The 56,693-nt window shown below is 66.0% G+C and carries 52 protein-coding genes and 1 pseudogene (2 of these 53 running past the window's edge); 12 read left to right on the plus strand and 41 right to left on the minus strand.

What is annotated here, in order from left to right; genetic code table 11:
• The 5 genes from VK92_RS32585 to VK92_RS32605 all read right to left on the minus strand — a co-directional run.
• Window positions 1-281, minus strand: the 5' end (the start) of a protein-coding gene (locus tag VK92_RS32585) for a phosphate acetyltransferase (RefSeq protein WP_048021654.1). It extends 658 nt beyond the left edge of the window; only the first 281 of its 939 coding nucleotides appear in the window; it begins with the start codon at window positions 279-281; its stop codon lies beyond the left edge, outside the window.
• Between the two features lie 19 nt (window positions 282-300).
• On the minus strand, window positions 301-2,649 hold the full coding sequence (locus VK92_RS32590) for a DUF3141 domain-containing protein (protein WP_048021653.1): 2,349 nt from the start codon (window positions 2,647-2,649) through the stop codon (window positions 301-303).
• A gap of 61 nt (window positions 2,650-2,710) precedes the next feature.
• Window positions 2,711-3,520 (minus strand): enoyl-ACP reductase FabI, encoded by an 810-nt coding sequence (gene fabI, locus VK92_RS32595; protein ID WP_419761807.1) that lies wholly within the window; start codon window positions 3,518-3,520, stop codon window positions 2,711-2,713.
• 411 nt (window positions 3,521-3,931) lie between these two features.
• The gene (locus VK92_RS32600) at window positions 3,932-5,209 is read right to left on the minus strand and encodes an epoxide hydrolase family protein (RefSeq protein WP_021156719.1); all 1,278 of its coding nucleotides are present in this window, start codon (window positions 5,207-5,209) and stop codon (window positions 3,932-3,934) included.
• Window positions 5,210-5,412: 203 nt separating this feature from the next.
• The gene (locus VK92_RS32605) at window positions 5,413-6,117 is read right to left on the minus strand and encodes an SDR family oxidoreductase (RefSeq protein WP_027790713.1); all 705 of its coding nucleotides are present in this window, start codon (window positions 6,115-6,117) and stop codon (window positions 5,413-5,415) included.
• A 134-nt stretch (window positions 6,118-6,251) separates the two neighbouring features.
• Here VK92_RS32605 and gcvA point away from each other — a divergent pair, with 134 nt between their 5' ends.
• Both gcvA and VK92_RS32615 read left to right on the plus strand, forming a co-directional pair.
• Window positions 6,252-7,193, plus strand: a complete 942-nt coding sequence (gene gcvA / locus VK92_RS32610) for a transcriptional regulator GcvA (RefSeq protein ID WP_048021651.1) — start codon at window positions 6,252-6,254, stop codon at window positions 7,191-7,193.
• Between the two features lie 26 nt (window positions 7,194-7,219).
• Entirely contained in the window at window positions 7,220-7,501 is a 282-nt protein-coding gene (locus tag VK92_RS32615) for a hypothetical protein (protein ID WP_048021649.1), read from the plus strand.
• A 10-nt stretch (window positions 7,502-7,511) separates the two neighbouring features.
• Here VK92_RS32615 and VK92_RS32620 read toward each other — a convergent pair whose 3' ends face one another.
• The 6 genes from VK92_RS32620 to VK92_RS32645 all read right to left on the minus strand — a co-directional run bounded on the left by VK92_RS32620 (window position 7,512) and on the right by VK92_RS32645 (window position 12,942).
• Window positions 7,512-8,108 (minus strand): pyridoxamine 5'-phosphate oxidase family protein, encoded by a 597-nt coding sequence (locus VK92_RS32620; RefSeq protein ID WP_048021739.1) that lies wholly within the window; start codon window positions 8,106-8,108, stop codon window positions 7,512-7,514.
• 95 nt (window positions 8,109-8,203) lie between these two features.
• Window positions 8,204-8,395 (minus strand): hypothetical protein, encoded by a 192-nt coding sequence (locus VK92_RS32625; protein ID WP_048021647.1) that lies wholly within the window; start codon window positions 8,393-8,395, stop codon window positions 8,204-8,206.
• Window positions 8,396-8,407: 12 nt separating this feature from the next.
• Window positions 8,408-9,607, minus strand: a complete 1,200-nt coding sequence (locus VK92_RS32630; protein WP_048021645.1) for an aminotransferase-like domain-containing protein — start codon at window positions 9,605-9,607, stop codon at window positions 8,408-8,410.
• Window positions 9,608-9,914: 307 nt separating this feature from the next.
• Complete coding sequence (locus VK92_RS32635) at window positions 9,915-10,883, minus strand: hypothetical protein (RefSeq protein WP_048021644.1); 969 nt, start codon at window positions 10,881-10,883, stop codon at window positions 9,915-9,917.
• A 106-nt stretch (window positions 10,884-10,989) separates the two neighbouring features.
• On the minus strand, window positions 10,990-12,633 hold the full coding sequence (locus tag VK92_RS32640) for a DUF2334 domain-containing protein (protein WP_048021642.1): 1,644 nt from the start codon (window positions 12,631-12,633) through the stop codon (window positions 10,990-10,992).
• A 12-nt stretch (window positions 12,634-12,645) separates the two neighbouring features.
• Window positions 12,646-12,942 carry a hypothetical protein gene (locus VK92_RS32645; protein WP_048021737.1) on the minus strand — a complete coding sequence of 99 codons (297 nt, stop codon included), beginning with the start codon at window positions 12,940-12,942 and terminating at the stop codon, window positions 12,646-12,648.
• Between the two features lie 971 nt (window positions 12,943-13,913).
• On the opposite strand from VK92_RS32645, the gene VK92_RS32650 reads away from it, so the two are divergent.
• Together VK92_RS32650 and VK92_RS32655 are read left to right on the plus strand one after the other, a co-directional pair.
• Window positions 13,914-15,875, plus strand: coding sequence for a glycosyl transferase family protein (locus VK92_RS32650; protein ID WP_053076246.1), 1,962 nt, complete (start codon window positions 13,914-13,916; stop codon window positions 15,873-15,875).
• The gene (locus VK92_RS32655) at window positions 15,872-17,566 is read left to right on the plus strand and encodes an NfrA family protein (protein ID WP_048021638.1); all 1,695 of its coding nucleotides are present in this window, start codon (window positions 15,872-15,874) and stop codon (window positions 17,564-17,566) included. Before VK92_RS32650 ends, VK92_RS32655 begins: the two co-directional genes overlap by 4 nt.
• 40 nt (window positions 17,567-17,606) lie before the next feature.
• Here the strand turns inward: VK92_RS32655 and VK92_RS32660 are convergent, their stop codons facing one another.
• Together VK92_RS32660 and fabF are read right to left on the minus strand one after the other, a co-directional pair.
• Window positions 17,607-18,509, minus strand: a complete 903-nt coding sequence (locus tag VK92_RS32660; protein ID WP_225740240.1) for a hypothetical protein — start codon at window positions 18,507-18,509, stop codon at window positions 17,607-17,609.
• Window positions 18,510-19,254: 745 nt separating this feature from the next.
• A complete protein-coding gene (fabF, locus tag VK92_RS32665) occupies window positions 19,255-20,544 on the minus strand; it encodes a beta-ketoacyl-ACP synthase II (protein ID WP_048021635.1) in 1,290 nt (429 codons plus the stop codon).
• Window positions 20,545-20,643: 99 nt separating this feature from the next.
• Between fabF and VK92_RS32670 the strand changes: the two genes are divergently transcribed.
• Window positions 20,644-21,279: a TetR/AcrR family transcriptional regulator gene (locus VK92_RS32670; protein ID WP_048021735.1), complete on the plus strand. Its 636-nt coding sequence runs from the start codon at window positions 20,644-20,646 to the stop codon at window positions 21,277-21,279.
• Between the two features lie 73 nt (window positions 21,280-21,352).
• Here the strand turns inward: VK92_RS32670 and VK92_RS32675 are convergent, their stop codons facing one another.
• Window positions 21,353-23,653, minus strand: coding sequence for an NADP-dependent malic enzyme (locus tag VK92_RS32675; protein WP_021156702.1), 2,301 nt, complete (start codon window positions 23,651-23,653; stop codon window positions 21,353-21,355).
• Between the two features lie 136 nt (window positions 23,654-23,789).
• Between VK92_RS32675 and VK92_RS32680 the strand changes: the two genes are divergently transcribed.
• Window positions 23,790-24,761, plus strand: coding sequence for a LysR substrate-binding domain-containing protein (locus tag VK92_RS32680; RefSeq protein ID WP_021156700.1), 972 nt, complete (start codon window positions 23,790-23,792; stop codon window positions 24,759-24,761).
• Between the two features lie 86 nt (window positions 24,762-24,847).
• Here VK92_RS32680 and VK92_RS32685 read toward each other — a convergent pair whose 3' ends face one another.
• The 9 genes and pseudogenes from VK92_RS32685 to VK92_RS32725 all read right to left on the minus strand — a co-directional run bounded on the left by VK92_RS32685 (window position 24,848) and on the right by VK92_RS32725 (window position 30,892).
• A complete protein-coding gene (locus VK92_RS32685; protein ID WP_048021633.1) occupies window positions 24,848-25,525 on the minus strand; it encodes a hypothetical protein in 678 nt (225 codons plus the stop codon).
• Window positions 25,526-25,629: 104 nt separating this feature from the next.
• A pseudogene (locus VK92_RS32690) lies at window positions 25,630-25,815 on the minus strand (hypothetical protein); the annotation flags it as partial.
• 2 nt (window positions 25,816-25,817) lie between these two features.
• Window positions 25,818-26,285 carry a hypothetical protein gene (locus VK92_RS32695; RefSeq protein ID WP_048021628.1) on the minus strand — a complete coding sequence of 156 codons (468 nt, stop codon included), beginning with the start codon at window positions 26,283-26,285 and terminating at the stop codon, window positions 25,818-25,820.
• 67 nt (window positions 26,286-26,352) lie between these two features.
• A complete protein-coding gene (locus tag VK92_RS32700; RefSeq protein ID WP_048021733.1) occupies window positions 26,353-26,847 on the minus strand; it encodes a GNAT family N-acetyltransferase in 495 nt (164 codons plus the stop codon).
• A 108-nt stretch (window positions 26,848-26,955) separates the two neighbouring features.
• The gene (locus tag VK92_RS32705; protein WP_059627684.1) at window positions 26,956-27,399 is read right to left on the minus strand and encodes a hypothetical protein; all 444 of its coding nucleotides are present in this window, start codon (window positions 27,397-27,399) and stop codon (window positions 26,956-26,958) included.
• A 151-nt stretch (window positions 27,400-27,550) separates the two neighbouring features.
• The gene (locus tag VK92_RS32710; RefSeq protein WP_021156695.1) at window positions 27,551-27,778 is read right to left on the minus strand and encodes a hypothetical protein; all 228 of its coding nucleotides are present in this window, start codon (window positions 27,776-27,778) and stop codon (window positions 27,551-27,553) included.
• Window positions 27,779-27,905: 127 nt separating this feature from the next.
• Window positions 27,906-28,280, minus strand: coding sequence for a VOC family protein (locus tag VK92_RS32715; protein ID WP_048021626.1), 375 nt, complete (start codon window positions 28,278-28,280; stop codon window positions 27,906-27,908).
• A 743-nt stretch (window positions 28,281-29,023) separates the two neighbouring features.
• Window positions 29,024-29,938 carry an alpha/beta hydrolase gene (locus VK92_RS32720; RefSeq protein WP_048021624.1) on the minus strand — a complete coding sequence of 305 codons (915 nt, stop codon included), beginning with the start codon at window positions 29,936-29,938 and terminating at the stop codon, window positions 29,024-29,026.
• Window positions 29,939-30,025: 87 nt separating this feature from the next.
• Window positions 30,026-30,892, minus strand: a complete 867-nt coding sequence (locus VK92_RS32725; protein ID WP_081070463.1) for an AraC family transcriptional regulator — start codon at window positions 30,890-30,892, stop codon at window positions 30,026-30,028.
• 244 nt (window positions 30,893-31,136) lie between these two features.
• On the opposite strand from VK92_RS32725, the gene VK92_RS32730 reads away from it, so the two are divergent.
• Window positions 31,137-31,595 carry a GNAT family N-acetyltransferase gene (locus tag VK92_RS32730; RefSeq protein WP_048021622.1) on the plus strand — a complete coding sequence of 153 codons (459 nt, stop codon included), beginning with the start codon at window positions 31,137-31,139 and terminating at the stop codon, window positions 31,593-31,595.
• Window positions 31,596-31,924: 329 nt separating this feature from the next.
• On the plus strand, window positions 31,925-32,836 hold the full coding sequence (locus VK92_RS32735) for a LysR family transcriptional regulator (RefSeq protein ID WP_021156690.1): 912 nt from the start codon (window positions 31,925-31,927) through the stop codon (window positions 32,834-32,836).
• 129 nt (window positions 32,837-32,965) lie between these two features.
• Here VK92_RS32735 and VK92_RS32740 read toward each other — a convergent pair whose 3' ends face one another.
• The 11 genes from VK92_RS32740 to VK92_RS32790 form a co-directional block, all read right to left on the minus strand.
• Window positions 32,966-34,126: a mandelate racemase/muconate lactonizing enzyme family protein gene (locus VK92_RS32740; protein ID WP_048021620.1), complete on the minus strand. Its 1,161-nt coding sequence runs from the start codon at window positions 34,124-34,126 to the stop codon at window positions 32,966-32,968.
• A gap of 59 nt (window positions 34,127-34,185) precedes the next feature.
• Window positions 34,186-35,376, minus strand: a complete 1,191-nt coding sequence (locus VK92_RS32745) for a benzoate/H(+) symporter BenE family transporter (protein ID WP_048021618.1) — start codon at window positions 35,374-35,376, stop codon at window positions 34,186-34,188.
• A gap of 39 nt (window positions 35,377-35,415) precedes the next feature.
• A complete protein-coding gene (gene gshA / locus VK92_RS32750) occupies window positions 35,416-37,047 on the minus strand; it encodes a glutamate--cysteine ligase (protein ID WP_021156687.1) in 1,632 nt (543 codons plus the stop codon).
• A gap of 66 nt (window positions 37,048-37,113) precedes the next feature.
• On the minus strand, window positions 37,114-38,430 hold the full coding sequence (locus VK92_RS32755) for an LLM class flavin-dependent oxidoreductase (protein ID WP_021156686.1): 1,317 nt from the start codon (window positions 38,428-38,430) through the stop codon (window positions 37,114-37,116).
• A gap of 68 nt (window positions 38,431-38,498) precedes the next feature.
• Window positions 38,499-39,689 (minus strand): cystathionine beta-lyase, encoded by a 1,191-nt coding sequence (metC, locus tag VK92_RS32760; protein ID WP_021156685.1) that lies wholly within the window; start codon window positions 39,687-39,689, stop codon window positions 38,499-38,501.
• 2 nt (window positions 39,690-39,691) lie between these two features.
• On the minus strand, window positions 39,692-41,533 hold the full coding sequence (gene ilvD, locus VK92_RS32765) for a dihydroxy-acid dehydratase (protein WP_021156684.1): 1,842 nt from the start codon (window positions 41,531-41,533) through the stop codon (window positions 39,692-39,694).
• A 50-nt stretch (window positions 41,534-41,583) separates the two neighbouring features.
• Window positions 41,584-42,654: a DUF6421 family protein gene (locus VK92_RS32770; protein WP_224052039.1), complete on the minus strand. Its 1,071-nt coding sequence runs from the start codon at window positions 42,652-42,654 to the stop codon at window positions 41,584-41,586.
• Window positions 42,655-42,680: 26 nt separating this feature from the next.
• Entirely contained in the window at window positions 42,681-43,205 is a 525-nt protein-coding gene (locus tag VK92_RS32775) for a flavin reductase (protein WP_048021615.1), read from the minus strand.
• Between the two features lie 37 nt (window positions 43,206-43,242).
• Window positions 43,243-44,547: an MFS transporter gene (locus VK92_RS32780; RefSeq protein ID WP_048021613.1), complete on the minus strand. Its 1,305-nt coding sequence runs from the start codon at window positions 44,545-44,547 to the stop codon at window positions 43,243-43,245.
• Window positions 44,548-45,014: 467 nt separating this feature from the next.
• Complete coding sequence (locus VK92_RS32785) at window positions 45,015-45,530, minus strand: gamma-glutamylcyclotransferase family protein (protein ID WP_021156679.1); 516 nt, start codon at window positions 45,528-45,530, stop codon at window positions 45,015-45,017.
• Window positions 45,527-45,835: an acyl carrier protein gene (locus tag VK92_RS32790; RefSeq protein WP_051392129.1), complete on the minus strand. Its 309-nt coding sequence runs from the start codon at window positions 45,833-45,835 to the stop codon at window positions 45,527-45,529. The genes VK92_RS32785 and VK92_RS32790 overlap by 4 nt, the downstream gene beginning before the upstream one ends.
• A 169-nt stretch (window positions 45,836-46,004) precedes the next feature.
• Between VK92_RS32790 and VK92_RS32795 the strand changes: the two genes are divergently transcribed.
• The gene (locus tag VK92_RS32795) at window positions 46,005-46,640 is read left to right on the plus strand and encodes a glutathione S-transferase family protein (RefSeq protein ID WP_048021612.1); all 636 of its coding nucleotides are present in this window, start codon (window positions 46,005-46,007) and stop codon (window positions 46,638-46,640) included.
• 444 nt (window positions 46,641-47,084) lie between these two features.
• Here the strand turns inward: VK92_RS32795 and VK92_RS42150 are convergent, their stop codons facing one another.
• From VK92_RS42150 to VK92_RS32805, 3 genes are all read right to left on the minus strand, one after another.
• Entirely contained in the window at window positions 47,085-47,492 is a 408-nt protein-coding gene (locus tag VK92_RS42150) for a hypothetical protein (protein WP_131723346.1), read from the minus strand.
• A gap of 141 nt (window positions 47,493-47,633) precedes the next feature.
• Window positions 47,634-48,044 carry a GNAT family N-acetyltransferase gene (locus VK92_RS32800; protein WP_048021611.1) on the minus strand — a complete coding sequence of 137 codons (411 nt, stop codon included), beginning with the start codon at window positions 48,042-48,044 and terminating at the stop codon, window positions 47,634-47,636.
• A gap of 178 nt (window positions 48,045-48,222) precedes the next feature.
• Window positions 48,223-49,350, minus strand: a complete 1,128-nt coding sequence (locus VK92_RS32805; protein WP_048021610.1) for an aminotransferase class V-fold PLP-dependent enzyme — start codon at window positions 49,348-49,350, stop codon at window positions 48,223-48,225.
• 335 nt (window positions 49,351-49,685) lie between these two features.
• Between VK92_RS32805 and VK92_RS32810 the strand changes: the two genes are divergently transcribed.
• On the plus strand, window positions 49,686-50,867 hold the full coding sequence (locus VK92_RS32810) for a serine hydrolase domain-containing protein (protein ID WP_048021609.1): 1,182 nt from the start codon (window positions 49,686-49,688) through the stop codon (window positions 50,865-50,867).
• A 92-nt stretch (window positions 50,868-50,959) separates the two neighbouring features.
• Here the strand turns inward: VK92_RS32810 and VK92_RS32815 are convergent, their stop codons facing one another.
• The 4 genes from VK92_RS32815 to VK92_RS32830 all read right to left on the minus strand — a co-directional run bounded on the left by VK92_RS32815 (window position 50,960) and on the right by VK92_RS32830 (window position 55,760).
• Entirely contained in the window at window positions 50,960-52,132 is a 1,173-nt protein-coding gene (locus VK92_RS32815; RefSeq protein WP_048021606.1) for an NAD(P)/FAD-dependent oxidoreductase, read from the minus strand.
• A 195-nt stretch (window positions 52,133-52,327) separates the two neighbouring features.
• Window positions 52,328-53,479 (minus strand): branched-chain amino acid ABC transporter substrate-binding protein, encoded by a 1,152-nt coding sequence (locus VK92_RS32820; RefSeq protein WP_021162611.1) that lies wholly within the window; start codon window positions 53,477-53,479, stop codon window positions 52,328-52,330.
• 416 nt (window positions 53,480-53,895) lie between these two features.
• A complete protein-coding gene (locus VK92_RS32825) occupies window positions 53,896-54,087 on the minus strand; it encodes a CsbD family protein (RefSeq protein WP_021162612.1) in 192 nt (63 codons plus the stop codon).
• Window positions 54,088-54,227: 140 nt separating this feature from the next.
• Complete coding sequence (locus tag VK92_RS32830; protein ID WP_048021727.1) at window positions 54,228-55,760, minus strand: PAS domain S-box protein; 1,533 nt, start codon at window positions 55,758-55,760, stop codon at window positions 54,228-54,230.
• A 371-nt stretch (window positions 55,761-56,131) separates the two neighbouring features.
• Between VK92_RS32830 and VK92_RS42650 the strand changes: the two genes are divergently transcribed.
• Window positions 56,132-56,296 (plus strand): hypothetical protein, encoded by a 165-nt coding sequence (locus VK92_RS42650; protein ID WP_021162615.1) that lies wholly within the window; start codon window positions 56,132-56,134, stop codon window positions 56,294-56,296.
• 82 nt (window positions 56,297-56,378) lie between these two features.
• A protein-coding gene (locus tag VK92_RS32835; RefSeq protein WP_021162616.1) for a BON domain-containing protein crosses the window boundary here: on the plus strand, window positions 56,379-56,693 show its 5' portion. It continues 36 nt past the right edge of the window; 315 of the gene's 351 nt are visible here — the first part of the coding sequence; the start codon lies at window positions 56,379-56,381; its stop codon lies off the right edge, out of view.

Raw genomic sequence — 56,693 nt, forward strand, 5'->3', positions numbered from 1 at the left:
CGGCCGTCGCGTACGAGCCGCACCGCCGCCGCTGCCGACGCCTCGCTGTACGGCGCATCGACGATCTCGTGATCGCCGACCGGCAGCTGCAACTCCGCGGCGGTCGCTTCGATACGCGCACGCGGGCCGACCAGGATCGGCGCGATCAGCCCCTTGCGCGCCGCCTCCAGCGCGCCCTCGAGCGAGCTTCGATCGCACGGATGCGCGACGGCCGTCGGCATCGGCGCAAGCGCCTGGCAGTGTTCGATGAGGCGGCGATATTTCTCGTGTCGGGTTTCCATTGCGGTTCCTCGCTGTCCGTCACTGCACGCGTTCGAGTGTCGCCAGCGGCCCCCTGGCCGGCAGCGTGGCAGGCGGCGCGCCCAGTACCGCGCGAATGCGTTGCAACGCCGCCCACTGTTGCTCGCTCACCGACGCGCTTTGCACGCGCGCATCGCCCAGCAGCTTGTCCAGCAGCGTCAGCAGCCGCTGGCGGTCATCCGGCCGGGCAAGCAGCACCGGCAGCGTGGCGACGGCCTGTTGGGGCGCGTAAGTCGCGATGATCTCCTGCTCGCCATAGATGCGCCGCCACTGGTCGGGCGGCAGGTTCGGCAGGTATTCGGCATAGGTTTCGGCAAGCTCGCGCTCGGCCGCAAGCTGCGCCAGCGGAAACGGTTCGCCGTTGCGCTCGAGCAGGAACGCCGCCCGCGCAACCGCTTCGGTGTAGCCGCCACGGTCGATCGACGCGAGCGCCGCCTTCACGAACGGCAGGTCGCGGGGGTCCGCCGCCGCCGGCGCAGCCGCGTGACGGTCGCGATACTGCTCCCCGAAATGAAGCAAGGCCGGCTGGGTGTACAGCGTGAAGAACAGCGACTCGATGCTTGCATCGCGCATCGCGCGGAAACAGTCGAGCGACGCGCTGACGATATCCGAGCCACGCTGTTCGAGCTTGCGCCATGGCTCGATGTCGTCGGCCGGCTGGCGGTGGGCCCTGACCGTGTCGGCGGCGGGCTTCAGCCAGCGAAGCCAGGGATTCAGGTCCGAAAACGCCCAGCGCTGGAAGCGCAGCGGATGAAAGTCGCGCAACAGGTGCGCGGTGGTCTCGTTCGATGCCTGCTGCACGTATGGCTGCATGAACAGTTCATACGCGCGCTGCGTGAATTCGGACAACGCGGCGACGGCCTCGAACGCTTGTTCGTCCTTGCGCCCGAAGCGGTTGAAGTATTGCGCGATCTCTTCCAGACGGTGCTCGGCGAAGGTGACGTCGTACGTGACCTTCCCGTCGGCGCTCTTCACTTCCTCGATCGACATCGCATAAAGGCCGGGCGGCAGCGTTTCGACGGCATCCAGCACGCTGACGATCTGCGCGTGCTCCTTCTTCGCGACCTTGCCGGACACGAAGATGCCGAGATGCCCCACGTCCTCTTCCACCAACCCGATGATGACCTGCCCGCGCGCCTTGATCTCCTCCGTGCTGCCGTAGATGTCCGCGACCCAGTTGAACGCCTGCTGCGGCGGCGTGATGTTGTCGCCCATCGACGCGAACAGGATGATCGGCGAGCGGATCTCGCGCAGGTCGAACGCCTTGCCCGATCCGTCTTTCACTTCGCCGGACCAGAGCTTGTTGCCGATGAACAGGTTGCGCGTGATCCATTCGATCTCGTCGCGGTTCATCAGGTAGTAGCCGCCCCACCAGCGCTCGAACTCGAGGAAGCGCGGCGGCTCGGTGTCGATGTGGTCGTACACGTGGTAATACTTGTCCCACAACGTGTTCGCCGGGTTCAGGTTCTCGAAGTTCTGCACGAGATAGGCGCCGTCGAACTTGCCGTTGCCCAGGTCCGACGCAAACGACGCGAGCCACGTGCCGCCGAGTATGCCGCCGGCATAGCGCATCGGATTGTCGCCGGGCCCCTCGCTCCACGCGCCGCTCCAGTACGACATCGGGGCGCCGTTGATGACGATCGGGCCCGTGTCGTCCGCCGACGAACTCGCGAGCATCATCGCGGCCCAGCCGCCCTGGCAGTTGCCGACGATGGCCGGCTTGAGGCTGTCCGGATGCAGTTCCCGCACTTTCCGGACGAACGCCTGTTCCGCGGCACACACGTCGAGCAACGTCTGGCCGGGCTCGGGCTCCTGGAAGAACACGACGAAATACACGGGATGCCCCGCGCGCAACGCCACGCCGACTTGCGAATCGTCCTTGAAGCCGCCGATACCGGGGCCGTGCCCCGCGCGCGGATCGATGATCAGGTAGGGCCGCTTGCACGCGTCGACGATCACGCCATCCGGCGGCTGGATGTGAACGAGCGCGTAATTGACGGGCCGTGCGAACTGCCGGCCGTCGAGCACGACGTCGTAGTCGAAATGCAGCACCGGCTTGAGCCCCTCGGCCATGCGCTCGACATATTGCGTGCCGCGCTCGCGCAGCGTGTCCCAGAACAGCAGCGCGCGCTGTGCGGCGTCAACCGCGTAATGCCACGCGCCCAGCGGCGAGAATGGCATGGCAAACGGATCGGCGCCCGGCGCCCGGCCGGGGCCGTCGCTGCCGTCGAACGCTTCGCCCAACCGTTTCCCGTACTGTTCCAGCGCGTGCTGCGTGCGCTTTTGCAGGACGTGGACAATCTCCGTGGCGATCTCATGACTGCGCGCCAGTTGCGTGGCAGCATCCATAACACTGTTCTCCAGAGGGGCAAGGTGAATCTCGACGCATTCCGGGAGCGGCTGCCTCGCGTCAGCCGAGCACGTGCATCCCCGCGTCGATGTAGTGAATACCGCCGGTCATCGCGCGTGCGGCATCGCTGGCGAGAAAGGTGCACAGCGCACCGACGTCGTCGATGTCGAGCGGACGGCGCAATGGCGCACGCCGGGCGGTGTCGTCAAGCAGATGATCGAAGTTCGGCAGCCCGGAGGCCGCCCGCGTGGCCAGTGCACCGGGCGACACCGCATGCACGCGAATGCCGGCCGGCCCCAGCTCGACAGCGAGGTATCGGACGGTGGCCTCCAGCGCCGCCTTGACCGGGCCCATCACGCCGTACTCCGCGATGACCTGGTCGGCTCCGATATAGGTCATCGCCATCAGGCTTCCACCGGACGTCATCAACGGCTCGGCCAGTTTCGCCATCCTGATGAACGAGTGGCAGGAGGTGTCCATCGCGAGTGCGAACCCTTCCGGCGAACTGTCGACGACGCGCCCGTGCAGATCGGCCCGGGGCGCATAGGCAACGGCATGCAACAGAAAATCGAGGCCGCCCCACTGTTCGCCGATCGTGTCGAACACCTCGCGCATCTGGTCGGCCCGGCTCACGTCGAGCGGCATCGCAATCGCCGGCTTCAGCTGGTCCAGCAGCGGCTCGATGTACGGCAACGCCCGGTCGGATTGCCAGGTCACCGCCAGTTCGGCACCCGCCGCGCGAAATGCGCGCGCACATCCCCACGCGATGCTCTGCTCGTTCGCCAAGCCGACGACGATACCTCTTCGACCTTCAAGCGGGCGCATGCCGTCGCAAGCCATGCGTGACTCGCGCACGTCGTTATTCGTCATCGCGAAACCTCGGGTCGTATTTTTTCACCGGGTGAAACCGTGAAAAAGCCGATTCGGCTTTTTACCGCGTGCCAATAAACAGGATGATTTGTCCGCACTCAGGTGCAGTCGCGGATCATTGTATTGAGGGTTTCAATACATCAGTCAATTCACGCGACATATTTTGATTTTTATCAAAATCGCTTTTTAATCAAATAATTACGATGGAATGTTTCTTCCAGAACGGGTTTTGTTCATCGATATGTCATTCAATCGTGAACAGAAACGCCGTGCTGTTTCTGCCGTAAAACGGTCGCTTAAACAGGTAACGCCGGCAGCAATAACGACGCTACGGTGAATTCAGGAACGTGCACGACGGAAGCAAACGCCGGCCGCATCCGCGCCGGCCCGCGTTCGCCCGTCCTCCCTCGCTTACACGCGCCGCAACGGCCGGAACCCGGCGCGCACTTCACGCGCGAACAACTCCGGTTCCTCCCATGCCGCGAAATGCCCGCCCTTGTCGACTTCGTTGAAGTAGATCAGGTTGTGATAGCTGCGCTCGGCCCAGCTGCGCGGCGCCTGGTAGATCTCGCCCGGAAACACCGTGATCGCGGCCGGCAACGCGATATCCACCGCATTGAAGTTGTTCGAGTGATCCTCCCAGTAGATCTGCGCGGCGGACGTCGCGGTGTTCGTCAGCCAGTACAGCGAGATGTCGTCGAGAATCTCGTCGCGCGGAATCGAACGCTCGGGCACGCCGCCGCTATAAGTCCACTGCGAAATCTTGTCGTACATCCACGCTGCCTGCCCGGACGGCGAATCGGCGAGTGCATAGCCGACCGTCTGCGGGCGCGTGACCATCATCGCCGAGTACCCGCAGTTGTCGCGATAGAACGTCGCGAGCTTCTCGTACGCGGCCTTCTCCTTCGGCGACAGCGACGCCGGCGCGGGTGCATCGGTCGCGAGCAGCGTCGCGATATCCGGCGGCACCGTCGCCGGCATGTTCACGTGAATCCCGGCCAGGCCCTGCACGCGCTGCATCGCCATCCGGTGCGAGATCACCGAGCCGCAGTCGCCGCCCTGCGACACGAAGCGCGTATAACCGAGCCGCGCCATCAGCTCGCCCCACGCGCGCGCGATGTGGTCGGAACCCCAGCCGGTCTGCGTCGGCCGGCCCGAGAAGCCGAAACCCGGCAACGACGGCACGACGACATGGAACGCATCGTCGGCGCTCGCGCCGTGCGCGGTCGGGTCGGTCAGCGGGCCGATCGCCTTCAGCAGCTCGAAGATCGAACCCGGCCAGCCGTGCGTCATGATCATCGGCATCGCGTTCTCGTGCCGCGAGCGCACGTGGATGAAATGAATGTCGAGCCCGTCGATTTCCGTGATGAACATCGGGAAACCGTTCAGGCGCGCCTCGCCCTTGCGCCAGTCGTAATCGGTGCCCCAGTAGCGCAGCAGCGCCTGCATGCGCGCCAGCCGCACCCCCTGCGATTCGTCGGCGACGGTCTCGCGGCCCGGCCAGCGTGTTGCCGCGATGCGGCGGCGCAGGTCGGCGACGGCTTCGTCGGGAATGTGCGCGGTGAACGGGCGTATGCCGCTCGCGCCGGTCGCGGCATGCAGCGCCGTGGGCAGCATCGCGGAGACCCCTGCGGCCACGGACGTGGCAAGCAGGTGGCGACGCATCGGGGAAAACGGTGTGGAAGACATCGTTCGGCATCTCCTTTCGTGAAGTGGAAAGTGAACATGCCGCGCGCGGGGCCGCGCCTTCGCTTTCAATCCGGCGCGCCCGGCTCACGCGGCGTCGCCCATTTGAAAGGTCTGATGTATCCCGGATTTGTCTGGTTTGTACGCGTTTGTAGCGACTGCGCGGCGAGCGGCCCGGCCGCTGCGGCCGCTCGCCCGCGCGACGTTCACAGCGCCTTGACGATCGCGCCGTCGACGCGAATGTTCTGCCCGGTGATGTAACCCGCGCCATCGGACAGCAGGAACGCGACCGTCTTCGCGATCTCGCCGGTCTTGCCGAAGCGGCCGGCCGGGATGCGTGCGACGATCTCCGGCGTTTCCGGCCAGCTGTCGATGAAGCCCGGCAGCACCGCGTTCATCCGGATGTGCTCGGCCGCGTAACGTTCCGCGTAAAGACGCGTCCATGCGCTCAGCGCCGCGCGCAGTGCCGACGAAACGGGCATCGGCTGCTCCGGCGCGTCCGCCGCGAAGCTCGAGATGTTGACCACCGCGCCGCCGCCCTGCTTCTGGAACACCGGCGTCACACGGCGCATCACGCGCACCACGTTCAGCAGGATCAGGTCGAGCCCGGCATGCCAGTTGTCGTCGGTGATCGCCAGCAGCTCGCCCTTCGGCGGATGCCCGGTGTTGTTCACGACCGCATCGATGCGGCCGTAGCGCGCGAGCGTTTCCTGCACCAGCCGGTCGATGTCGGCTTCTTCCGTCACCGAACCCTGGATGCCGAATCCGCCCAGTTCCTCGCCGAGCGCCACCGCGCTGCCCGACGGCGACATCAGCGCGACGCGATAACCCGTCGCCGCCAGTTCGCGCGCGATCGCCGCGCCCATGCCCTTGCCCGCCGCCGTGATCAACGCCACTTTTTCTACAGTCACGATCTGCTCCTCGTTCGAATCCTGCCGCCGCGCAACCGCCGTTCGGTGCGCCATGGTGGTAATGTAGGCGCATCGATACCGACTGTCGAACCAGTATTTCTGCCTCCAGCCGATAGTTTTTCTACAGCCTGACGATGCCGCCTCGCCCCTCCCGCCTGCCGCCGCTGAATGCGCTCCGCGCGTTCGAAGTGTCCGCGCGGCACCTCAATTTCCGCGCCGCCGCCGACGAGATCGGCGTCACGCAGGGCGCCGTCGCGCAGCAGGTTCGCCACCTCGAGGACGTGCTCGGCCTGAAGCTGTTCGAACGCCTGCCGCGCGGCCTCGCGCTGACGCACGACGGCGCCGCGTATTTCTCCGACGTGCAGCGCGCGCTGCACGCGATCGCCGACGCGACCGACAAGCTCGTGAAGCGGCGCGCCGCGCTGACCATCAGCACGACGCCGTCGTTCGCGTCGAAGTGGCTGATTCCGCGGCTCGCGCAGTTCACCGACGCACACCCCGACTACGACGTGCGCGTGATCGCCGACCCGCAGATCGCGACGTTCCGCCATGACGGCGTCGATCTCGCGATCCGTTACGGCAAGCCGCCGTTCGGCAAGCATCTCGCCACGCATGCGCTGTTCCCGCTCGACGTGTGTGCCGTGTGCAGCCCCGCGCTGCTGGCCGCGCCGGCGTCGCCGCGCGCGCTTGCAAGCCACGTGCTGCTGCACGACGCGCACGACCTGTGGCCCGAGTTCCTCGCCGCGATGCCGGAGCCCGTCGACCTCGATCCGCACAAGGGGCTGCGCTTCAACCAGACGTCGCTCGCGATCGATGCGGCCGTCGCCGGCCAGGGCATCGCGCTCGCCACCGATCCGCTCGTCGAGCGCGACATCGCCGCCGGCCGCCTGTGCAAGCCTTTCGATTTCGCGTTTCCGCTGTCGATGGGGTTTTATCTCGTGTATCCGGCCGAGCGGCGCGATGACGACGCCATCGTCGTGATGCGCGAATGGATGACCGCGCAGGCGGCATCGGACGGGCGGCCGCCCGATTCACCCGACTCGGCGGGCAGCCGCGGCGCGAGAAAGCGCGCTTAGAGCGATATGCCGCGAGGAGACACTCGATGGAATGGGAAGAACGATACGGCGGCATCTGGACGGGCGTGCTGATGCCCGGCGAGCAACCCGTTGCCGAAACGCACGTCGCCGATCGGCATCTGGTCACGCTGATTGCGCAACGGCCCGATGGCCTGTATCGGGCCGTCGTCCTGGGGCATCACCCCGATCCGCAGTGGCGTCTGCCGTTCTGGGGAGAAGTCGTCGCGCCCGCGATCGTCGGGTCGATCGACGACGGGGAGCAGTACCTCGCCGCGGCATTGGCCCGTCACGTCGAAAGCGGCGCGTGAGCAGTCCGGCTCAGGGCGCGATCCACCGCCCTTCGTAGCCGCCTTCGTGCAGGTCGAACACCGCGCGGCGATGGCCGGCGCGCGCGAGTTCGAGCCAGTCGATGCGCGTCACGCTCACGTGAAGCAGGCAGAAGTTCTCGTAACCGTCGTCGTCGGGATTGACGCGCGGGCTCGCCGACACATGCGCGGCTTCGGGCGACTCGACCGGCGTGCCCGGCGGCAACGGTGCGCGATACAGCAGCAGCGTATGCGGGCGGCTCGATTGCCAGATCGCGCGGCGTTGCGCTTCGTCGTCGCTGACCGAAGCAACGCCCTCCACGCGAATCTGCACGAGCGCATCGAGATCGCTGGCGACGAGCGCGATGCGCGGATCGCGGCGCAGCTCCGCGACCTTCTCCGAACGCGCATCGGTATGAAACGACAGCACACGATCGGCACGGTTCACCTGACGCAACACGATCGTGCGTACCTTCGGCGCGCCGTCGATACCGAGCGTCGCGGCCTGCAGCATCGTGAACGGCGAACGCTGCGCGCTCACGCCGGATGCGAGGCAGGACCAGAGGCGCTCGTATGTGTGCGCGAGCGATTCGGAAGTTGAGTCGGACATGGCGAAGCGGCGATCGTGCGTGTTGCGATCGCGCAAGCTTAACCGCTTGCGGCGGCGCCGGCACGCGTGCAACGCGCCAGCCGCCGCCGCGCGGCTCAGTTGTAGCCGAGCACGACCGATGCCGCATCGCCGATGTCGTCCGCCGGCTGTGCGCCGAAGCGGCCGAGCACGTCGGCCACATACTGCGGCCCTGCGCTGATCTGCGACGAGCGGTGCGCGACGGGCCGGTTATCGCCCGCGCGCGGTGCCGCGCCCATCGGTACGGTGTCGTTGACGGTGATGTTCACGTTGCTGTCTCCTCACGCGGCGAGCGCCGCTCGATACGCGCGCACGAGGCGCGCGACGCCTTCCCGGATCGCATCGACGTCCGGCGCGGCGAACGACAGGCGCAGCGATGCCGCGTCGACGTTGTCCGCGAAGAATGCCTTGCCCGGCACGAACACGACCTTGTTCGCGATCGCCTGTTGCAGCAGCACGTCCGACGACACCGCGCCGATCCGCGCCCACACGAACATCCCGCCTTCGGGACGATGAAACTCGATCGCATCGCCGAGGCCGTCGCGCAATGCGTCGCACATCGCAGCGCATTTGCGCTGGTAAGCGGCCGTGATGCGCGGCAGATGGCGTTCGAGCGCGCCGTCGGCCAGATACTCGGCGGCGGTCGCCTGCGTCCACGGCGTGCTGCACAGGTCGACCGTCTGCTTCGCGATCACGCAGCGGCGCGCGATCTCGGCCGGCGCGATCGTCCAGCCCACGCGCAGCCCCGGCGCGACGATCTTCGACAGGCTCGCGAAATGCACGATCCAGTCGCGTGCGCCGTCCACTTCGTCGGCCAGCGCAAGCATCGACGGCACGGCTTCGCCCGCGAAACGCAGGTCGCCGTACGGATCGTCCTCGACGATCAGGAAGCGGTATTGCACCGCGAGACGCAGCAGCTTCAGCCGTCGTTCGCGCGTGAGCGTCGCGCCCGTCGGGTTCGCGAAGGTCGGGACCGTGTAGAGCAGCTTCGGCTGCGCGATCGCGCCGGAGGAAAGCTGTTCGCCGAGACGATCGACGTCGAGCCCCGCGCCGTCGACCGGAATCGTCACGATGCGCGCCTGCTGCAGACGCATCGCCTGCAGCGTCGCCGGATAGGCCGGCTGCTCGGTCAGCACAACGTCGCCGGGCGACACCATCACGCGCAGCAACAGGTCGAGCCCCTGCTGCGAACCGGTCGTGACGAGCAGCTCCGCCGCCGTGCACGCCACACCGCGGCGCGCCATCAACGCGATCAGCTGCTGCTTCAGTTCGGCGAGGCCATCGGTCGGGCCGTATTGCAGGCAGCGCACCGGCTGCGCATACGCGCGCCCGGCGGCCGCGTTCAGGCCGTCGACGTCGAACAGGTCGCTGGCCGGATAACCGCCCGCGAAGGAAATCATGCCCGGTTCGGACAGGTACTTGAACAGTTCGCGGATCGGCGAGCCGGCGGGATTCTGGAATGAGGGAGTGAACGCGTACATGTCGTCGTGAGCTGGATGGCGCGGACGGCCGGGATAGCCGCCAGGTACCGGCCACCGCTGCGCTTCTGGCGCCACGGCGGCGAAATCGAGCCACGATTGTCGATAGTCATTAAGGCCGCGGCAAACGATATCTATGCACTAGGTCTTGCGGTTTGGTCATCAAATGGGGTGTGGCGCGGGAGCAGCAAATGGACGATCGGCCGCGTACGCCGGGTGCGGGGCACGCGTTGCCGCCGGAAAGCCGATCCGCCCGACTGTTTCGCCGCACGCTCTCCCTGGCCGCCCCGCTCGCCGGAACCGAACCGGATCAGTGCGCCGTGCCCACCGGCACGGCCGGCGGCGGCTTCGGCTTCCACGTCGAGAGCGTGCGCGTGAGGTCGTCCGACACATAGTGCGGACCATCGAACAGGTAGACGGGATAACCGCGATACGCCAGCAGTTGCTTGCCCAGCTCGTCGGCGCTGGCTGAACGGAATCCGCCCCGCTCGGCAGGCCTGAACGCCTCGGCGATGACCCGCACGCGCCGTTCGCCCAGCTTCGCAACCAGTTCGTCGAGGTAGGCGCGCGCGACATACGGCTCGCGGGCATAGACACCGCAGCCGTCCTGGAAGAACACGCCGACGTCCGCGGGCAGCCACGCCGCGAGCCAGTCCGCGAGCGCCTTTCCGCCGATGTTGGTCTGGTCGTACACGCTCACCCAGAGCGGCCGCGGCAGCCGTTGTAGGACGGCGGCGAGCTTTGGCGCGTCCTGCCAGGTCGGATCGATCTCGACCGGAAAGTAGTAGCCGGCGACATGCAGCGGAACCGGTGCGCGCGCCACTTCCAGCGACTGGTCGGCGAGCGTCGACAGATGGGTGCGCGCCCGTTTTTCGTCCTGGTAGCCGGCCAGCCCCAGGATGACGTTCCTGGCCCACGGCTCACGACCGATGCGCTCCCAGTCGGGGAGGTGCGCGGCAGGCTGGATCGGGGTGCCGGCGATGAACGCGGTATCGTCGACGACGGTCCATTGAATCAGCAGATCGTGAATGCCGAGCATCTGCCAGTTGCCGACCGGATTCGTCGTCGAGTTGTCCACCTGCCAGACGATGCCGTCCGCGTGCACGTCGTGCGCGGTCCAGCTGCAGGCGGCCACGACGAGCGAGGCGCCGATCGCCGCAAGCGTCGCCGCCCGGGGCGAACGCGGCGCGACTGAAAGCGGGCCCGGTCGCGCGGCGAGCCGAAGCCGGCCCATACGCCGTTGAATCCTGCGCCAGGCCGGGATCGCGTACGTGGTCATCGCTGGCTCTCCGGAAGCATGCCTGCGCGTCATCGTAGCCGATCGAACGCAAACGTGCGACCCGCATCGGCAATGCGGGTCGCACAGGGCTGCCGCTACGCCTGCATCACTTGGCCGTCGTGCCGTCCACCCACGTGTAGCCGAGATTCGTAATGCCGGTAATCATGCTCTGGAAGTCCTGGAACGCCGGCAATCCGAGATCCGGTTCAAGCCAGTACGGATGGAAGAAGAACGACGCGAAACCGTCGCGTACCGCCAGGCCATACCGGGCATTGGTCACGATTTGCTGCCACGTGTACGTGATGCACGAGAACGGGTCGATATTGCAGATGTTGTACTGCACGCTGCCCAGGTTCTCCGGAACGATCCGCTGCCCGTAGTAATCGGCGTTGATGATGTACGGGAAAAACTGCCCGGCGGAAAAGTCCTGGTTGGCGGCACCCGTTCCGAGTTGCGGCTTGGTCGACGTGTAGTACACGGCCCGCTGGAACGTGGTCGGGAACGTGAGGGCTGTCGCCGACGACGCGGCCGGCGACATCTGGTACTGCGGCGCGGCCCAGCCGACGATCTTGTAGCCGTTGGTCGTGAACTCGAGCAGGCCATCGGCCATTCGGCCTTCCGCCCATGGGATGGAGTCCTCATCAACCGGCCGGTTCTGCACCGCGTACCAGAACTCGTAGTCGCTGCCGCTGACTGCATTCAGCAGGTTCGGCGTCGAATCGTACTGGTGCGTATAACCGTGCATCACGATCGAGCCGCCGCGCGCGAGCGCGTAGTTCAGCGCCTTCTTGAGGCCCGTTGCCTGCGCCAGATGGATCGTCTCCGGCACGCCGCCGTTGTAATAGCCGTTCGGGTCCGTATACAACGGGATGGTTGCCATCGTGAACGGAATGTGCTTCGAGTACATGTAATTCGTCAGCTGCTGCATCGAACTCGTCGTCGTATACGCGTCGAGGTCTTCCAGACGGACGAGCGCACGATGATTCACCGGTGCATTGGTCTGCAGGATGTCGTGCAGGATGTCGCAGATCACCAGGTAGCGATCCGTCGGGCCGATGTAGGAAAACGGCATGTCCGCGAAGTACCAGAAGTTGCCCGAGCGCATGATGTACGGCGCGGTTGCGCCGCTCTGGCTGTTCTTGATGGTGACGAGCGCCTGCGCCTTGGTGGAATCGACGACCTGGGTCAATCCGATATCCGGATCCGCGCTGATGACGCCCGTCGACGCGTTATAGGCGTAGTACTTGACCATCGACAGGTTCTTGTACGTGACCGTATCGTAGAAGCCCGGATTCGGATTGCTCGCCGACGGCGTCGCGTTCATCCCCGCGAGGCCCAGGAAGCTGAACCCGAAGGTCTGATTGAACGTGAAGGCCGTGTTCCAGGCCAGTTGCCACAGGTTGTACTTGAACCAGACCACCGTCTTCTTGGTGGTCATCACGTCGCTCATGAACGCCGTCGGAATCGGGTTGTTGTAGTAGTCGCCGATATAGAACGTGACGTCGTGGCTGCCGACCATGCCGGACGTGTAGTTCTGGATCGGAACCAGATCGATCGTCGCATTGAAATGGCCAAGCAGGTTCCTCAGCATGATGCTGTACATCAGGCCGAGCTTCGAATAGGGGTCGTTGGCCGGGTTGTCGTACAGCACGAGCGTATGGGCAGTGGTGGCCTGCGCGTGCGCGGTGCCCGGCAATGTCATTTGCGCGAGCCCCGCTAGCAGGGCGATGACGAGCAAGATCTTTTTCATGGCCGTTTCTCCCTAGTCACGTTCCACATTGCCGTTGAGTTTCTTGACGGAATTCTTGGTGAACTTCGGGCGCCCCGTTTCCTTGTATGCCTTCTCCCAATCCTCGTCGGCCATCCCTGCTTTCACGTTGACGTGAGCCGAGCCGTTCGGGAGCGGAGGCGGCTTGATGTTCATGACGGAAGCGTTGCCTGTCGCCTGCGCATTCGCATCCTGAACGCCGACGGCGATGGCGAACGTGGTGATCAATGCGACGAGTGATCCGGCGATGCTCAACCCGTTTCGAAAAGATTCATTGCGATGCGAAGGCATGATTTTCATCCTTTGATATGCAAAATAAGTTCATCTCGCTCACGAGACGAGCATGGAGAATCACCCTCCGGAATCGGGGCGCCATGTCGTTGATTTTTTGCTGCGCAATTGAAACCAGACAAATAAATCCGGGAGGAGATGGCTTTACTTTCAAGCTAGATCCGTACCATCGGTCGCAAATGGGCTTGCGCCAAGGGGGTGAAATTGACGCATCGACGCCACTCAAAAATTGCGTCGATAAAACGTTTCAGGCGTGCAACGCGGCGGTGTCATGAATTTAATCGGACAAACGCGCGAACCCTGTTCGTACGATTCAGGGAAAACCAGTCAATCGCCGAGCTTCGCCGAGCACGACGCGAAAATTTCCTCCGATGACATGCATGTGCAATGACGACTGAAGCACCGGCTTTCCGGTTCGACGCCGGTTCATCCGGCTGGTCACCGCCGGAATCGCGTGACGATTTCCCGAAAGCGACAATCGGGGCCCGGCAGCGGGTCGGGAAACGATGTGTCATCCGATCGATCGACAGCGTGTTTCAGCACTGAAACATTTGGCTCGGATTCGGCGGGCCGATTCCGTTCGGCTAGCCGCGATGTACGTAACGTCAAGGGTCGCGCAGCGATGGCGCACGACTTGCTACATGACCTGTGTGCTGCGGAGTCGGTGCGCGGGGGCACTGCGCAAGCGTCGGGTGGAGAGCGGCTGCAGGCGATCAGGAATGCAGGGACGGAGGCAGGCAGGCAAGCGGTAAACGGGCAGTCAAAAAGTCATCCACTGAACACGTTGCATCGTTCGCAATGCAACGCGACCACATCGGGAAAGCTCGCGTGCTGCCGGCTTTTTCGAACGGCGGGAATTCGCGCGGCGCAAGCCACGGAGTGGACGTGACGGGGCCGGCGAGGACGGGGAACTTTCGTCTTTCGTCGATACGAGGGGAAATAATCAAATAAAAGATAAAATCGCGGAAAAAATGATGGATAACATGATTTGGAGTGCGTACTTATACGCACTTAACCTTGTCGCCATTGTGACCGCAATTGTCATCCTGGTGAGCACACTGGATGACCTCACGCTGGATGCCTGTTACTGGTCGTTTGAAATCCGGCGCATCCTGCGCCGTGAAAAATCGCAAACGATCGATATCGGCATGCTGCGCGGGCTGGAAGAACGGCATCTGGCGCTGATGGTTCCGGCCTGGAAGGAATACGACGTGATCGCCAAGATGATCGAAAACACCTTGGCGACCCTCGAGTACGAGCGCTACGTGATATTCGTCGGCACCTATCACAACGATGCCGAAACCACGGCCGAGGTCGAACGCATGGTCCGCCGGTACCCGGGCAGGGTCACGCGCGCGACCGTGATGAACGACGGGCCGACCTGCAAGGCGGACTGCCTGAACTGGATCATCGAAGCGATCCTGCGCTACGAAGCGGTCCACCGAATTCAATTCGCGGGCGTCGTCATGCACGACTGCGAGGACGTCATTCATCCGGTCGAACTCAAGTACCTCAACCACGCGGTGGCGGATAGCGACCTGGTCCAGCTTCCCGTGCTGTCCTTGCCGCGAAAATGGAACGAGTTCGTCGCCGGATGCTACCTGGACGATTTCAGCGAAACGCACCAGAAGGACGTGCCGGTTCGGGCCCGCCTGACCGGCGTCGTCCCGGGCGCGGGCGTTGCATCGTGCTACAGCAGGCGCTCGATCGAAGCGGCGATGAAGGAACGCAACGGCTCGCCGTTCAACACCAGTTCGCTGACCGAGGACTACGACTTCAGCTTCCGGTTGAGAGACCTGGGGATGAAGGAAACCTTTGCATGCATTCCATTGACGGGCATCACGCGCGATGCAGCGGAAAGACGCGCAACGGGTAGCGTCGCCAATCGCAACCTGCTGGCCACGCGCGAGTATTTTCCGAAGACATTTCGTACCGCGTACCGTCAGCGCACGCGCTGGATCCTCGGCATCGCCTTTCAGGGCTGGGAGCAACTCGGCTGGAAAGGCAATCTTCTCACCCGATACATGTTCTTCCACGATCGCAAGGGCATCGTGACCTCGCTGTTCTCGGTCATTGCCTATGGCGTGCTGGTCAACTTCCTGTTGCTCGGCGCACTTCAGCGATCCCTCCATGTCATCCCCGTCGGCGCCCCGCTCTTCATGGCGAGCCACTGGGTCGCGCCGCTGCTGTGGATCAACACCGCCATGCTGTTTGCGCGGGCCGGGCAGCGCTTCCATTTCGTCAGCAAGCTGAACGGCCCGACCCAGGGGCTGTTGTCGATCCCGCGGATGTTCGTCAACAACCTGATCAATTTCTATGCGGTTTGCCGTGCGTGGCGCATCTACATCGGCCACCTGGTGACCGGCAAGCCCATCGCGTGGGACAAGACCAGCCATACCTACCTGTCGAACGAAGCGCTCGGGAAAGCGCGCATGAAAGTCGGCGAGATCCTGGTCGGCTGGGGCGTGGTCACGCTGGAGCAATTGCAGGCAAGCCTCGAGAAGCAGCTGACCTGCGGCAAACGTCTCGGTGAACTGCTGGTCGAAGGCTGCGCGATATCCGCCGAATCGCTCGCGGATGCAATCGCCGAGCAAGCCGAACTGCCCCGGGTGAGCCTCGGCAACGTCGCGGTGGGCCACTTCGCGGATTCGCTGGCATTCGAGGTGCAGTACGCGTACCACGCCGTGCCGTTTTCGACCGCGGAAGACGGCACGTTGAACGTTGCGGTCGGGCGACCGCTCACGCCGGACGAACAGGATGTCGTGCGGCGCGGCGCGCGATCGAACGTGGCCTACTTCATCGCCTGCGATGCGGAGATTGCCGCCGAACTCTCGCGGCACTCGCGCTTCGTCGAACTCGCCCGCGCACGCGACGGCGACCCGGCGGCGCAGCAGGGCGCCCTCGTGACGAAACCGTCGGGAGAACAGGCATGAAGCATTCGAAACCCCCGATCGCGGCCGGCCTCAAGCGCTGCGCCCGGTTGAGCGCACTGGCGATCGCCGTGTCGCTGGCGTGGCACGCGCCGGCCTCCGCCGCGCAGCCGCTGACGCCCAAGGCCTACCGGCTCGCCGACAGCGCCTACAAGGCGATCAATGCCGGCGACCTGCCCCTCGCGGAAGTGTATGCGTCGCGCGCCATCCGGATTCAGCCCGGTAGCGAACAGCTCGGGCTGCTGCTCGTCGACGTATACAGGCGGGAAGGAAAGGTCGATGAAGCGGACGCCTTGGTGGAATCGCTGATGGTTCGTTTTCCGAAGAGTGCGGCGGTGCGCGCGCAGCACGGCTACCTGGCGCAGCGGCAGATGCGCTACGACGTCGCCTGCAGCGATTTCTCGGCCGCCGTCGCAACCGGGACATGGAGCAAGGAGCAGCAGCGCAACCTGCGTCTCGCCTGGTCGGACAGCGCGCTCGCGGCGAATCGTCCGCATGAAGCCGGCATTGCGCTGGCCCCGCTCGCCGATGAAAAATCGGCCGTGGTGCAGCTGCGCATCGCGCAGTTGAGCCTGCAGGCGGGCGACCGCGATACCGCGATCCGGATGGCGGATCTCGCGGCCGGCGATGCGACGACCGAAGGCGAGCGCAACATGGCCGCATCGATCGCGGCGCAGGCGCGGCAGGAAGACCAGCCCGCCCAGGCGCCGGTGGACAATACCGCGCAACAGAAATTGCAGGAAGCCTATGACCTGCTGCGCGACCACAAGGATCGCGAGGCACTCGACGCATTCCAGGAGGGATTCGCCGGCGGCGCCGGCAACGCGATGAACTACGCGGACGCGGGTTATGCCGCCAAGCGGATCGGGTTGAACGACGAGTCCATCGACCTGTTCGAGCACAGCCTCGACGCCGACGAGAACGAACACAAATTCGATGCGCAGCACAAGTTCGGCTATCGACGGGAAGTCGAGCAGCTTCAGCGCACCTGGGGGTTCGTGCTGAGCGCGCCGTACCAGTCGGCCGCGTTCGGCCCGCAAGGCACGATCAGCGTGTTGCAGCCGGGTATCGAAGCGTATTGGCAGCCGCCGAAGATCGGCTACCAGAACGGCCGCATCTTCCAGTTCTTCGTGCGCGGATACGGCACGGCCTACGACGGGACGGGCAACGTGACCGGCATGCCGACCGTGCAGGGTTCGGTGGGCGCGCGCTACAAGCCGCTGCCCGACCAGAACGTCGTGCTGACCGCCGAGCGGCTGTTCCACGTCGGCAGCCTGTCGATGACGGACTGGCTGATGCGCGTGGGTTATTCGTCGGAAGCCGGGACCGACCTGAGGGTGACCGAACCGAGCTGGCGCAGCTGGCAGGCGTATGTCGAGGGCGCGTACTTCATCAGCGCGGGTCGATACATCATTTATTCGGAGCTGCGTTACGGGCACACCTGGCGTTTGCCGATGATCAGCGATCGGCTGACCATCTACCCGCACGCGGCGGTGGCCGGCGATCACGACAATCGACAGCCGGAAAAGACGGCGATCGGTGCCGGGCCCGGCATCCAGTTGCGGTACTGGTTTCGCGAAGGGCGGTACAGCGCGCCGGCAAGCTATCTGGATGTCACGGTGCAATACCGGTTCGGATTGACGTCAGCGGCACGCGCACGTGGTCTCGTGGTACGCGCGACATTGTGGTTCTAACCAACGACGCTGACGCTTGCTCCTGGATGGCGCTTTTCGCTTAGTTGGGCGCCTTGAGCGTGATGATCGTCTGACGCAACAGCTGGAAGTACGAGCTCGTCGAATACGGGAGCATTTGCTCGACGTAGTTCCACCAGAAGAATCCGCCGATGAAACGCGGATCGGCCATGCTGTTGACCATCGGGTAGTAGGTCTTGATCAGGTTCTGCTGCACCGATGCGGGCGCGGAAATATCCGAGGTGCCGATTTCGCCGAAGCCGACCTTCGCGTTCGGGAAGATGCTTTCCAGCGCCGCGAAATCGTTCTTCCACGTCGGGTTCAGCCCCGGGCAATCCTGATACGGGTAGTAGCTGAACAGCGCGTAGTCGGCCTGCTGGCGAACCGTCGACGACAGGAACGTGGTCGGCCACGTCTTCCAGTAATCCTGCGGCTTCTCCCAGCAGTTGTTGCCCTTGCTGTCGTCGTTGTAGTACAGCGTGATGGCCGTCTTGCCGCCATTCGATTTGACGATCTGGTTGGCCGCCGCGACCATCTGGCCGATCTGCTGCTCTTGCGAGTTGACCACGGAATTCGTGCCGCTCGGGTTGTTACGCAGCCATTCGCCGTTGATTTCGTTCGCGATCTCCCAGACGTCGACGGTGTTCTTCAGCTGCGACACCAGTTCCTGCGTTCTTGCTTGATACGTGGCGAGATCCGTCGGGAAATAGTAGGAATCGTAGACTTCGCCCATCACGTACGCGACTGCGTGCAGGCGCAGCAGAGGCGCGTAGTAGTCGGCGGCCGACGTGCCCGGATCGAACACGACACGCACGGTGGGCTTGTACGGCAGGTTCTGCAGCGACGCGACGATGGCGTCCAGTTTGGTCAGGTCGTCGAGGGTCACACCGTAGACGGGATTCTTCAGAGGTTCGACCTGGGCTTCGGCGGGCCGGGATAAAGGCATGAGCCCGGCATAAGCGACGCATGCGGCGATGGCCGTGCGCGAGATATTTTTCGTCAGTCCTTTCAAAACGCTTTCCGTTATAAAGTAAGAGGAAGCGCGATTTTAGACGAAAATAAAAGCCAATTATCGGATGATACGCGAAGTAGCGAGCCCTAAAACTTCGTTAGGATTGGTATCGAATATGCGCTATCCGGCGTGTCGCCACGGGCGATTGTTACGAAATACTGATTAAATCGGCACGAGGTGCGGAGACGCGGCAGAGGCGTCCAAGGGTTTAGCCGATATACGAGTGGTTGCTTGCAAACGATTGCGGACATCCCAAGCCGGTAACAACGGATTTCGACTGACAAGCGCGGCAGCGTGAAGGGAGCCGCTCGCCAGGGCCGCGCCTCGAGGTTGAAGCGGCCCGAAGAAATCAGTGCGGCCGGAACGTCCGTCGCCAAAGTCAGATCAGGTGGGTAAGTCGAAACCCTGATCTCTCAGCCATCGTCAGATCAGGCCTGAGATTGCTTCGCCGTCACGTCATCACGGGCCGCGATCCACCCGAAGCCGACGCACTCTGGCGCATTCGCTGATGCCGAGAGCGAATGCTCAATTGAATATTCCGATTAGACCGTGCCCCGAAGGGTTTCGGCGAATGGCCTGGACTTCAGACATCCGCCGAGCGTTTGACCGTGAACCGATCGCCGATCGAGAAGCCGACCGGGCCACTGGCACCCGGCAGGCTTCGCAGACGCGGGCGACATCACGCTCCCCAACGCTTGAAGACGACGCTGGCGTTCACGCCGCCGAAGCCGAAACCGTTGGCCATCGCGTGAACGATCGGCATGTGCCGCGGCGCATCGCGCACGATGTCCAGGCCCTCGGCGAGTGCGTCCGGCTGTTCGAGGTTCAGCGTCATCGGGACGACCTGATCGCGCAAGGCCAGGGCGGTGAAGATCGCCGCTACGCCACCGGCCGCGCCCAGCAAGTGGCCCGTCGCCGACTTGGTGGAGGTGATGGCGAGCGGGACGTCGACGCCGAACAGGTCGCGTACCGCGGCCAATTCGCCCAGGTCGCCGACCGGCGTCGAGGTGGCATGAGCGTTGAGATGCTGCAGGTCGGACGGAGTCAGGCCGGCCTGCGTCAGCGCCGTCTGCATCGAGCGTCGCGCGCCGCTGCCGTCTTCGGGGCCGGAGGTAATGTGAAACGCATCGGCGCTGGTGCCATATCCAATGAGTTCGACCAGGGGCGCGGCGCCGCGCGCAAGCGCGTGCTCGAGCGATTCGATCACCAGCATGCCGGCGCCTTCGCCCATCACGAAACCGTCGCGGGCCCGGTCGAAGGGTCGCGATGCGCGGGTGGGTGTGTCATTGAAGCCGGTGGACAAGGTTTTCGCTGCGGCGAAGGCGCCCAGGCTGACGCGATCGATTGCGGCCTCGGCGCCACCGCACACCGCGATGTCGGCCTCGCCGCAGCGGATCAGCCGTGCCGCGTCGCCGATGGCCTGGATGCTCGCGGCGCAAGCCGTCACCGGGGCCCCCATCGGCCCCTTCAGGCCGTGCCGGATCGACACGTGGCCCGCCGCAAGGTTGACGAGGAACGAGGGAATCGTGAACGGCGACAGACGCTTCGGTCCGCGCGTCTCGGTCGTCCGCACCGCGCCCGCAATCGCCGGAAATCCACCGATGCCCGACGCGATGACCGTGGCGGTGCGCCGCTGGGACGCTTCGTCGGCCGGCGCCCATTGCGCCTGCGCGAGTGCCTCTTGCGCGGCGGCGAGCGCGAAGGCGATGAAGCGGTCGATCTTGCGCTGGTCCTTGGTCGACACGAAGCGGTCGATGTCGAAGCCGCCGCCCCCGTCCTCGTGCACATCGGGCACCACACCGCCCACGCGGGCCGCGATGTCCGCCGTCATCGAATCCGGCAGCCGGCGCAAGCCCGACTGGCCGGCCAGCAGCCGCTGCCACGCCAGCTCGACTCCGCACCCCAGCGGCGAGACCATTCCCATCCCGGTGACGACGATTCGGCGGTTCGCAGTGGGCGTGATGTGCATGGATTCTGTCCTGGTCGATCTATTGATGATGATCGACATCATACAGTATTGAGTATGATTGTCATCAACACGCAATGCCATGCGCACGAAAGGATCTTCATGAAAGTCTCGAAAACGCAGGTGGCCGAGAACCGCCTGGCCATCCTGCAGGCCGCGGCCCGGCTATATCGCGAACGCGGTTTCACCGGCGTGGGAGTGGCCGACATCACACGCGAGGCCGGGCTCACGCACGGCGGGCTGTACCGGCACTTCGAATCGAAGGATGCACTGGCGGCGGAGGCCGCGGAATATGCGTTCGAGTGGAAACTCTCCGAGCTGGAGACACCGGATGCCGATGCGAACGCCGACGCCGACGGGTTCCTTCGAACCGGCGTCGCGAATTACCTGTCGCCGCAGCATCGCGACAGCGTCGGCCAGGGCTGCCCGGTGGCCGCGCTCGCGGCAGACGCGGCACGCGAAACGGGTGCGATCGCAGACGCTTTCGCCCAAGGCATCGGGCGCTACATGACGCTATTCGCGCAGCGGAGGCCCGATGGTACGGAGGCTGCGCAGATCGAACCCGAGGACCGGGTTCGAGCAATTTCGATGCTGTCGACAATGGTGGGCGGATTGATCCTCGCCCGAGCCACCGCGCGGGGATTGCCCGCGCTATCGGACGAGATTCTCGCGACCTTGCGCGATCATCTTGCGGCCACATGGGGCCTCGATGAAGTCAACGTCGACGGGCGCGACTAGAAAGCCATCGCCGAAGGGGCGAGTCCCCCGAACCACACCGCGTCCGGTGAACCCGCCCCCTTCCGGTTTCCGCTCAAACAGACGCGTTCCGGTTCGCCTCGATCACCGTCAACGCCGTCATGTTCACGATCCGCCGCACCGTCGCGCTGGACGTCAGAATGTTCACCGGCGCGTTGACGCCCAACAGGAACGGTCCCACCGCCACATTGCTGCCCGCCTCCGTCTTGAGCAGGTTGTACGCGATATTCCCCGCATCCACGTTCGGACACACGAGCAGGTTCGCCGCCCCCTTCAGCGGCGACATCGGCAGCAGCCTCGACCGCAAGCCCTCGTCGAGCGCGCAGTCGCCATGCATCTCGCCGTCCGCCTCGATATCGGGCGCCTGCTCCCGGATGATCTCCAGCGCCCGGCGCATCTTCACGCCCGACGCCGCACTCCCCGACCCGAAGTTCGACCGCGACAGCAACGCCGCCTTCGGCGTGAGGTTCAGCCATTCCATCTGACGAGCCGCGGCAATCGTGAATTCCGCGATCTGCCCGGCATCGGGATTGTCGTTGACGTGCGTGTCCACCAGCGCGACCGTCCGCTGGTCGAGCAACAGGATGTTCATCGCCGCATACGTGGACGCACCCGGCTTCCTGCCGATCACCTCGTCGACGAACCGCAGGTGGTTGTGATATTCGCCGACCGTGCCGCAAATCATCCCGTCCGCATCGCCGAGCCGCACCATCATCGCGCCGATCAGCGTCAGGCGGCGCCGCATCTCGACCCGCGCCATTTCCTTCGAGATGCCGTCCCGGCAGCGCAGCTCCCAATACGTCGTCCAGTACTGCGGGAACCGCTCGTCGTACTCGGGGTTCGTCACCTCGACATCCTGGCCGAGCCGGATCCGCAAGCCGAACCGCTCGATGCGCGCCAGCAGCACTTCCGGGCGCCCGACCAGGATCGGACGCGCCAGCTTCTCGTCGACGATCACCTGCACCGCGCGGAGCACGCGCTCGTCCTCGCCTTCGGTGAAGACGATCCGCGCCTTGCCGCCGTCACGCACCAGCCGGCGCGCCGTCGCGAACAGCGGCTTCATGAACGCGCCGGAGTGGTAGACGAATTGCTGCAGTTGCTCGACATACGCGTCGAGATCCGTCAGCGGGCGCTTCGCCACGCCGCCTTCCATCGCCGCCTTCGCCACGGCCGGCGCGATACGGACGATCAGGCGCGGGTCGAACGGCTTCGGAATCAGGTATTGCGCGCCGAACGCCACGTCGTATGCGCCGTAGGCCGCCGCGACGACTTCGTTCTGCTCTTCCTCGGCCAGCCCCGCGATCGCGTGCACCGCGGCGATCTCCATGTCGCGGGTGATCGTCGTCGCGCCCACGTCCAGCGCGCCGCGGAAGATGTACGGGAAGCAGAGGACGTTGTTGACCTGGTTCGGGTAGTCCGAACGGCCCGTCGCGATGACGACGTCGTCGCGCGTCGCATGCGCCAGTTCCGGGAAGATTTCCGGCGTGGGATTGGCCAGCGCGAGAATCAGCGGGCGCGGCGCCATCTCCTTCAGCATCTCGGCACTCAGGATGCCGCCGACCGACAGGCCCAGGAACACGTCCGCGCCGCCGATCACGTCGGCCAGCTTGCGCGCATCGGTTTCCTGCGCAAAGCGCGACTTGGCCGGGTCCATCAGCGCGGTGCGCCCGCGATAGACGACGCCTTCGATATCGGTCACCCACACGTTCTCGACCGGCAGCCCGAGGTCGACCAGCAGGTCCAGGCAGGCCAGCGCGGCGGCCCCTGCGCCCGACGTCACGACCTTCACTTCCGAAATCGACTTCCCGACGACCTTCAGCCCGTTGATGAACGCGGCGGACACGGTGATGGCGGTGCCGTGCTGATCGTCATGGAAGACCGGGATCTTCATGCGTTCGCGCAGCTTCTGCTCGACCGTGAAGCATTCGGGCGCCTTGATGTCCTCGAGGTTGATGCCGCCGAAGGTGGGCTCGAGGCCCGCGATGATGTCGACCAGCTTGTCCGGATCGGTTTCGTTGATCTCGATGTCGAAGACGTCGATCCCCGCGAACTTCTTGAAGAGCACGGCCTTGCCTTCCATGACCGGCTTGGACGCGAGCGGGCCGATGTTGCCCAGACCCAGTACGGCCGTGCCGTTCGTGATCACGCCGACCAGGTTGCCGCGGCTGGTGAAGCGGTGCGCCTGCAGCGGATCGGCGGCGATGGCCTCGCACACGCCCGCCACGCCCGGCGTGTACGCCAGCGCGAGATCGCGCTGCGTCACGAGCGGCTTGCTGGCGACGACCGAGATCTTTCCCGGGGTCGGAAATTCGTGATAGTCGAACGCTGCCTGCTGCTGTGTCTCAGTCTGTTTCATGTTTTTCGATCCGGGCACGGGCGCCAGGCCAGTCCCGGCGCGATCCATGAAGGTGATTCTAGGGATCCGCCATAAGGTGATGATTCTGTTTTAATATCGCTCCATCACTTTTTCATGATGAATACGTGACCAGTCAATGACTTTTGACGCGAACGACGTGGTCAGGCGGCTGGGCGCGCGCCTGAAGATGCGGCACCTGGTGCTGTTGCTGCAGATTCAGCAGCACGGGTCGCTGACGCGTGTCGCGGAGCACATGGCCAGCAGCCAGCCGGCCGTGACGAACGCGCTGTCCGAGCTGGAGAGCATGTTCGGCACGCCGCTCTTCGAGCGCTCGTCGCGCGGCATGCGGCCTACCGCGCTCGGCGCGGTCGTGCTCGAGCGGGCGAAGGCGATGATCAAGGATCTCGACCACCTCGCCCGCGAAATGGAGGCCGTCGCCGCCGGGCATGCGGCCCACCTGCACATCGGCGTGATTCCGTTCATTTCCGGGCAGATGCTGTCGGCGGCGCTCAAGCGGCTGCAGGCGCGCATGGAACGGCGCCTGACCGTGACGATTCACGAAGGCACCAGCGATCAGCTCCTGCTGCAGCTCAAGGACCACAGCGTCGACATCGTGATCGGGCGGGCGTCGTCGGCGATCGACCTGGGGCAGGTTTCCTTCGAGGTGCTGTACCAGCAGCAGCCGCGCATGATCGCGAGCCGGCGTCTTGCCGCGAAACTGGCCCGCACCGCGCTGGACTGGCACAAGCTGCACGCGCTCGACTGGATTCTCGGCGCCCCGCATACGCCGATGCGGGAACAGGTCACCGACCTGTTCCTGTCGGCCGGCATCCCGCCGCCCGTGCCGATCGTCGAAAGTTACTCGTCCAAGCTGATCGGCGAGATGATCGCGTCGAGCGACGAGGCCGTATCGATCGTGCCCGCCGACATCGCGGAAGAACTGGTGCGGATCGCCGGCGTGGCGATCGTGCCGTACTCGCTGGTCTGGACGCTCCCGCCCATCGCGCTCTTTACCCGCGCCGCCGATTCGCGCTCGCCGGCGCGGGATCTCCTGGTCGACGCGTTGCGCGAGGTATGCAGGGAGACTTACGGGGAAGCGCAGCGATGAGGCCGCGGGCGGCCGCCTGAACGGCGGTTCGCCCTCGCCGGCAACACACGCGCGCGGCGGCGGAGGCTCGCCGCACCGGCAGCGCGCTACTTGCTGGCGGCGAGGTGACGCAGAATGTCCGCACGCTCGGCGCTCAACACATGATCCGAGCCCTCGCCGCGGTCATAACGCTTCGCGGTGCGGTAGGAAAACCGCTTCCTGTACTGCCCGATGGCGGGGTCGAACGTCCACGCGTCGACGACGAAAAAGTGCTTGCCGAAATGATCCTCGTCGTCGGCCCACACGAAGTCCGCCCGCACGAACACCGGATAGGGCGACACGTCCGGCACCTTCCACATCGCGCGATCGGCCGTCTCGGTCTGGGTGACTTCCGGCATCAGGTTCTCGATCTTGCCGTTCGCGCCATAACGCAATATCGCCACGCGCTCCAGCATCCCGCTGCCCCCGCCCGAGAACATCCCCGAGAAGAACACCCACGAGCCGCCCGACGCAATCGGCAGCCGCTCGGACCGCGGCATCAGTCCGAACTGGTAAAGCTCCTTCGACGAATGGGGAACCGGCTCGGGCGGCATCTCGAAGCACGGCGCACGATCGGGGAGCACGCAGAGTTTCACGCCGGACAGCGGGAGCCCGTCCGAATCCTGCCGGCCCTCCACCTGGGTGAAACGCGGGAATGCCGGTTCGCTCGGGGCGGCCTGCGCACCCGCGATGCCGGCGACGGAAATGCCCAGGATCACCCCGAGCGGCTTGACGGCCCTGCGCATGCACCTGCCTCTCTCTCATGTTTTGATAGCCGCGAATTGTCGATGATCCGGCCGCTTCTGTCGAATGGGCGGTTGCGGCCGGCGCTGCGCGTCGCGCCGGTTCGTCAGACCGTCGCCAGAACCAGACGCCCCGGCGACGCGCCGATGTGCAGCCCGTCGGCGCGATTCGCGAGATAACGCCGGTTCAACTCGTCCGGCGTCCATGTGTTGCTGTGGCTGAAGCCCGGCGCGACGAGGCTCGCGGCCTCGTCGAGATACATCGTCACGCCGAGCCAGCTGAACAGCGCCGGTTTCATTCGCTGCGCCGCTTGCGGAGAACAACCTCCAGCATCTCGGCCGGCGAAAGCGCCCGCCCGTCGTATCCGGCGCCGAAGTAGGCCTCGGGCCAGAAGATCAGGTCCGAAATGCGGTCATCGCCGGTGTTGACCGACAGACATCGCACCCAGTAATCGACAAGCGCCTCGTCGCCTCGACATGCCCATACGGCATCCAGCAATTCCAGCAGCTCCGGCTCCGACAGATCGTTCGGCAAGGTATGCCAGTCGATTGCCAGTCGCTTCGCAAATCCGTCGGCACTCGTCGAGCCAAACGCGCCGAGCACGTCGATTGGATCGACATCCTCACCAAGCAATCGGGAAATCTGCTGCAACTCCGCTACGTATCCGCGTCCGTTCTCGTGCAGTTGAAACACGGCTCTTGTCAGCGGCAGCAGGTGTCGAAGCTTGTCGTGGTCGACGGGGTCGCGCAGTTCGGCTCGCATGCGTGTTCTCGGGGTAAAGCGGTTGGTTGAGCTATCCAGATGGATTTGCCGGGGTTCCAGCTGAACGCTAAGCAGCGGGTTTCTCGTACAGCGACCAGACGATCCCGTCCGATTTCAACCCCACGCGAATGAAACCAAGCGACTCGTAATAAGCGCAGAGCGTCACGTTTTCGACGGCGCAATCGAGCCGGACATAACGCCGGTTCAAGCTGCTCACCTCGCGAGCGCACCAGTCGAGCATGAAACCGCCGAGCCCGAGCCCGTTGAAGCCTTGCCGCACGCACAACCCGTGCACGTAACCGGCGATCGGCTCCTGCGGCCCCCAGTGCCGGTCTTCGCCGAAGCCGAGCGAGAACGTTCCGGCCAACGCGCCGTCCAGCTCGACGACATACACGTCCTTTTCAGAAACGTTGCTCCGCACCCACCGTTCGGAGAATCCGTCGCCTTCCTTGCCCCACGCATGGTCGCCGTACGTGAGCTTCTTCGCGTGTGCGTCGTTCCGGATCCGCGTCAGCGCCGGTACGTCGTCTGCCGTTGCCCTGCGGATGCTTGTCGAAGTCATCGCCCGTTTCTCCGTGGCGTCGTCACGTCGCGGCTCGGCAGCCGCCATCCCGCCAAGCCGCATTTTCGACAGCGGGCACTCGCCCGGTCAGCCGAAAGCACGACGCTCTCATGAAGCTGCCGCCTGGAACCAGCGCGTACACGGGCCCGTGTAAATGAGCACGGTCGCGATCGCATTGGCGAGAAAGCCCACTTCGATCAGGCTCAGCCTGAAAGGGAGTCCCATCACGAGAAGGGCCATCGTCGTGACGACCGTGAGCCCCAGTTCCAGCACACGCGCCAGCTTTTGTCGCTGGCACAGGCCCACGATCAGGCTCGCGTTCAGCAAAAGCCAGAAGGCCTGGATGATCCCGATCATCGCAGCGCCTTTGCGCATGAGCACGGCTTTCGCTGCGGGGATTTCGCCAGCCTGGTCGAAACCCAGCATCGTGAGCCAGACGGCGAATCCGGCCTCGATGAGCCAGACGATCGTGAAGAGCGCGATAGCGTGACGGATCTGCAGCGGTGCGTCGGCGCGAAACGCCGGCATGGCCTTCAACTTGCTGATTGGCATCGTCTCTTTCAGGAAGCTTGCGCTCCCCGCCCCGGATTGTGTTCGTATCGTATTTGCCGCTTGTCGATTTCACGACGCAGCGAGTTTCGGCCGAGTGTAGTCCATCCGCGATCGCCGCAGACGCATACGCGCACGCACGCCGAACACGCGTCTAGTGCGAAGCATTCAAGCCCTGCCGGAGAGCCTCGTAGATCCCCGCGCCGGCATCAACGATGAACAGGAGTGCAATGGCGACGCACACAACGCGCCCGATACCGCGCAGGCGCGCCACGCCGACATACAACCCGACAGCGCCGACGCAAAGCGTCACGGGCCAGTAGATGGCCCCCATGAGAATCGCGATGACGGGAAAAGGCAGGTCAATGGCGATGTCACTCATCCCGGAAAGCTCCGTTGCTCGCATGAAGCAAGCGTTCGCTCATCGATTCGACGGCGTCGGTCGACCGCCGTCCCTCCGCACCTGACCTTGCAAGCCGCCGCGCCGCCCCATGCTGCCCGACAGGGCATCACCCCTGCGCCTGATGGCACACCACCTCGATATTGTGCCCATCCGGCGCGATGACAAATGCCGCGTAGTAGTTCGCGTGATAATGCGGCCGCAGCCCCGGCGCGCCATTGTCCTTCCCGCCCGCCTCCAGCGCCGCGCGATAGAACGCATCGACCTGCTGCCGGTCGTCGGCCACGAACGCGATGTGAAGATGCGCCGGCTTCTCCGACGTCTGGAACAGGCACAACGATGGTTTGCCAGGTGGCGACATCTCGATGCCGTACGACGGATCGCCCTCACCCACCACCACGACGCCAAGCGGTTCAAGTGCGTTGAGGAAAAACGTCTTGCTGGCTGCAAAGTCGCTCACGCCGAATTTGACATGGTCAAACATGACTCCCCCTTCGGATGGATGGGCCTGCCGGCACCCGGATCGGATGTGCAAATCACCGCGATGTTGCCACATGCGGCGATCGGTGGCACACCTGCCCGCCCTCGAACAAAAAAAGCCCGACACGGTCGGGCCAACGAGCGGGATACAAGAAGAATCCCGCTCACCCCTCATCGAGCGGTCACACCGTGCTGCCTGACGTCATCACGATTCGGGCAAGATCCGACGATTGCACACGACGTTGTGACCGATCGTCGATCGTCAGGATTCCATGAAAGGGTTCGGAAAGAATGGCTATGGCGAAACGGGGGTGCCGGATGACGCACCCGCCGGCAGGGTCGGGAGCGGAACGGCCGGTGGCGACCGCCCGAAAAAATTGGCCCGCACCTGAAAGCCTGAAAGCGCGGGCCAAGCCGAGAACACACAACACCTTGGGGGGGTATCAAGGCGAGACCAGTCTAGCCCGAGTCGCCGGAAAGAAAATTTCAGGCCGGATTACAGCTATTACTCCATATGACGAAGCATCGGCCGCCACCGTGTGCGGGCCAGGAGGCGACACATCGTCCGCGAGCGCGTGCGGCATCGCGGCGTGCCGTTCGCCGGTGTCGCTTCGGGCGGGCGATGGATGCGGTCGCGCCTCGGCATGCGTTGCCGCCTTCCCCGCAAACGCAGGCACCATCGAAGCTGGCGGTATCGCCATTCGCGCAAGCCGTGGACACCGCACGCACGCGCCGCAACCGGTCAGGTCAGCACGCGCCGGACAGATGCAACGTGAACCACTCCACCGCTGCCCGGCTCGTTTCGTCGAAATGCTCGATATACGGCGTGAAATGCCCGCCCTTGATCTGCAGCAGGCGCTTCGGCTCCAGCGCGTTTTCCCACGCCTTGAGGCACAGGTCGGTCGGCGTCAGCAGATCCTCGTTGGCCACGATCATCAGCAACGGGGTCGGCGAGATGCGATCGACATACTGGCCCGGCTCGTTCTCGCGTGACATCTCGGCGCTGCGCAGCGTCACTTCGTTTTTCCAGTTCGGCGCACACCGCGCCGCCGACTCGGTGAAGAACCGGTACGCATCCGCGCCCGCCATCGCGCAGGCTGTCGCGGGGTCCGCACTGACTGCCGGCAACATCGCCGGCACGCCGCCCGCGAATCGCTGCCTGCGATCTTCATCGAAGCGAGCCAGCGCCGCGGGCACCAGATCGGAACGCGTGCGGCGCAACGCCGACTGATATCCGCTGATCGTCGGCACCTGCGACACCACGCATTTGACGCGCCGGTCGATGGCCGCGACTTCGAGCACGTGGCCGCCGCTGTAGCTGGTGCCCCAGATACCGATGCGTGCGGCATCGACGTCCGGGCGCGTCAGCAGATAGCTGATCGCATCGCGATAACCGCGCTTCTGCTGCACGGGGTCGATCTCCTGACGCGGATACCCGTCGCTCGCGCCGAAATTCCGGTGATCGTAGAGCAGCACGCCAAAACCGCCGGCGGCAAACACCTCGGCGTAGCGGTCCAGATATTGTTCCTTCACGCCGGAGAAGCCGTGCGCCATCACGATGGCCGGATACGCCTGCGTGCCGGCGATGCGCTTCGCCGGTTCGTAGTACCAGCCTCGCAGCGTGGCGGCTTCGGACAGGAATTCGATGTCGTGTCGCGTCATGTCGGCTTGCCTCGTTCGGTCAGTGGATTCGATGACCGACACGATAAGCGTGCGCGCCGCGCCCCGCGTTTGCTGGAAAGACGTTTGCTACGCGGAATCGGACAGTTTCGCGTACGCGCTGGGCGTCATGCCGGCAAACCGGCGAAACACGGTCGAGAAGGCGCTCGTGGTTTCGTAGCCGAGTTCGGCCGCGACGGCGATCACGGAGCGTCCCGAGGCCAGCAGCGGGCGCGCGGCCGAAATCCTGGCCTGCTGGCGCCACTGGCTGAACGACAGCCCGGTTTCGGCGGTGAACAGCCGGGCCAGTGTCCGGCTCGATGCACCGACTTCGTCGGCCCATTCCGTCAGCGTTCGCTGATCGGCCGGATTCGCGAGCATCGCGTCGCAGACCCGGGCAAGACGCCGGTCCTGGCCGGACGGCAGCCGCAACGGTTGCTCGGGAGACCACTCGATTTCGGCGAGCATGAGCTGGATGACGAGCGCGTCGCGTCCGTCGGGATCGACCTCGACCGGGAACGACGACGCACGCACGATCAACTCGCGCAGCAGCGGCGAAACGTTGACCAGGCCCGGCTGATCCGGGTACGCGGATCGGCAGGCTCGCGGGTCGACGTAGGCGGTGCGCATTTCGAGTTGCCCGTGTGCGCGCATCGCGTGCGGCAGGTCGGGTGGAATCCAGAGTGCGCGATGCGGCGGGATCATCCACAGCGACTGGCAGGCGATGACTTCGGCGATACCTGTCGTGGTGTAGACGAGTTGCGCGCGCGTGTGCCGGTGTTCCGCGACGACGAAGCCGTCGGGAAATGCTTTCGGCATGACGGCCGCGATGGCGGGTGCATGCTGGTAGTCGCGCGGGTCGGTACTCTTCGTGACCGGTGGGACGCCGGCCCGCTTCGGATCCGCCGCCTCGCCGTGCCCGATCGCTTTGCCGTGGCCGCGCCTTTCGACCTTCATCGCTCGTCCTTTCATGTGTGCGGAATCGCCGTCGCGTGCGATCCGGCGAACCGGACGGATGATACGGGAATGTCGGAATGAAGCAGTAAATCGGCAACCCGATCTCACCGCCATACCGCAAACTCGACAAGCAGCGCCGGACTTCCGGTGTCGCCGGTTTCAGCGGCATGCCGCGCGAACTTGGAAGTTCGATTCCGTGCTGCTATCGTTGTGCACGCAATTAATTTTCCGGAGCAGCCGATACATGCCCTTGATCTTGCGCCGAGCGATGACGGCGGATGCCGCGGAGGTGGCTGACGTGTATCTGCGGTCGCGCAACACGCTCGCCTCCTACGCGCCGCTCGCGCACTCCGAAGCCGCCGTCCGCGACTGGATTGCCGACGTACTCGTACCGTCGGGCAACGTGACCGTTGCGATGAACGACGATCGCATGGTCGGCATGGCCGCACACGTCATCACCGACGGTACTGCATGGCTCGACCAGTTGTACGTGTGCCCCGAATTCAAACGACAAGGGATCGGTTCCGCCCTCCTGGAATCGGTGAAGACGCAGACGGTTGGCAAGCTCCAGCTCTATACGTTCCAGATGAATCGCGATGCCGCCGCGTTTTATGAGCGGCATGGTTTCGTAGCCATTGCATTTAACGACGGAAGCAGGAACGAGGAAGGTTGTCCCGATGTGTTGTATTGCCTGACGCGGTAGCTTCCGTCCGCATGCTCCACGTCGCCGGTCTGTCGTCGGTGGGATTGAAGCGGGCTCGGGGTCGGAAAAGACGGGGTAATTCGTCGGCGAACGGCCATGTTGCGCCGGTCATCTCGATCCAGTGTTGCCATCACGTGTCACAAAAGCCGTAGCGACACGCGATCCGTCAATTGCCTGCTGGCTTTCCAGGCGTTTGCGTCGCATGAAGTGGCGCGCTGGCCATCGGCTTATGCGCCTCGCACACACAAGAACGAACCGGCTCCCGATGCGCCACAGGCCGCTGGTCCAATATATGATTCATCACCATTCAGCCGCTTCAGGTCGAACGAATGCCCAACTTCCCCCCGGATCTTCGCCAGTGGTATTACTTCGCGGCCGTTGCCGAGGAGCGGCACTTCGGCCGTGCGGCTGCGCGCCTCTCGATGACCCAGCCGCCGCTGTCGCAGGCAATACGCTCGCTGGAACGCGAGCTCGGCGTCGAGCTCTTCGCACGCACGAAGCGTGCGGTCGCGCTCACGGCAGTCGGCGAGGCGTTGCTTCCGACGGTGCTGAAACTGCTTGCCGCGGCCGAGGAGCTTCCCGCGCTGGCAAAGAGCCTCGCCCTCGGCGAGACCGGAAGACTGTCGCTCGCGTTCGTCTCGATTGCCGATTACGGGCTGCTGCCCTCGCTGCTGCGCGAATTCGGCATGCGCTATCCGCTGGTGCGATTGCAACTGACCGAAGCGACGAGCGACGTGCAGATCGAAGAGCTGGTCGCGGGCCACATCGACGCGGGCCTGATCATTCCGCCGTTGCCGCCACGCTATGTGGCCGAGCTGTCGTATCTGCCGCTCCTGAGCGAGCCGCTCGTGCTCGCGATGCCGAGCGCCGCGTCGACGGCACCCGACGATGTGCCGATTCACCTGAAGGAAGTTGCGGACCTTCCGCTCGTGATTTTTCCGCGCCGTCTCGCCCCGAGGTTTTACGACGCGATCATGGAGTGCTACAGCGACGTCGGTGTCGTCCCGCACATCGGTCAGGAAGCAATCCAGATGCAGACGATCGTCAGCCTCGTGTCCGCCGGCATGGGGGTCGCGCTGGTGCCGCAATCGTTGCGCAATCTGCGGCGAACGGGTGTCGTCTATCGCCCGCTCGCACACGGCTCGTTCGTCGTTGAAACCGGCCTCGTCTGGCGCAAAGGCGATATCGGGCACGTCCTTGCCAGCTTCATCAATATCGTGCGGACACTGGCCTCGGCATGACGCCGGCCGCACGCAGATCCGTTCCGGCATGTCCGGGCGGATTCGCAGGCCACTCGCCGCGCGACGACGCGCGGGAAGCCGTCGACGCACGGCCGGCGCGTCCTCGCTCGCGAACGCGCCGGCCGACGCTCACGCCTTGCCGTGCCCCTGCGATCCCGGGCCCGACGAGAATTCGCGGACACCATCGCGATTGATGCCGAAGCCGAGGCCCGGCGTGTCGGGCAGTGCCAGCGTCCCGTTCTGCTCGGCCGGCAGGCCGGTAAACAGGTTCCGGCAGATCTCGACCGCGACGACGTGCCACTCGACCGAGCCGCCGTTCGCGAGCCCGCCGTGCAGATGCATGTTGTGGAACGGGAACGTGCCGCCATTGTCGATCGGCACGCCGAACGCCTGCGCGAGCGCGGCCGCGCGCGCCGCGACGGAGAACCCGCCGCACACGCACACGTTTGGCTGCAGGATGTCGACGGCGTCGTTCACGAGGAAATCCCTGAACCGGAACAACTGCCCCTCGCTTTGCCCGGTGGCGACCGGAATGCCGCCACGCTTTCTCAGGTCGGCGAGCTTCGCGGGGTCGTTCTCGGCGATCGGCTCCTCGAAGAAGCCGATGTCGCAATCGGCCACGCGCTCGGCAAGCCGCAGCGCGTGATAGTGGTCGAGCCCGCAATTCGCGTCGATGTAAATCTCGGCGGCGGCGCCCACCGCATCGCGCACCGCGCGCACGCGCGCGACGTCGTCCGCGACGACCTGGTCGAGCGAGCGCCCTTCGTCGCGGCGCGCCAGCGCGTGATAACCGACGATCATCTTGATGCGGCGATGTCCGGCGCCGACGAGCGCCCGCGCGGCATGTATCAGCTCCGGGCGCTCGAGCGAAGCGAAGCCGAACGTCGTATACAGCGGCACGACCGGGCGCGCGCCGCCGAGCATTTTCCACACCGGCAGCCCGGCGATCTTGCCGATCGCATCCCAGACCGCGATGTCGATCGCGGAAATCACGTGCCCCGCATAGCCGGTCTGCCCGCGCGGGCATAACAGCCAGTAAAGCCTGTCGAGAATCCGCTCGCGCTCGACGACGTTCATCCCGACCAGGTTGGGTGCGGCGACGTGATCGATCGCCGCGGCCACGACCGCCTCGTCGGTAATCGCCGTGAAGCCGTGGCCGACCACGCCCTGCGAAGTCTCGATTTCGACGATGACGCCCGACAGCTTGCCGGACAACCGCACGCCGGCGATCTCCGCGTCGCCGCGCGCGAACACCGGCGTCGCGGTCACTTTCACGATGTTGTGCTGCATCTCTTCTCCGTTTTTTTGAGGGAATGGCAGAACTGCGGGGGCCGCGTCGTCGCGCGGCATCACCGGCCCTTCTCGCGACGCAGCACGAACGTCAGCCCGATGCCGGTCAGCAGGCCCCAGAACGCGCCGCCGATGCCGAGAAACGCATGGCCCGCCATCGTCACGAGGAAGGTCAGGATCGCGGCCTCGCGCGCGTCCTTGTCGGTGAATGCGTTGAGCAGCGCGCCGCCGAGGGCGTTCATCAGCGCGAGGCCGGCAACCGCTTCGATGATGATCGGCGGCGCGACCGCGATGAACAGCGTCGCGGCGCTCGCCGCGAACCCGTACACGATGTACGCGGCACCGCAGACGATGCCGGCCCAGTAGCGCCGCGATTCGTCGGGGCCGGCCTCCTCGCCGGCGCACAGCGCGGCGGTGATCGCGGCCAGCCCGATCGGCGGTGCGCCGAAAGGCGCCGCGAGCAGGCTGCACAGCCCCGTGGCCGTGAACAGCCGCGACGCCTCGGGCCGATAGCCGTTGACGTTGAGCACCGCGACGCCCGGGATGTTCTGCGACGCCATCGTCACGATGAAGAGCGGCACCGCGACGCTCACCATCGTCGATGCCGAGAACACGGGCCCGACGAGCGCGAGGTGCGGCAACATCCCGGTCGCGCCGACGCCACCCGTCTTCGCGATGAACGCGATCACGACCAGCGTCGCGACCGCGGCGCACGGCACCGCGAGAATCTTGCGAACCCGCATCATCACGACCCACACGAGCAGGACCGGCGCGACGTACAGCGGATACTGCTCGAGTGCGTGCACCGGGGCGACGCAGAGGTTCAGGATGATCCCCGCGAGCATCGCGTTGGCGATCGGCAGCGGAATCCTCGAGATCGCGCGGCCGAGCGGCTTCCACAGCCCGGCCAGCGTGAGCAGCACGCCGGTCAGCACGAGCGCGCCGACCGCGGCCGGATAGCCGCCCTTCACGGCGCCCAGGCCGAGCAGCAGCGCGGCGCCGGGCGTCGACCACGCAGCGCTGACGGGCATCCGGGTCCGGTAGCTGAGCACGATGCCGGCCAGCCCCATCACGATCGAGACGGCCATCAGGCCGGACGCGGCTTGCGCGCGCGTTGCACCGACGTTCATGAGCGCATTCACGATCAGCGTGAACGTCGATGCAAAACCGACGAACGACGCCAGCGCGCCCGCGCCAGCCGCCCGCGCCGAGAACCCGCGATCGGTCTTCATTTCCGCGATACTGCTCATCTGTCCTCCGTGAGATGGATTCGATACGGCGACGCCGTATCAGTGCGCACCATGTGTCGGCTCGCCGCACTCCTGGTTCAGCGTTCCCGCGTGATACGCGGCGAGAAACGCGTCGAAGTTGCCGATCTGCGTTCGCTCCAGGTCGGCCTGCCGGCTCAGCGATTCGGCCGCGATCGCGTCGAAACGCGCCTGCACGTCGGCCGGCAGCGGACGCGCGCGGAACGCCCCGGTATGCGCGAGCGTCTGCCGCATCCCGAACGCGAAGCACGCGCCGCCCGGATCGTCGCGCAGCGTGTGCAGTGCATCGAGTACGCGCGCCGACGGCGTCGCCCGCGGATCGTCGAGCTTCGCGTATTGCGCGTCGAGCGCGGCGGTCGTGCGTGTGTCGCCGCGCTGCAGATCCAGCACGCCGGCCGCCTCGTTGATTCGCGCGAGCAGTTCGTGCGCCCACACGCGCAACGCGACGCGCTCGCCGCCACGCTGCAACTCGAGCCCCGGGCGCCGACCTTCCCGCGCGACCGCCGCGAAGTTGCGCCGGCACGCGTCCTGCTCGGCACCGGCGAGGCACGGGCTGTCGTCGAGCGCGCAGAACAGCAGGAACGCGTCGACAAAGCGCAGCGTCGTCTCGGCGACGCCGTGCGGCGCGAACGGATCGATGTCGAGACAACGCACCTCGACGTATTCGACGCCGCGGCTGCGCAGCGCGTCGAGCGGCCGCTCGCCGCTGCGCACCGTGCGCTTCGGGCGGATCGACGAATAGAACTCGTTCTCCATCTGCAGCAAGTGCGTGCTGAGCTGCAGCCATTCTCCGTCGCGCTTCGCGCCGATCGCCTGGTACTCGGGGCACGGCTGCGCGACGGCTCGCGCGAGGCCGTCCAGGTACGCAGGCAGGTTGTCGAGGCAGGGCGCGAACGCCCCCTGCACCCGGTTCTGGTAGCCGAGGTCGCTCATCCGCAAGCTCGTCGCGTGCGGCAGGTACAGCGTCTGCGCATCGAACGCGTCGAGCCCGTGCCGGTCGCCGGCGACGAAACCCGCGCACAGCGCCGGCGACGCGCCGAACAGATACAGCAGCAGCCAGCCGTAGCGATGGAAATTGCGGATCAGGGCGAGATAGCCTGCCGAGCGCATGTCGCGCGCGTCGCGGCCGGCCGGCTCGCATCCGTCGCGCACGTCGCGCAGCAGCGGCCACACGGCATCGGCGAGCGAATAGTTGTAGTGGATCCCGGCGATGCACTGCATCGCCTTGCCGTAGCGGAACGCCAGCCCGCGCCGGTACACGTGCTTCAGGATGCCGATGTTCGACGTGCCGTACCACGCGATCGGAATGCGCCGGTCGTCGTCGAGCGGGCACGGCATCGACTGACTCCACAGCAGCTCGTCGCCGATCGCGCGGCACGCAAAGCGGTGCAGCTCGTCGAGCCGCTCGATCACGTCGGCCGCGTCGTGCTGCGGCGGCGTGACGAACTCGAGCAGCGGCTCCGCGTAGTCGGTCGTGATCGACGGGTGCGTGAGCGCCGCGCCGAGCGCGTGCGGGTGTTGCGTCAGCGCGAGCCGGCCGGCGGCATCGACGCGCAGCGTCTCGCGCTCGACGCCGCATAACCCGTCGCCGAGCAGCGGCAGGTGCGCAGCGTCGCTCAGCACGCCGAGCCGGCGGCGGTACGGCGTCGTCATCCATGTGGATCGGGGTGAATCGTGGGTCATTGCGGTCTCCCGGAACGAAATCTGGCGACGCGCCGCTCAGTCGAGCGGGCTCTTCGGCCGCGGCAGGCCGATGTGTTCGCGCAGCGTCGTGCCTTCGTAGCGGGTGCGAAACAGCCCGCGCCGCTGCAGTTCCGGCACCACCATCGTCACGAAGTCGTCGTAGCCGTCAGGCACCGTATAGAACACGACGATGAAACCGTCGCACGCCTCCGTCATCAGCCACTCCTCCATCTGGTCGGCGATCTCGGACGCGGTGCCGACCATCTCGCCGGTGCCGGATTCGGCCGCCCGCTTCGCCAGCTCGCGCACCGTCAATCCCTCGCGGCGCGCGAGCGCCGCCCATTCGCGCTGGTTGCCCTGCCCCTGTTCCGTGTGCGGCAGCTCCGGCAACGGCTTGTCGGGATCGAACTTCGAGCAGTCGACGCCGAGCCGGATCGACAGGTTCGGGATGTTGCTGTCCACGTGGACGAGATCGTCCATGTAGCGCTTCTTCGCGAGCGCCTCCGCGCGCGTGCGGCCGACATACACCTGGTTGGCGGGCAGGATCTTCACGTGATCGGGGTTGCGCCCGGCCGCGACCGCGCGCGACTTCACGTCGCGGTAGAACGCACGGCCCGTCTCGATGCTGCGCGCGTTGCCGAACACCAGGTCGGCCGAACGCGCGGCCATGTCGCGCGCTTCCTCCGACGCACCGGCGAGCGCGATCACCGGCCAGCCCTGCACGGGCCGCGCGATGTTCAGCGGCCCCTTGACCGAGAAGAACTTGCCCTTGTGGTTGAGCGGCCGGATCTTGTCGAGATCCGAGAACACCCCCGCCTCCTTGTCCATCACGAGCGCGTGATCGGACCAGCCGTCCCACAGCCCCGTCACGACGTCGAAGAACTCCTCGGCGCGCTCGTAGCGTTCGGCGTGGCGCAGCGCGGTCTCGAGACCGAAGTTGAGCGCGGCCTCCGGGTTCACCGTCGTGACGATGTTCCAGCCCGCGCGGCCGCCGCTCAGGTGGTCGAGCGACGCGAAGCGGCGCGCAAGCAGGTACGGATCCTCGTAGCTCGTCGTGCCGGTCGCGATCAGGCCGATGCGGTCGGTGCATGCGGCGATCGCCGACAGCATCACGAGCGGGTCGTACGACGTGATCGTGCCGCTGCGCTTGAGCGCATTCGGCGGCATCGGCATCACCGCGAGGTGGTCGGCGGTGAAGACCGCGTCGAAGCACGCGTGCTCGAGCTTCTGCGCGAGCGACCGGATCACCGGCCAGTTGAAGTTCGCGAGCGTCGGCGCGCTCGGGTGCCGCCACCACGCCGTGTGCAGGCAGATGGGGCGCATGAATCCACCCAGGCAGAGTTGCTTCGTCATACGGGGTTCCTCGTCATTGGAATGCGGCGCGAAACGTGCGGGCCGCGCGCGTGCTGCCCGTGTCGGCGTCAGCGCGCGGCGTTGAAGCGGGCGAAGCCGGTCTCGAGGTCGCCGATCAGGTCGTCGGCGTTTTCGAGCCCGATGTGAAAGCGCACGCACGGGCCGCCCGGGTCCCAGTGCGACGCGGTGCGGTACGCACTGCAGTCGAACGGCATCGCGAGGCTTTCATAGCCGCCCCATGAATAACCGAGCCCGAAATACGCGAGCCCCTCGAGCAGCGCGGCGACGGCCTGCGCGGGCGCCGGGCGCAGCACGACGGAGAACAGCCCCGTCGCGCCGCCGAAGTCGCGCACCCACAGCGCATGGCCGGGATCGTCCTCGAGCGCCGGATGGCACACGCGCCGCACTTCCGGACGCGCGGCGAGCCAGCGTGCGACACGCAGCGCGTTCGCCTGGTGCTGGCGAAGCCGCACGCCGAGCGTCCGGATGCCGCGCAGCGTGAGAAACGCGTCGTCCGAGCCGACGCACTGCCCCGTGTCGCGCTGATACTGTTCGAGCGCCGGCAGCGCGCGCGCGGACGCCGACACCATGCCGATCATCACGTCCGCATGACCGGCCAGGTACTTGGTGCCGGCCTGGATCACGAGATCGGCGCCGTGCGCGAACGCGTCGAAGAACAGCGGCGTCGCCCACGTGTTGTCGAACAGCACCACGAGCCCGCGGTCGCGCGCGAGCGCGGCGAACGCCGGCACGTCGCACAGCTCCATGCTCTGCGACGCAGGCGCTTCGAGATACAGCGCACGCGTGTTCGGCCGGATCAGCGCGGCGAGCGCGTCAACCGACGCGAGCGGATCGAAGTAGGTCGTCTCGATGCCCGCGCGCCGCAGCACGCCGTCGCACAGCTGGCGCGCGGGCTTGTACACCGCATCCGTCATCAGCAGATGGTCGCCGGCCGACAGGCACGACGACAGCGCGGTCGTGATCGCGGCAAGCCCCGACGGGCACAGCACGACACCCGCGCCGTGATCGAGCGCGCGCACCGCGTCCTGCAGCGCGGCCGTGGTCGGCGTGCCGCGCCGGCCGTACACGTACGGCTGCGTGTAGCCGAGCAGGTCGGCCACGCTCGGCGCGAGCACCGTCGAGCCGCGATACACCGGCGGGTTGACGAAGCCGTGATGCGCGGCCGGCGCGCGGCCGCCCGTGACGAGCACGGTGTCGACCTGCGCATCGGCCGCCGGATGGTTCGGGGCGGGCCGCACGGTCAGCCCTTCACGATCCGCACGGCGCCGCGCGCCGCGCTCGTCGTCATCGCCGCGTATGCGCGCAGCGCGCCCGACACGCGGCGCTGCCGCTTCTCGGGCTGCCACGCACGCGCGCCGCGCTCCTCCATCGCCGCGCGGCGCCGCCGCAGTTCGTCGTCGGACACGAGGACGTTGATCGAGCGGTTCGGGATGTCGATCTCGATCGCGTCGCCGTTCTCGAGCAGCCCGATCTCGCCGCCCTCCGCCGCCTCGGGCGACACGTGCCCGATCGACAGCCCCGATGAGCCGCCGGAGAAACGACCGTCGGTAATCAGCGCGCACTGCTTCGCGAGCCCCTTCGATTTCAGGTAGCTGGTCGGATAGAGCATCTCCTGCATGCCCGGGCCGCCCCGCGGCCCCTCGTAGCGGACGATCACGATGTCGCCCGGGCCGACCGCACCGCCGAGGATGCCTTCGACCGCCTCCTCCTGCCCTTCGAACACGCGCGCGGTGCCGGTGAATTTCAGCATCCCGCCGTCGACGCCCGCGGTCTTCACGATGCAGCCGTCGCGCGCGATGTTGCCGAACAGCACCGCGAGCCCGCCGTCGCGCGAGAACGCGTGTTCGGCATCGCGGATGCAGCCGTTCGCGCGGTCGAGATCGAGTTCGTCGTAGCGGTTGTCCTGGCTGAACGCGACGTGCGTGCGCACGCCGCCGGGCGCCGCGCGATAGAAGCGCGACACCGAGTCGACGCGGTTGCGCATCACGTCCCAGCGCGCCAGCACGTGCGCGACGCTCGGCGCATGAACGGTCGGCAGCGTCGTGTTCAGCAGCCCCGCGCGATCGAGTTCACCCATGATCCCGATCACGCCGCCGGCCCGGTGCACGTCCTCCATGTGGACGTCCTGCACCGACGGCGCGACCTTGCACAGCACCGGCACGCGGCGCGACAGCCGGTCGATGTCGGCCATCGTGAAGTGCACCTCGCCTTCGTGCGCGGCGGCGAGCAGGTGCAATACCGTATTGGTCGAGCCGCCCATCGCGATGTCGAGCGTCATCGCATTCTCGAACGCATCGCGCGTCGCGATCGAGCGCGGCAGCACGCTCGCGTCGTCCTGCTCGTAGTAGCGGCGCGCGAGATCGACGATCGTGCGCCCGGCCTCGATGAACAGGCGCTTGCGCTCGGCATGCGTCGCCAGCACCGAGCCGTTGCCGGGCAGCGCGAGCCCGAGCGCCTCGGCGAGGCAGTTCATCGAGTTCGCGGTAAACATCCCGGAACACGAGCCGCAGGTGGGGCACGCGACGTTCTCGACCGCGCGCACCTCGTCGTCCGTCACCTGGGAGTCGGCCGCCACCACCATTGCGTCGATCAGGTCGAACGCGCGGCGCTTGCCGCGGAACGTCAGCTTGCCGGATTCCATCGGGCCGCCCGACACGAAGACCACCGGGATGTTCAGGCGCATCGCGGCCATCAGCATCCCCGGCGTGATCTTGTCGCAGTTCGAGATGCAGACCATCGCGTCCGCGCAGTGCGCGTTGACCATGTACTCGACGCTGTCGGCGATCAGCTCGCGCGACGGCAGGCTGTACAGCATGCCGTCGTGGCCCATCGCGATGCCGTCGTCGATCGCGATCGTGTTGAACTCCTTCGCGACCGCGCCGGCCGCTTCGATCTCGCGCGCGACCAGCTGGCCGAGATCCTTCAGGTGCACGTGACCGGGCACGAACTGCGTGAACGAATTGACGACCGCGATGATCGGCTTGTCGAAATCGGCGTCGGTCATCCCGGTGGCGCGCCACAGGCTGCGCGCGCCCGCCATGTTGCGGCCGTGCGTGGAAGTGCGTGAACGATAGGTGGGCATCGTGATCCTCGGTTGATTCGTTGCGAAATGGGGCGGGCGGCGGGTTTCCGTCAATGCGGCCTGCCGGCCGCGCCCCAGTTGTTGTCGTTCTTCGCGAGCGTCGGCAGCACGAACGACAGGATCTTTCTCCGGTCGAGATCGGACGACACGCTGAGCTTGTATTCGAGCGCCGTCAGCTTGATCACGATGGACCTGAGCGCCTGGGTCAGGCGTTCGTAGCCCCCTTCGAAATAGAGTGAACCGCCACGCTGCGCGATCACGCCGTGACGGGACAGGTAATGAAACAGCGCGACCGACGAGCGCGCGTCGTAGTTGTCGAGCGGCGGCGCCTGCAGCGGGTAGCGGATCAGGCGCTCGGCCAGGATGTACTGGATCGAGGCGCGCAGCACGCGGTCGTCCGAGCGCAGCCGGAACAGCGCGAGGATCGACAGGATGTCGACCCGCAACTCCTCCGCGCCCGCACCGTTGCGCGTGCTCTTCGCATCGAGGTACTCCGGGATCGGCAGGAAGCCCGTGCGATGGTGGTACTCGTGTAGGTGGACCCAGATCGCGCTCGCCTGCGTCAGCAGCTCGTCGTCCGCCGAGAGCAGATCCGGGAACGCGGTGGGCGACCAGTTCGCTTCGATTGCCGGGCGCGTATGGCGCTTGAAGCGCTCGACGAACTTGTCGATGAAGTAGTACGCCTTGTGATACGCGCGCAGGTCGGCGTCGATGAAGTTCTCGCCGAATACCGCGACCGCGAGCGGATTGAGAAAGCCGTCCGTGCACATGCGGATCTGCACCGGCAACGCGTTGCCGTCCGGCGCGATCGCGAGCACGCTCGGCGGAATCGGCACGGGCGCGATCGCGGCCGCCTCGAGGAACGCGTCGGCGTTGTAGGGCACGTCGAAGAACCCGAGGATGAAGCTCGGGTCCACCGAGTACGTGAGATCGAGCAGGCGCCCCGATGCGAGGCAGCGGTTCTCGAGCGCCACGAGCAGCGCTCGCACATGCGGGTTGTCGGCATAGTCGCCGAGATGCGCACGTGCGCACTGCGCGATGCGCGCGACGTCGGTGCGAAAACCGCCGGCGAGGATCTCGCCGCGGCAGCGGTTGGTGGCTAGTACGATTTCGCGTTTCATGTCGGTCATCCTGTCGGCACGCGTCGTCACACGACGCGGAACTCCCGCTGCAGATAGACGAGCGTGTCGTCGTCGGGCGCCGCACAGTGCAGCGCCACGACTTCGCCGACCAGCAGCTCGTGCGTCGCCGCGCTCATCGACGCGACGAGCCGGCAGTCGAGCGCGATGCGCGCGCTCGCCAGCACCGGCGCGCGCGTCGCGAGCTCGCCCCATTCGCCCACCGTGAAGCGCGCATCACGCGCATGCGCGGTCCGGCCCGCGAACACGTCGGCGAGAAACCGGTCGGCGGCGCCGAGCGTGTTCACGCAGAACACCTCGTTCGCGATCAGCCGCTGCGCCGATACGCTGCCGCGATTGACGGACACGAGCACCGTCGGCGGCGCATCGGACACCGACAGCACGGCGGTCGCCGTCATGCCGCAGCGCCCGGCAGGTCCGTCGCTCGTGAGTACGTGAACGGCCGACGCCACGCGGCACATCGCGTCGCGAAAGCGCTGCGGCGAGGCGCCCATCGACTGGTCGGGGAACAGTGCGGGTTCGTTGTGGATCATGTCCTGTCTCCGTGCATGGGGGAAAAGCCGCGCATCGCTACCGGTTCACCAGCGCCTTCGGCAGCGACAGCGCGAGCAGTCCGCCCAGCGCCATGCAGCCGGCCATCATGTAGAGGCCCGCGTCGTTCGATGCGGTCAGTTGCTTGAGCAGCCCCATCAGGTAAGGGCCGAGGAAGCCTGCGAGATTGCCGACGGAATTGATCATCGCGATCCCGGCGGCGGCCGCGGTGCCGCCGAGGAACGCGGTCGGCAGGCTCCAGAACAGCGGGATCGCGGTGAGGATGCCCATCGTCGCGAGCGTCAGCGCCGCGATCGCAAGCCCCGTCTGATGCGCCCAGCCGACCGCGAGCACGAGCCCCACCGTGCCCATCGCACCGGGCACCGCGAGGTGCCAGCGGCGTTCGCGAAGGCGATCCGAGCTGCGTGCGATCGCGATCATCGCGACCACCGCAAGCGCATACGGCACCGTCGACAGCAGCCCGATCGTCAGCGGATCGGCCACGCCCGTTGCATGGATGAGCGTCGGCAGCCAGAAGCCGACGCCGTACAGGCCGATCACGAACGAGAAGTAGATCGCGCACATCAGCCACACGCGCGGATTCGCGAGCACCGCGCCGAGCGACAGGTGGGACTTGACCGCGTCCTCGGCATTCACGTTGCGTTCGAGCAGCGCGCGCTCCTCGTCGCTCAGCCACTTCGCCTGCGCGATCCGGTCGTCGAGCAGCGCGTAGACGAGCAAACCCGCGACGATCGACGGCAGCCCTTCGAGCAGATACAGCCACTGCCAGCCGTGCCACCCGTTGATGCCGTCGAATGCTTTCAGGATGTAGCCGGAAATCGGGCCGCCGACGACGCCCGACAGCGCAACGGCCGTCATGAACACCGTCGTGATCCGCCCGCGCCGATGGGCCGGATACCAGTAGGTCAGGTACAGGATCACGCCCGGAAAGAAACCGGCCTCGGCGGCGCCGAGCACGAACCGCATCGCGTAGAACGCCGTCGGCGTCGTGACGAACATCGTCAGCGCGGACACCGCGCCCCACGTCACCATGATTCGCGCGATCCAGACGCGTGCGCCGATGCGGTGGAGGATCAGGTTGCTCGGCACCTCGAAGATGAAATAGCCGAAGAAGAAGATGCCGGCGCCGAGCCCGTAGGCCGCGTCGGACAGCCCGAGATCGCCGGCCATCTGCAGCTTCGCGAAGCCCACGTTCACGCGGTCGAGATACGACACCAGGTAACAGAACAGCAGCAACGGCATCAGCCGCCACGCGACCTTGCGATAGGCGGCGTCTTCCGACACCCCCGCTGCGGGCAATACGGTCGATACGAGCGTCTCCATGATTTTTTTCCTTGTTTGCGATCGATTGTCATTCGTTGCGCACGGCGCCTTGCACGCGTCGCCCGACGGCGGCACCCGCGCTCCGGCGCACGAGGCGGCGAGCCGTCCTCCTGCGGTCGGTGCGTTCTCGCATGCGGGGTGCCGCGTGCCGCACACCTGTGTGCGGCACGCCGGGCGGGTGTCGATCCGGCTCGCGGGCGCGGATCAGGTGCGCATCGGCCTCGCGAGGTTCGTTCGTGGCGTTGCCGCGGATCCGGGGGCTCGTTGTACGTCGTTGTGCCCGGGCGCTGCGTCGCAGGCAACGCGCAAGATGCGCATGACGCGCGGATGGTCGAAAGCCTGGTTCATGTTCAACCTTTTGCTCACATGCCCGCTTAGGGCGCCTTTAAAACGCTCGTCGACGTTCGAAGTCGCGAACGCACCGCTGGATCGGGCGCTCTTGTGGAGCGCACGATGCCTTGATTCCGTCATGCCGCACGCGGCGGCCGATCGCGCAGCCCCGCCATGTACGCGACCGTGCGCTCGCGATACGCCGCCGACACGCCCGCGTCGGCGAGCCCGCGAACCAGCAGGTCGCGGTAGCGCGCGCTCGGCGCGGCGTCGCAATCGAGCGTGACCGCACCGCGATACGTCAGCGCATGTACGCGCCGCCCGCCGGCCGCCAGCACTTCGACCGCGTAGCGGACGTAGCGGCCGAGATGCACGCCTTCGCGACGCTCGAGCGCGTCGAGCATGCGCATCGGCAACCGATACAGCGCGCCCTCGACGATCGCACCGGCAGCCGGCTCGATGTTCGCGCAGCAGACCGGCTCGTTGAGCGACGCGTAATTGAACGCGAGGCGATGGCCGTCAAGCCGCGCCGCGCCCGCGAAGTACGTCGCCGCGTCGCAGCCGAGCGACGTCGACAGGCTCGCGAGGTTCATGCACGAGCCGTATGCGAAATACGTGAACGACTCGTCACGAAGCAGGTCGTCCGGCGTCATCGCGACGCGCTCGCGGCATGCGGCGTGCCGAGCACGTAGTGGTCGTAGATCGCCGCGACCGACGCGATCGAGTCGAGCACGAAGTCGCCGATCGGGATGTCGATCCTGAGCGTCTGCTCGATGAACAGCACAAAGTGCACGAGCGACAGCGAGTCGAGCAGGTTGGCGTCGAGCAGGTTCGTCTGCGCGGTCACGCGCGCCGGCGCGCCCGGGTCGATCCCGGCCAGAAACGTCTTCACGCTGTCGATCAATTCGTCGAGGCTCATCATCCGCATCACGATCACGCTCCAGAAACGCACGTTCATCCCGGCCCGCGCGCATCGCACTGGCCGGCTTCGTCTTCACCGAACCGCAAGATCCTTCACATCGTCCTTCGCTTTTGACTTTCGATCGGGCGTCATGCACCATGCGACGCGTCGACACGACAAACCCGGTCAGCATCTCCACCAGAGATAAATAGGAGACTTAATCAATATGACAACTCATACGCTGTTCTACTGCCCCGGCCATCTTTCGTTTGCACCGCACGTCATCCTGCGCGAGCTGGGCGAACCATTCGAACTCGCACTCGTCTCGATCAAGGACGGTGCGACGCAGAGCGCCGAATTCCGGCAGCTCAACCCGAAAGGCAAGGTGCCCGTGCTGCACACCGGCGACGACGTGCTGACGGAGTCGTCGGCGATCCTGCTTTATCTCGCGCTGCGCTTTCCGCAGGCGCGGCTCGTGCCCGATACCCCGATGGGCCTCGCACGTGCCGTCGAGTGGATGAACTGGCTGGCGTCAGTGTTGCCCGGAACGGTCGCGCTCAACTTCCATCCGTCGCGTTTCAGCGAGGACCCGGCTGCGCACGACGGCATTCGCGCGAAAGGCCGCGCGGGCATCCTCGCTGCGTATGCGCAGATCGACGAACGGCTCGCGGCGCGCGACTGGGCGCTCGGCGAGCACTACTCGATCGTCGATCCGATGCTGCTGATATTTTTCAAATGGGGGAACATGCTGAAGCTCGACATGCGCGGGTTCGAACATTGGGCCGCGCATACGGAGCGCATGCTCCGCCGCCCTGCCGTCGCGACCGCGTTGTCGGTCGAACAGATCTCGATCTGGGCGTAGCGGCGAAGCCGGGTCGGGTTTGCGCCCGATCCGGAATGCCGCCCGCGTCCGTCGCGTCTCCTTCATCTTCTCAGGTCCTTTTCGCCGCTTTTCTTTGTCTGTTGCGCCGATCCTGCATACGCGCGCGCACAGGCGTCGCGCACGCCGCGGATCGTCCAGGCCGCGACTCCGGGAACAGGAGCCACGACCGCAATCGCATATGACGTTCTCTGCTTGTGCGGCGCTACACCGCTCAGCTCATTTTCTGCGATCGCATCGAATGCGTGAACAATGCAACATCCATTTCGTGACGTCCAATATATTTTTCGTCTTCCACTAAGTCGCCACGCATATTAATCAGCGATTGGCCGGCGAGTCCGATATTGCCAATCCTTGCGAATTGATTGCAACGGATGGAGCGGGATTAGCGTGCATTGCCGGGGCAAAATTGGCTTCAACTGGCGATCAACCCCGAGCGGGGTCGATATAGCACGTCAGCAACGCAATCCAGCTTCCGGATTTCGTTGAGTGCATTCGCGGAATGCTTCGGCTGCCGACGTCGTGCCGACTTGTTCCGACTTGTTCCGCCCAGGTCGTTGTTAGCGCAACGAAAGCTACGATGACCGTGCGGAACAGCGGCCCGTCGCTCGCGAACGACAAAGTCGAGCCCGGCTGCGTATTGCTGGGTATTGCTGGATATCGCCGGGTATTGCCGAACGCACGGCGCCAGCTGACCTGTGGCCTATTCGGATCGCCGATGCCGACGCGGCGGCGCAGGTGCGCCGTGCCGCCGAACAAAAGGAAATTGACCGGCTCGCCATCGGCAGCAAACGCGTCGCCGCCTGGGGCCGTGAGCATGACAACGAAAAGCACGCGCGCTTAGTGAAAAAGCGTGTCGACAAACTCGATGAAGACCGGACCGTCGCCACGATGAGCTGCGGTGAGCGCGCACATCTGCTGTCTCCGGCACTGTCGACGGCCAGCGATCACCCGCGACGATCGGCCTCCCGCGCGCTACGCAATCCGCAGGAACATCCCCGCCTTCTCCGGCAGCGACGACGGCTGAAAACCATACCGTTCGTAGAACTTCGGTGTGCCGTGATCGGCCATCAGGCTGACATACGCGGTCGGCGGCGCATTCTCGTGAACGTAGCCCATCAGCGCCCGCATGATCAGGTCACCTACGCCTTTCTTCTGGTGAGCGGGCAACACCGCGATGTCCACGATCTCGAAGAAGCAGCCGCCGTCGCCGATGACCCTGCCGATTCCGACCGGCGCGTCGTCGCAGTAAGCCACGACGCTGAAGAGCCCGTTCTTCAACCCGATCGTCGCGGCCTGTTCCGACTTCCTGCTCAACCCTGCGGCGAGACGAATGTCGATGTAGGTGGATACCGGCGGAACTTCGTGTCGAACGATGTAAGCCATGCGAGCCTTTCAGGTAAGCCGTACAGGCGGATGGACCGGCCCCGCCGCGGATTAGTCCGTCGAACCCGGAGCCCGGGCGCGCGCATCGAACGAGACCATGAAAACGAATGGGGCGAGGCGGCAGGCCGCGGGTACAACGCCCCACCGCCCACGGCCTCGCCCAGGTCCGCAAAGCGGCTTAGAGAATCCGCTCCAGCGCGTCGGCAAACCGCGCAACCGCACCGTCGACATCATGCAGCTTGTCCAAACCGAACAACCCCAGACGGAAGGTCTTGAAATCCTCCGGCTCGTCGCATTGCAGCGGCACGCCGGCCGCGATCTGCAAGCCCACGTCGGCGAACTTCTTCCCCGATCGAATCCCGTCGTCGTCCGTGTAGCTGACCACGACACCCGGCGCCTCGAAACCTTCAGCCGCCACGCTCCGGAAACCCTTGTCGGCCAGCAGCGCGCGAATGCGCTTGCCGAGCTCGAGCTGCTCCGCCTTCACCTTGTCGAACCCGTACGCCTCGGTTTCCTTCATCACGTCGCGCAGCGTCGTGAGGCTGTCCGTGGGCATCGTCGCGTGGTACGCGAACCCGCCGCCCTCGTAGGCTTCCATGATCTGCAGCCACTTGCGGAGATCGCACGCGAAGCTGGTGCTGGTCGCGCCGTCGATGCGCTCGCGGGCGAGCGGGCTCAGCATGACCATCGCGCAGCACGGCGACGCGCTCCAGCCCTTCTGCGGCGCGCTGATCAGGATGTCGACGCCGCTCGCCTGCATGTCGACCCACACCGTGCCGGACGCGATGCAATCCAGCACGAACATGCCGCCGACCGCATGCACGGCGTCGGCCACCGCGCGCAGATACGCATCGGGCAGCATCATCCCGGACGCGGTCTCGACATGCGGCGCAAAGACCAGATCCGGCTTGTGTTCCTTGATCGCGGCGACCACTTCGTCGAGCGGGGCCGGCGCATACGCGGCCTGCCGCCCCGCTTCGACCGGGCGCGCCTTCAGCACCGTCGTTTCGGACGGAATGCTGCCCATGTCGAAAATCTGCGACCAGCGGAAGCTGAACCAGCCGTTGCGGATGACCAGGCACTTCTTGTTCGTTGCAAACTGCCGCGCGACGGCTTCCATGCCGAACGTCCCGCTGCCCGGAACGATCACGACCGACTTCGCGTTGTAGACTTTTTTCAGGGTGCCGGAGATGTCGCGCATGACGCCCTGAAAGCGCTGCGACATATGGTTGACCGAGCGATCGGTGTACACCACCGAATATTCGAGGAGCCCCTCGCGGTCAACATCGGGAAGTAAACCTGGCATGCTCGCCTCCGGTGAAAAATGAACGGTGAATTCCGGGCAAGCAGTGTCCGCGACGCGATACCGCCCTGCCCCAATGCAATTGCGCTGTTTCCTCGACGAAAGCAGATTCTAACGAACGCCGCCCGCCGCTTGGGGCATATTTTGGCGGCTGGCCGACGCAGGCCCGGCATGACGCACCGCAACGCGGCTGCCGTGGCGCCCGGTTCAATCTCCTGCCCCGTGGCCGCCCGCGCCGGCCGGTGCGGCGCACGAAGCCCTGTTCGACGTATGGATAAACGCCACTTCCGGCGCATGCCGCCTACCATGTCGGCACACCTTTCACGACAGAGTCTTCGATGATCCCCAACCGCGCATCATCCCGGCAGCCATCGACCGATCCCGCACTCGCCGAGCGCGTCGATGCGGTACTGTCCCGTCAACTCGAAACACATCGCCTCGTCGGTGTGGTCGTCCTGATCGCACGCGACGGCGAACTCGTCTATCGCCGCGCGGCCGGGTTCGCCGATCGCGAAGCGCGCACGCCGATGCGCGAGGACACGCTGTTCAGGCTCGCATCGGTGACGAAGCCGATCGTCTCGGCGGCCGCGATGGCGCTCGTCGCGCAACACAAGCTGTCGCTCGACGACGACGTCACGCGCTGGCTGCCCGAGTTCCGCCCGGCGCTGCGCGACGGCAGCGTGCCGGTGATCAGGGTGCGCCACCTGCTCGCGCATACGGCCGGCCTCGGCTATCGCTTCACGGAAGCCGACGCGACCGGCCCCTACGCACGCGCGGGCGCCTCCGACGGGCTCGATGCCGCATCGATCACGCTCGCCGAAAACCTGCGCAGGATCGCGAGCGTGCCGCTGCAGTTCGCGCCGGGAACCGGCTGGAACTATTCGCTTTCCATCGACGTGGTCGGCGCGCTGATCGAGGCCGTCAGCGGGCTGCCGCTCGCCGACGCCATCGACACGCTCGTGCTCCGCCCGCTCGGCGCCCGCGACACGGGATTCGTCGCACGCGATCCCGCGCGGCTCGCGACGCCCTACGTCAACGACACGCCGCAACCGCACCGGCTCGCCGAAAACGAGACCGTGCCGATCTTCGACGGAACCGTCGGCGTGACGTATTCGCCGTCGCGCGCACTCGACGCGGATGCCTTCCCGTCGGGCGGCGCCGGGATGGTCGGCACCGCCGGCGACGTGCTGAACGTGCTGGACACGCTGCGTGCCGGTGGCGGCACGCTATTGCCGGCCGACCTGGTCGACGAGATGGGCCGCATCCACACCGGCAACCTCGAATTGCCCGACCTGCCCGGCGCGGGGTTCGGAATCGGGTTCTCGGTATTGCGCGACCCGCTCGCGGCGGCCTCGCCGGAGTCGGTGGGCACTTGGCGCTGGGGCGGCGTGTACGGGCATTCGTGGTTCGTCGACCGCGCCCGGGGGCTCACCGTCGTGTCGCTGTCGAACACGCTTTACGAAGGGATGAACGGCCAGTACACGATCGATCTGCGCGACGCGATCTACGGCGCCGGCTGACACGCGCAACAAAAAAAGGCCCGACACGGTCGGGCCAATGAGTCGAGACACAAGGAGAATCCCACCCACCACACGGGGCGGGGTACGCCGCGCTACACGACGTTCTTTTCGACGATCGGCCGGTTTTCCAGCACTCGCGCCCAGCCGAGCGACGACAGGTCGAGCGTGTCGTAACGCCCGCCCAGAATGAGTTCGCTGACCCCGCGCCCCGTCGCCGGCCCTTGCTGCAGCCCGTGACCGCTGTAGCCGTTCGCGAACACGACGTTGTCGAGGTCCGGGTGATACCCGATGATCGCGTTGTGGTCGAACACGTTGTACTCGTAGTACCCGGACCAGCAGTTCTCCACGCGCAGCGCCTCGAACTCCGGCACGCGGTTCGCGAGCGTCGGCCAGATCACCTCGTCGAACAGGTCGTGGTCGACTTCGTCGAGCGGCAGGTCGTCCGGATCGCGATCCGGGCTCGGCGACGTCCCGCAGATGTACGTGCGCCCTTCCGGCCGGAAATACACGCCGGTCGGGTCGATCAGCAGCGGGCAATCCGTGAGCCTGGCAGGCGACGACACGTTGAAGATGCTGCGCCGCCGCGCATGGACGGGGATGTCGATGCCCATCATCGACGACAGCGTGCGGGCCCATGCACCGGCCGCGTTGACGAGCGTGTCGCACGCATGGCGTTCGCCGTCGGCCGTGACCGCATGCGTCACCTTGCGGCCGTCGCGCACCACCGCCGTCACGTCGGACGGCACGTAGCGCGCGCCCAGCGCCTGCGCCTTCTTGCGCAATGCCTGCACGAGCCCGTAGCCGTCGAACCAGCCTTCGCCGCTCACGCCATATGAGCCCGATACGAGATCGTCGACGTTCAGCCACGGAAACTTCGCGCGCAGCGCATCGCGGTCCATCAGCCGGATATCCGCGCCGAGGCTCGTCTGCAGCGCATGGTTCTCGCGCAGCGTCGCGTCGCCGGCCGGCGTCGCGAGGAACAGGTAGCCGCCTTCGTGCAGGTCGATCGACGGCTGGTGGCCGTCCACTTCGAGCCGTTCGCCGATCGTGCGCAGGAAGTCGATGCCGAACAGCGACATCTGGATCGACAGCGGCGTCGAGAACTGCTGGCGAATCGACGCGGCCGACAACGCCGACGACGATCTCGCATAGGTGGGGTCGCGCTCGATGACGGTCACGGATACCGTGGGATCGGTGGCGCGCAGGAAATAGGCGATCGAGCTGCCGATCACACCACCGCCGACGATGACGACTTGAGAACTCACGACTGACTCCAGTTGCACATGAAGGGCGCGGCCGGCCGGCTGCGCCCGTGGGTTGTTCGTGCCGCGTCGCACGCGGCGTCGCGCGGGCGGACTCGTGCGGCTGCCGCACCGGCGTGCGCCGCGATCGCAACCGATCGCCGATGGCATTTCAGCACGTCCGGCAGCACCGCGAAAGTCCGCGCGCGCCTGTTGCGTTCAATCCGCCGACTTCGTCGTGACGGGCTGCCACGCGGCGTTCTTCACCTCGTACAGCGTCGAGCTCGGGTTCTTCAGGTCGCCCGTGTTCGTGAACGCGATCGTGCCCGTGATGCCGTCGTAGCGCGTGCCCTTCAGCGCGCCGTTGAAATCGGCCGGCTTCGTCGAGTTCGCCTTCTGCATCGCGTTGATCGCGATCCATGTCGCGTCGTACGCGAACGGCGCATACGCGAGCATGTCGACACCGTACTTCTGCCGGAATTTCGTTTCGAACGTCTTGCCCTTCGCGAGACGCGACAGCGGCTGCCCGTATTCCCACACGGCCGCGCCTTCCGCCGCGTTGCCGGCCAGCTTGATGAAGTTCGCGTTCATCACGCCGCCGCCCGCGAGGAACTGCGCGCGAATGCCGAGCTGGCGCATGCGTTTCACGAGCATCGCCGCCTGCGCGTCGAGGCCGCCGAAGAACACGAGATCGGCGTTGGTGCTCTTGATCTTCGTGAGCTGCGCGCTGAAATCCACCGCCTTGTCGTTCGTGAATTCGCGCGCGACGATCGTGCCGCCGTTCGCCTTCACGGCCTTCTCGAATTCGTCGGCTTCGCCCTGGCCGAACGCGGTGCGGTCGTCGATGATCGCGATGCGCTTCGCCTTGGTCACGCTCGCCGCATAAGCGCCTGCATTGCCGGCGTTCTGCGTATCGGTCGCGATCACGCGATACACGGTGCCGAGCCCGGCGCGCGTGATGTCGGGATTGGTCGCCGACGGCGTGATCATCGGAATGCCGGCCTTCGCGTAGATCTTCGACGCGGGCAGCGTCGTGCCCGAATTGAAGTGGCCGATCACGACGGCCACCTGCGCGTCGGCGAGCTGCTGCGCGGCCTGCACGCCGGTGCGCGGATCGCTTTGGTCGTCCTGCGACGCGACGACGAACTTCACGGGCTTGCCGCCCACCGTCGGATGCGCGGCATTCGCTTCGTCGACGGCCATGCGCACGCCGTTCTCGATGTCCTTGCCGTAGGCGGCGCCGCCTCCCGTCAGCGGGCCGGCGACGCCGACCTTGACGACCGTCTCCTGCGCGTGGGCCGCGCCCGTCTGGAGCGCGAGAATCGCGGCGGTCAATGCGACGCCGGAAAGCGAACGAATGCGGAACGTCATGACAATCCTTGTTCTGGGGGCCGGGATGCAACGCGCGACCACCGCGCGTCGGCGCCCTCTCGCGTGCCGGTCGTCTCGTCCGCTACCGGGGCGTCGTGCAACGCACCTGGCCGGTCGATCGCCGCGGCTCCGTCTCCGAAGAGCCTTTCATCGCGAAAGAGGTGAATGGATTGTGGGTAGCCAATACCCGTGCAGCAAACGAAATATCGGAACTATGTTGTGAGGATTTGTCATCAAGTTCCGCATGCGCGGCCGGCCCGCGGCCCGCGCAACCGTGAACCGCGGGCAGGCAGTTTTCATGGGAAGCGGCGCCGGCGCCCGTCCATCAAGGCCGGTCGTGGTCATGCCGGCAGCGCATCATCGTTGCGATGACGGCCCGGCCGGCCCCCGCGACGCCCGCGGCGCCGCGTCATCGGTCAGTGCCGATCGGCGTCCGTCTGCTTGCGCGCCGCATCCGCCGCCTCGCCGGCCTGCTCCTGAAGCTTGCCGGCCTGCTGTTCGGCGACGCCTTCCAGTTCCGTCTTGCGGTCGCCCGTGACCTTGCCGAGCGCTTCCTTGACCGAACCCTTGACCTGTTTCAGCTTGCCTTCGATCCGATTCCTGTCCATGGTCGTCTCCTGCGATGGTTGGGGAGAACCGGCGGCGTGACGGCCAGCGCCGCACCGCCGAGCGGACAGGATCGCAAGCGGGCGCCGCGCGCGGCAGATGCGGATGCACCAGCGCGCATGGTGCATTCGTACCGACGGCGTCAGTCCTTGCCGTTCTCGCCCGCCTTCGCGCCGCGCGTGCCGTTCGCATCGGCCGCGCCGACGATCCCGCGTTCGCGCGCCCACACGATCGCCTCGGCGCGGCTGTGCACGTCGAGCTTCGCGTAGATCGTCGCGACATGATTGCGCACGGTGTTCGGCGCGAGCCCGAGGCGGCCGGCGATTTCCTTGTCGGCGAGACCGTGGCACAGCAGGTCGAACACGTCGCGCTCGCGCGCGGTCAGGTCCGACAGTTGCGCGCCCGCATCCGGCGCGTTCGCGCGCCGCACGTTCGCCAGCTTCTCGATCAGCGTGCGGCTGAACCATGACGCATCCTGCATCGCCGTTTCGATCGCGTACACGAGTTCCATCTCCGTGCGCTTGCGATCGCTGATGTCGAGCAGCGCGACGAGCAGGCAGTCGCGCCCGTGTATCGCGACGGGGTCGGCCGACACGACGCAATCGCGCACGTCACCGTCGCGCGTGCGAATCTGCACGTCGGCGTTGCGCACGTTGCCGTCGCGCGCGAGCCGGCCTTCGATGCGCTGCCACGCGCCGCGTTCGGCCCACAACCCGATTTCCTCCGCGGATTTGCCGAGCAGGTCGTCCTGCGCATGGCCCGTCATCGCGGCGAACGCGTCGTTCACGTCGAGCAATTCGAAGCGGTCGGCCGTGACGATCGCGGTGGCGACCGGCGCCATCCGGAACGCCGTCGCGAAGCGTTCCTCGCTCTGCCGCAGCGCGCGCTCGGCCTGCTTGCGCGGCTCGAGATCCATGAACGTAAACAGCATGCATGCCTCGTCGTTCATGTCGATCGGCTGCCCGGCGACGACCACGGCCTTCGTGCTGCCGTCCGCGAGTTTCAGCACGGCCTCCATCTGCGGAATCGTCGCGCCTTCGCCGAGCCGCTCGATCGCGAGCTCGCGCCGTTCGGCCTGTTCGAGCACGTCGACCTCGTACACCGAGCGGCCGAGCACGTCGTCGCGCGCGTGGCCGGTCATGTCCAGAAAACCCTGGTTGACCTTCACGTAGCGCAGGTCGTCGAGCCGGCAGATCACGGCCGGTGCCGGGTTCGCGTTGAAGGTGCGCTCGAAGCGCTCCTCGGCGCTCGCCCATTCGGTCGCGTCGTGCAGCACCAGCGCGAGGCAGTCGGGTTCGCCGGCCGCGTTCGTCAGCACGAGGCTGCGGATGCGGTGGACCCAGCTCACGGTTTCGTCGGCGGCCGATTCCACTTCGACCGTCACGTCGCTGAACTCCTCGCCCGCGATCACGCGATCCATCGGATAGTGGCCGTCGCGCACCGGATGGTTGTTCCGGTAGCGCAGCCGGAAGCGCTCGCGGTAATCGGTGACGGTCTCGCCGAGCGCCTTCAGCTCGGTCACGCCGTGCATCGCGAGCGCGGCCTCGTTCGCCCAGACGATCCGCTGGTCGGGCTCGACCAGGATCACGCCCTCGGTGAGCCCCGCGATGATCTGGTGCATCTGGCGCCGGTCGGTATGCGACTTCAGCGCCTGTTCGTTTACCTGTTCGTTCATCGAATGGTTGTCCATGTCGTCAGCATGACCGCCGGCCCGGTTGCAGCTTCGTCGGCACGCGCCGGCCGGCGCGTGTGGCGATGATCGCGCGCCGCATCCGTGCGCGACAGGCGCGGATGCACTAACCGCCATAGTACATTCGCATCGCGTGCCGCCACCGTGCGGCATCCCGCCGATCCCCGAAGCATTCTCCGCGCCTGCTTTGCGCGCGCCGCAACCCGCGGGCGCACCCCCTCCCCTTCACGACGCCCCCGTGCAAACGCACTAGCCGATCAGGTGAATTTGCGCGATGCCCGTGCACGTTCGACCCGGTACGCTGGTTCTGCATCGGCGCTCATGCGCTGCCATCCGAACCGCAGAGGAGAAGCACGATGAAGCTGCATCAGACACCCGATCCGACGCGGCCTGAACCGCCTCCGGACAACCCGCCCGAACCGCCGCCCGGCACCGATCCGCCGGTTCCGCTGCCGCCCGACGTGCCGCGCCCGGACATGCCGCCGCGCGAGCCCGGCTACGACACGCCGATCGCCGGGTAATGAAGTCACGCGGTGGTAACGCGCGGCACGATCCGTGCTCCACGATCGGTCCACTCACCCCATCAATCGAAGGAGAACATCAATGAACAAAATCTCGCCCCTTTCGACACTGCTCGCCGTCAGCGCGGCTTTCCTGCTCGGCGCCGCGCCGCTCACGAACGCGGTTGCGCAGGACGCATCCACCGACAACGGCGTGAAGACCGAATCGAACCAGCCCGTCACCGACACATGGATCACGACCAAGGTGAAGGGCCAGCTGGCCGCCACCGACGGCCTGAAGAGCGTCGACATCAGCGTGAAGACCGTCGACGGCGTCGTCACGCTGACGGGCGTGCTGCCGACGAAGATCGCCGTGAAGAAGGCGATCGCCGTATCGCGCGCGGTCAAGGGCGTGAAG

Source organism: Burkholderia sp. LK4, from assembly GCF_001043615.1.
In the GTDB taxonomy this organism is placed as follows: Bacteria; Pseudomonadota; Gammaproteobacteria; order Burkholderiales; family Burkholderiaceae; genus Burkholderia; species Burkholderia cepacia.

Bases quoted from the DNA above. Each gene is read 5' to 3' on its own strand.
- VK92_RS32590 (WP_048021653.1), bottom strand. From the start codon at position 2,649: ATGGATGCTGCCACGCAACTGGCGCGCAGTCATGAGATCGCCACGGAG.
- fabI (WP_419761807.1), bottom strand. From the start codon at position 3,520: ATGACGAATAACGACGTGCGCGAGTCACGCATGGCTTGCGACGGCATG.
- VK92_RS32600 (WP_021156719.1), bottom strand. From the start codon at position 5,209: ATGTCTTCCACACCGTTTTCCCCGATGCGTCGCCACCTGCTTGCCACG.
- gcvA (WP_048021651.1), top strand. From the start codon at position 6,252: ATGCCGCCTCGCCCCTCCCGCCTGCCGCCGCTGAATGCGCTCCGCGCG.
- VK92_RS32615 (WP_048021649.1), top strand. From the start codon at position 7,220: ATGGAATGGGAAGAACGATACGGCGGCATCTGGACGGGCGTGCTGATG.
- VK92_RS32620 (WP_048021739.1), bottom strand. From the start codon at position 8,108: ATGTCCGACTCAACTTCCGAATCGCTCGCGCACACATACGAGCGCCTC.
- VK92_RS32630 (WP_048021645.1), bottom strand. From the start codon at position 9,607: ATGTACGCGTTCACTCCCTCATTCCAGAATCCCGCCGGCTCGCCGATC.
- VK92_RS32635 (WP_048021644.1), bottom strand. From the start codon at position 10,883: ATGACCACGTACGCGATCCCGGCCTGGCGCAGGATTCAACGGCGTATG.
- VK92_RS32640 (WP_048021642.1), bottom strand. From the start codon at position 12,633: ATGAAAAAGATCTTGCTCGTCATCGCCCTGCTAGCGGGGCTCGCGCAA.
- VK92_RS32645 (WP_048021737.1), bottom strand. From the start codon at position 12,942: ATGCCTTCGCATCGCAATGAATCTTTTCGAAACGGGTTGAGCATCGCC.
- VK92_RS32650 (WP_053076246.1), top strand. From the start codon at position 13,914: ATGATGGATAACATGATTTGGAGTGCGTACTTATACGCACTTAACCTT.
- VK92_RS32655 (WP_048021638.1), top strand. From the start codon at position 15,872: ATGAAGCATTCGAAACCCCCGATCGCGGCCGGCCTCAAGCGCTGCGCC.
- VK92_RS32660 (WP_225740240.1), bottom strand. From the start codon at position 18,509: ATGCCTTTATCCCGGCCCGCCGAAGCCCAGGTCGAACCTCTGAAGAAT.
- fabF (WP_048021635.1), bottom strand. From the start codon at position 20,544: ATGCACATCACGCCCACTGCGAACCGCCGAATCGTCGTCACCGGGATG.
- VK92_RS32670 (WP_048021735.1), top strand. From the start codon at position 20,644: ATGAAAGTCTCGAAAACGCAGGTGGCCGAGAACCGCCTGGCCATCCTG.
- VK92_RS32675 (WP_021156702.1), bottom strand. From the start codon at position 23,653: ATGAAACAGACTGAGACACAGCAGCAGGCAGCGTTCGACTATCACGAA.
- VK92_RS32680 (WP_021156700.1), top strand. From the start codon at position 23,790: ATGACTTTTGACGCGAACGACGTGGTCAGGCGGCTGGGCGCGCGCCTG.
- VK92_RS32685 (WP_048021633.1), bottom strand. From the start codon at position 25,525: ATGCGCAGGGCCGTCAAGCCGCTCGGGGTGATCCTGGGCATTTCCGTC.
- VK92_RS32695 (WP_048021628.1), bottom strand. From the start codon at position 26,285: ATGCGAGCCGAACTGCGCGACCCCGTCGACCACGACAAGCTTCGACAC.
- VK92_RS32700 (WP_048021733.1), bottom strand. From the start codon at position 26,847: ATGACTTCGACAAGCATCCGCAGGGCAACGGCAGACGACGTACCGGCG.
- VK92_RS32705 (WP_059627684.1), bottom strand. From the start codon at position 27,399: ATGCCAATCAGCAAGTTGAAGGCCATGCCGGCGTTTCGCGCCGACGCA.
- VK92_RS32710 (WP_021156695.1), bottom strand. From the start codon at position 27,778: ATGAGTGACATCGCCATTGACCTGCCTTTTCCCGTCATCGCGATTCTC.
- VK92_RS32715 (WP_048021626.1), bottom strand. From the start codon at position 28,280: ATGTTTGACCATGTCAAATTCGGCGTGAGCGACTTTGCAGCCAGCAAG.
- VK92_RS32720 (WP_048021624.1), bottom strand. From the start codon at position 29,938: ATGACGCGACACGACATCGAATTCCTGTCCGAAGCCGCCACGCTGCGA.
- VK92_RS32725 (WP_081070463.1), bottom strand. From the start codon at position 30,892: ATGAAGGTCGAAAGGCGCGGCCACGGCAAAGCGATCGGGCACGGCGAG.
- VK92_RS32730 (WP_048021622.1), top strand. From the start codon at position 31,137: ATGCCCTTGATCTTGCGCCGAGCGATGACGGCGGATGCCGCGGAGGTG.
- VK92_RS32735 (WP_021156690.1), top strand. From the start codon at position 31,925: ATGCCCAACTTCCCCCCGGATCTTCGCCAGTGGTATTACTTCGCGGCC.
- VK92_RS32740 (WP_048021620.1), bottom strand. From the start codon at position 34,126: ATGCAGCACAACATCGTGAAAGTGACCGCGACGCCGGTGTTCGCGCGC.
- VK92_RS32745 (WP_048021618.1), bottom strand. From the start codon at position 35,376: ATGAGCAGTATCGCGGAAATGAAGACCGATCGCGGGTTCTCGGCGCGG.
- gshA (WP_021156687.1), bottom strand. From the start codon at position 37,047: ATGACGACGCCGTACCGCCGCCGGCTCGGCGTGCTGAGCGACGCTGCG.
- VK92_RS32755 (WP_021156686.1), bottom strand. From the start codon at position 38,430: ATGACGAAGCAACTCTGCCTGGGTGGATTCATGCGCCCCATCTGCCTG.
- ilvD (WP_021156684.1), bottom strand. From the start codon at position 41,533: ATGCCCACCTATCGTTCACGCACTTCCACGCACGGCCGCAACATGGCG.
- VK92_RS32770 (WP_224052039.1), bottom strand. From the start codon at position 42,654: ATGAAACGCGAAATCGTACTAGCCACCAACCGCTGCCGCGGCGAGATC.
- VK92_RS32775 (WP_048021615.1), bottom strand. From the start codon at position 43,205: ATGATCCACAACGAACCCGCACTGTTCCCCGACCAGTCGATGGGCGCC.
- VK92_RS32780 (WP_048021613.1), bottom strand. From the start codon at position 44,547: ATGGAGACGCTCGTATCGACCGTATTGCCCGCAGCGGGGGTGTCGGAA.
- VK92_RS32785 (WP_021156679.1), bottom strand. From the start codon at position 45,530: ATGACGCCGGACGACCTGCTTCGTGACGAGTCGTTCACGTATTTCGCA.
- VK92_RS32790 (WP_051392129.1), bottom strand. From the start codon at position 45,835: ATGAACGTGCGTTTCTGGAGCGTGATCGTGATGCGGATGATGAGCCTC.
- VK92_RS32795 (WP_048021612.1), top strand. From the start codon at position 46,005: ATGACAACTCATACGCTGTTCTACTGCCCCGGCCATCTTTCGTTTGCA.
- VK92_RS32800 (WP_048021611.1), bottom strand. From the start codon at position 48,044: ATGGCTTACATCGTTCGACACGAAGTTCCGCCGGTATCCACCTACATC.
- VK92_RS32805 (WP_048021610.1), bottom strand. From the start codon at position 49,350: ATGCCAGGTTTACTTCCCGATGTTGACCGCGAGGGGCTCCTCGAATAT.
- VK92_RS32810 (WP_048021609.1), top strand. From the start codon at position 49,686: ATGATCCCCAACCGCGCATCATCCCGGCAGCCATCGACCGATCCCGCA.
- VK92_RS32820 (WP_021162611.1), bottom strand. From the start codon at position 53,479: ATGACGTTCCGCATTCGTTCGCTTTCCGGCGTCGCATTGACCGCCGCG.
- VK92_RS32825 (WP_021162612.1), bottom strand. From the start codon at position 54,087: ATGGACAGGAATCGGATCGAAGGCAAGCTGAAACAGGTCAAGGGTTCG.
- VK92_RS32830 (WP_048021727.1), bottom strand. From the start codon at position 55,760: ATGAACGAACAGGTAAACGAACAGGCGCTGAAGTCGCATACCGACCGG.
- VK92_RS42650 (WP_021162615.1), top strand. From the start codon at position 56,132: ATGAAGCTGCATCAGACACCCGATCCGACGCGGCCTGAACCGCCTCCG.